We start from the raw sequence: 56,022 nt of genomic DNA, 5'->3' as shown, positions 1-56,022 counted from the left end.
CCAGCACCTCGCCGCCGACCGCGAGGTCTGCGACACGCGCAGCCGTGGCCACGTCGAGGCCGAACAGGTCGTCGCCACGGCGCACGGAGGTGCCGACGTGGGCGCCCATCCGCACGCGGACATCGTCCGCCCGATGCTCGGTCAGAAGGGCCTGCTGCACCGCGATACAACATTGAACGGCGCTGGTCGAATCCGGGAACGCGATCATGAACCCGTCGCCCTGGTTCTTGACCACCACGCCGCCGTGGGCGGTGACATGTCGCCGGACGACCTTCTCGTGTCGCTCGAGCAGCTTCACCCATTCGCGGTCGCCCAGGTCGGCGTTGCGCTGGGTGGAGCCCTCGATGTCGGAGAAGACCAGGACGACCCGGCCGTCGGCGGTGATGCGGGCGAGATCCGGCCGCTCGATCCGCGCCCAGCCGGCGAGGTCCTCGATCGAGCTGCGCACCGACCCACCCAGCTGCCTGCGGATGATGGCGTCGGCGGTCTGCACCGTGTTGGTCACCGTCTTGATGGCCAGCGGTGCGACGCCGACCGGTTTGCGGCGACGGCGACGAGGTTCGTCGATGTTCATGCGGCGCTGCGGGTCTCGACGTGCGTTCCGCAGAGCACGCCGGGACACCACGAGCAGGACACCGAGCGCGACGAGGCCGGCGAACTCCAGAACAACAATCACCCACAGCGCGACGGTCACCGGTCGATCATCCAGTACCCGGGTGCGGGCCCTGCCGTCAGCCGGTGGTGTCGACGATCATCACCTCGGTGTCGGCGCGGCGGGACAACGTCTTGGGGACCGACCCGAACAGCCGGCCGGTGAGGGTGTCGACGCCGAGGTTGCCCACCACCAGCAGGTCGGCGCGCACTTCGTCGACGAGTTCCACCAACGCCTCGACCGCGGCGCCGGCGACGGCGCGTTCCTCGACTTCGGATGCGCCGGCCGACCGGGCCAGGTCGGCGGCTTCCCGCAGCATGTCGTAGGTCGCCGCATTGCCCTGCGTCCGGAAACCTTCACCGGACAGCTGGTCGGGGTCAGGACCGCCGGTGGACTCCTCCTCGGGCAGAAAGGCGCTCGCCACAATGAGTTTCGCGTTCGAGTCGGCCGCGATCTGCGCCGCCTTCTGCACCGCCCGCAGCGATGACTCCGATCCGTCGGTGCCCACGATGATCGTGCGGTAGTCGCCCATGCACCGAAGTTACTCCGGCCAGCCGTTCGACCGGATCACCTCCACGAAATCGCCGCGCACGAAGGACGGGTCGACATGGGCGAGCACGTCGGCGTTCACCGTGCCGAAGGTGCTCTCGGGCCGTTGACGGACTCCGTCGGCGAACGCCTGCAGGATACGGCGTTTGAAGTCCAGCCGCGGATGGGCCGCCAGCACCGCGTCCCGAGCATCGGCGGGCAGGTCGTCCCGGCCGATGCCGAGCACGTCGGTCTCGACACCGGCGGTCACCAGCGCGATCTCCGGGTCGAGGAACACTGGGACGCCCGGGGTGGTGTGCAGGGCGATGCCGAGCCACACTTTCCGGGCCGTCGCCTCGTCGGCACCGTGTTCGAGCGCGAAATCCCGTGCGGCGTTGGCTCCGTCGACCTCGAAGCGCAGCTTGGACGATGACCGGTACGGCTCGGTCAACCCGAGATCGTGGAACATCGCGCCGACATAGAGCACTTCGAGATCCGGCGTCATGCCCAGGCGCCGACCCTGCAGCGCTCCGAACAGGAACACCCGGCGGGAATGGTCGAACAGCAGATCGTCCTCGGCGTCGCGGATGAACGCCGTGGTGGCGCGCACCAGTGGCGTGTCGGGAATCTCGATACCGGCGATGGTGCGCGGCAGGGATGCGGTCATGGCGTGCTCCTTCGATGTGTGATTGGTCCTGCCGACAGCATCGACCGGAAGCGGGTCGAGCTGACCATGGCAGATCTGCCATCGATCCCTCAGAAACGGACACAATGTGGGGGTGAGTGAGCACAGTGCAGGTGACGTCGTGATCGTCGTGTTCGACGGAGTCAAACTTCTCGACGCGGTGGGCCCTGCCGAGGTGTTCGCCGAGGCGAACCGCTTCGGAGCGCGGTACCGGATCCGATTCGTCTCACCCGACGGTGAGGACGTGATGACCTCGGTCGGTACCCGGTTCGCGGTGAGCGACGCACTACCGTCGATCGGGGCCATCGACACGCTCTTGGTCGCCGGCGGCGACGGGTTGGTCGGCCGGCCCATCGACCCACTCCTCGTGGCGGCCGTCCGAGACGCCGCGCCGCGTGCCAGCCGGTTGGCATCCATCTGCACGGGCGCCTTCATCCTGGCCCAGGCCGGGTTGCTCGCGGGGCGTCGGGCGACCACTCATTGGCGTCACACCCGCTTGCTGGCCAAGGCCTTTCCCGACGTGGAGGTGACTCCGGATGCCATCTTCGTGCAGGACGCAAACGTCTACACCTCGGCCGGCGTCTCGGCCGGTATCGATCTCGCGCTGGCCCTTGCCGAAGTCGACCACGGCAGCGACCTCGTGCGCGAGGTCGCCCGGTCGTTGGTCGTGTACCTCAAGCGGGCCGGCGGGCAGTCACAGTTCTCGGTGCTGGTCGAGAAGAATCCGCCGCCGGACAGTGCCCTGCGGGCGGTGACGGACGCGATCGCCGCGGACCCCGGCGCCGACCACAGCGTCAGATCTCTTGCGGCGCAGGCTTCGTTGAGCAGCCGCCAACTCACCCGGCTGTTCCGCGCCGAACTCGGCACCACACCCGCACGCTATGTGGAGGCCGTCCGCGTCGACATCGGTCGCGCTGCACTCGACGCCGGGCACACGGTCGGGGAGAGCGCGCGCCGCGCCGGATTCGCCAGCGCCGAGACGTTTCGCCGGGTTTTCGTCAGCCACCTCGGCGTATCGCCGAAGGCCTACCGCGACCGGTTCAGATCCGCCGCGCCGGCCTGACCGGGCTCGGCGCTCAGTTCGTCGAGGAAGCCACGGAGCAACGGAGTGTCCGGTGACCGCCATACCGCGGCCAACTCCACGGTGACGGAGTTGTGCACCCGCACCGTCGTGATCCGGTTGCGCGCCGCGGCCGCATGCGCCGAAGTCGCCGGCACCAGTGCCACGCCCAGGCCGGCGGCGACCATGGCGAGCTGGCTCTCCATCGACTGGGCGAAATGCTGTGCTCGCGGCGTGAACCCCGCTGCGCGACAGAAGGCCGCGACCTGGTCGTGATAGTCCGGGGTCCGGCCGCGCGGAATCCAGATCCATGGGAGATCGGCGGCCACCACGAGATCGGTGTCGATGCCCGGTGGCAGCGACCAGTCGGCGGGCGCGGCCAGGACGAACAACTCGGTTCGCAGGGTGAGTCGTTCACACTCGCGCGGTGTCGACATCTGGCGCAGCAGGGCGATGTCCAGTTCGCGTCGCTGCACCAGCTCCACGCCGACATGGGTGTCCACCTCGCGGACGCTGACATCGACGTGGGGATGTGATCGCGCGTAGGCGCGCAGCGCCCGGGGGAGCGGATCAGTGAAGGCGCTGGTGACCGCTCCGATGCGAAGTGCACCCGCCTGCCCCTCGGCGGCCTGCCGGGCCGCGGCGTCCGCGTCGCCGGCGGCGGCGACCACCAGCCGGCACCGGTCGAGGAACACCGCACCCGCCGAGGTCAGCCGCACCTCGCGGGTGGTCCGGTGCAGCAGTTGGACGCCGAGCCGGCTCTCGAGCGCCTTGATCGCGGCCGACAGGGGCGGCTGGGAGATGTGCAACAACTCCGCCGCCCGCCCGAAATTCAGCTGTTCGGCGACGGCGATGAAGTACCGCGCTTCGCGCACCTCCACCATTTATAGCCACTGCCTCTCACTGAAACCCGGATTGGGTATTTCACTATATAAGTGCGGCACTGTTGACTCGGTCGAGTGCACGTCAACGACCGACGCCTCGCGATCACGTTGTGGTGTGCCGGGCTCGCCGCCTTCTCGGCGATGTACGCGCCTCAGGGCCTGTTGACGGAGATCTCGCGCGATTCCGGCGTCGACGCCTCGCGCGCCTCGCTACTGGTGTCGGCCGCCACCCTGGGACTCTCGGTGTCGGTCTTGCCGTGGGCCACACTCGCGGATCGATTCGGGCCCAGCGGGCCGCTTCGGGTGGCAGCGCTCGGCGCGGGATTGAGCGCGCTCATCGTGCCGTGGTTCTCCTCGTTCGAGGCCCTGGTGGCGGGCCGCCTGGTGCAGGGCCTCGCGCTCGGCGGCATCCCGGCGCTGGCGATGGCGCTGCCGCACCAGTTCGTCTCCCCGAAGCGGGCCGTCGTGCTGGGCGGCAGCTATGTGGCCGCCACCTCCCTGGGTGGTCTGAGCGGACGGCTGCTCGTCGTGCCGGTGGCCGACCATCTCGGTTGGCGGACATCGCTTTTCCTGCTCGGCTGCCTGGTCGCACTGTTGATGGTGCTGCTCGCCGCGGTGACGCCCGCGGCCCCGGTGGTCACCGGCACCCCCGAGCCGGGCCGCGGACATCTGCGCGACCCCGCGATGCTGTGCCTGTTCGGCATCGGTGGCCTGCTCATCGGCGGGATGGTCGTCGTGTTCAACTACCTGCCGTACCGGCTGGAGGACGAGCCGTACTTCCTCACGCCGACCGTGATCTCACTGATCTTTCTGGCCTACCTCGCCGGCACATTCGGATCCCGGGTTGCGGGGCGCCTCACCCAGCGCTGGGGCGAGCGGACGGTTTTGATCAGCGCGTGCCTGCTGATGTGCTGCGGCGCCCTGATCACGCTGGCCCGGGCCTTACCGATCATTCTGGCCGGTGTGGTGGTGCTCACCGCAGGCATGTTCGTCGGTCACGCGGCGGCGTCGAGCATGGTCGCCGCGCGGGCCAACCGCGCCCGCAACCAGGCGACCGCGTTCTACAACATCAGCTATTACGCCGGTTCCAGCTTCTTCGGATTCTTCGGCGGTATCGCGTGGGTGCACGGGCGCTGGCCGATGGTGGTGATGCTGGTCGTGGGGCTGGCGGTGGCAGCGGTGACCCTGGCCATCCCGGTTCGTCACTTGACGATTTCAACCGCGATTTGAACGGGCGTTCTCGCAGGTCAGGGATGCATGCGCGAGGTGAGCGCACGGTGCGGCGGTTTTGCTTGGCGGCACGTCGGGTAGAGATCCCGGCAGAGAGCAAACTCCTGTGAGGTTGAGAGGTATGAGCGCAAAGCATCGTTCTCCCGCGCCGGTGCAGCGGGCCCGGCCGACGTCCTGGCCGGTCTTCATCGGTGGGTCACTGTCGTTCGCGGTGGCGTCGGCCGGTGTACTGACCGGTGCGTTCGTTCACTTCTCGACTCCGGACGCCGCCGATGCACCCGCACCGTTGCCGCAGGCCTCGACGAGTGGGCCGGTCACCCAGAACGGCACCGTCGTCGCGGTGACGGCCGATTCGGTGACCACCCGCAGTGATGACGGAGTGCTTCAGACCTACCGCATCACTCCCGACACGACCGCGGTCACCCTCGACCGGCAGCAGGCCGCCAGTCCGGCCGCCTCCTTCACCGTCGACGACCGGGTGTCGGTGTTCGCCACCGTCCATTCAGGTCAGCAGATCGCGACGGCCGTGGCCGACCAGGACGCCGTCGGCCCGAACGGACCGCCGATGGATTATCTCGCCGCATCCTGAGGGACGGTCATCGCACCGCGAGGACGACCTTGCCGCGGGCTGACCGGTTCTCCAGCGCGCTGATGGCATCGGCCGCCTGCTCCATGGCGTAGACCTCCGGTCGGGGGGCGCTGATCTCCCCGCTGGCGAGCAGCGGCTCGAGTTCGGCCCATTGGTCGCGTACGTAACCCGGGTGCGCGAATGTCCAAGCGCCCCAACCCACTCCGACGACGTCGACATTGTTGAGCAGTAGCCGGTTGACCTTCACGGTGGGGATGTCGCCGCCGGTGAATCCGATCACCAGGAGGCGTCCGCCCGGGGCCAGGGAGCGCAGCGAGTCGGTGAACCGTTCACCGCCGACCGGATCAACCACGATGTCGACGCCGCGCCCCCCGGTGAGATCCTTCACCGCATCTTTGAACCCGTCGGCCAGCACGACGTCGGACGCACCGGCGGCCCGCGCCACGGAGATCTTGTCCTCGGTGCTGACCACGGCGATGGTGCGCGCCGCGCCGAACGCCGGCGCCAACCGCAGGGTGGATGTTCCGATTCCGCCCGCCGCGCCGTGCACCAGGACGGTTTCCCCCGCAGCGAGCCGGCCGCGGGTCCGCAGCGCGCAGTGCACCGTCAAATCGTTGAACAACAGCCCGGCGCCGGCTTCGAAGGACACCGCGTCAGGGAGTGGGAAAACCCGATCGGGCGGCAGCGCAACGACTTCGGCCATGCCACCCGACAGCATCGTCAGACCGGCCACCCGGTCCCCCGCGGAGATGTCGCAGCCCTCGGGAGCGCTGCGCACCACTCCGGCGATCTCGGCGCCCGGACTGAACGGGAGATCGGGTTTGTACTGGTAGAGCCCACGGGTCAGCAGGGCGTCGGGAAAGGCCACCCCCGCCGCGTGCACGTCGATGACGACCTGACCGCCCGCCTCGGGCTCGTCGACATCGACGAGTTCCACAGCGCTGGGACCGTCGAGCCGGGTTACCTGAATGGCGCGCATGACCACCTTTCTGTCGCCGATGTGCACCATTTAACATCCCGGGGTGATCGATGCCCGTGCCGCGGTGCTGCTGGAATCCGGGGCCGACCCCGTGCTGACCGACGTGTCGGTGCGATCGCCGCGCGCCGACGAGATCCTCGTCCGTATCGATGCGGTGGGGATCTGCCACACCGACGTCAGCGTCGCCGCCCGATGGCCGCAACGGCGGTTGCCGATGGTGTTCGGACACGAGGGGTGCGGCACCGTCATCCAGGCGGGACCAGAAGCCGGGCTGGATCCGGGCTCGCGGGTCGTGCTCAGCTTCGCCAGCTGCGGGACCTGCGCCTACTGCACCGCGGGGCAACCCGCCTACTGCGCACACTCCACCACGCTGAACCTCCGCGGTGACGGCGGCGGTGACGGCGCCGCGCTGCACATCGGCGGACGACCGATCGGTGCGGGTTTCTTCGGGCAGTCCAGCCACGGCACGGTCGCACTGGCCCGTCGCCGCAACGCCGTGGTGATACCCGACGACGTCGACCCGGTGCTGGCCGCCCCGCTGGGATGCAGCGTGCAGACCGGTGTCGGCACACTGCTCAATGCGTTGCAGCCGCGTCCCGAGGACCCCGTCGTGGTTTTCGGGGCCGGGGCGGTCGGACTCTCGGCGGTGATGGGGGCACGCATCGCCGGGTGCCGCACCATCGTGGCCGTGGATCCGGTGTCCGATCGGCGGGCGCTCGCGTCCGCGCTGGGGGCCACGGCGACGATCGACCCGGTCCAGGGCGAGGTGGCCGAGCGGATCGTCGAGCTGACCGCAGGCGGTGCGCAAGCGGCCGTCGACACCACCGCCCTACCCGATGTGTTGTCCACCGCCCTGGGTGCCCTGCGGCCCCGCGGTCAGCTGGCCGTCGTCGGACTGGGTGCGCCGGTCGCACCGCTGCCGGTCGGCCTGATCATGGGCAACGGGCTGACCGTGCGCGGAGTCGTCGAGGGAGACAGCGAACCCCAGCGTTTCATTCCGCATCTGGTCGACCTCCTGCGCCGCGGGGAGCTGCCCGTCGAGCGCATCGTCACCCGCTACGACTTCGCGGATTTCGATCGGGCCTGGGCTGCGGCTCGCGCCGGCGCAGCGGTCAAGCCGGTCCTCACCCTTGCCGAAAGACCAACGGCGACAGGCGCTGTCGATCAACCACCGGGCGGCGGCGGTGACACCGGTGAGTACTGAATGAGCCCCGGCGGCAAATTGGTTCCCGGTGGCGGCGCCGTGCCCGGCAGCGGTAGTCCGAGTTGACTCTGCGGCGTTTGACCCAGCAGTGAACCCTTGAGTTGTCCGTCGCGGTAGAGGTCGATGTAGCGGCCCAGCCACTCGCGACCGGTGACGTCGTCGGCCTCGTGACCGGGTGCCACGTCGAAGACCGTGCCCGCGCCCGGTGCTGCGGGCGCTTCGTTGAGCGGTACGCCATAGGCGTTGTTGAACACCCTCAGGTTCGGCGGCGTGCCCGGGCCGGCGCCCGGCGCAGCCGGCGCGACGTTCTGGCCCAGCACGGTGTCGCGGTCGATGCCGGGTAGCGCCGGAACGCCCAGCGGACCGGCCGGCGCGAGGCCGGACTGCGCGAGGACGCCCAGCCCTCCGGTTCCCAGCGGGGCACCGATGACCGGCACCTGCGGCCCCGGCGGCGGGGGCGGCAACGGCGGTCCCGGCGGCGCGGGTGGCGGCTGTGCGCCCGCCAGTGCCGCGAGACTCACCGTCGCTGCGATGCCGACGAGACCCGATGTGGCCCGCGCGATGTGGCGGGCGGCATGCAGCGGCTCGCGACCAGGAATCGACATCGGAGGCCTCAGACCGTCTTCGTGACGCCGTAATAGGCGACGATGTCGTCGGTGTCGGTCGTCGAACTGGTGAGCGTCGCGTAGGACCGCAGGAACGATTGCCCGACGCACCCGTCGATCTTGACGTGAGTGTCCTTGATGGTCACGCGCGCAGGTGCGGCCTTGAACGACTTCTTGTTCACCGAAATTTGCTGGACAGTACCGGGTTTCAGATGAATCTCGATGACTCCGGAGATCGGTGCGCTGATGCCGGTGGGGACGATGCCACCGGTGATCGACGACCCGGAAGTGCTCAGACCCACCTGGCCGATGAGCCGCACCTGCCCGAGCTCGATGCCGCAGCCGATCTGGTAGCCCGCTTCGAGCACCCCGCCGTTCAGTGTGGTCGAACCGTCCCCGGTGACCGTCCCGGTGAAGGTTCCGCCGACGAGGTATTCGCGTGACGACACCGCGGTGGTCAACGGTGCGACGGGCAGCTGCGTCTCGTTCGCGGCGGCGACGGTGAGCACCCATCCGTCCGGCGTCGTCACGACACCGGGGGGCGCCGAGGCCACCACACCGGTGTCCGGCGGCGGGGGCGGCGGCGGCACGGGCTGCGCGGAGGCCGACGGCGCACCGATCCCGGAAACAAGCACGCCGACAGCAGCTAGGGCAGCAAGACGAAGGAACATGAAGATGGCCGCACCTCTCGTGGTCCGAAACCTTGGGGGTCGAACTGGTTGTCGCGATGGAGCATCCACGGGACGGGTGGCTCCGCGGTGAACGCCCGGGGAACGAGAGCGGCCGGATGTGGGACGGTTCGACGTCGGCGGGCGAAGGTCACCGACGTTTGCTTGGCGCCGCTCAGGACTCCGTCACGAGTCTTGCAGCAAACTCACAGCGGGCCGCGGTTGCGGCGGGAAGGTGAACTGTGCGGCCGACCCCGACAGCCAGATATGCCAGCAGGCGCGGTCGACAGCCCGTGGCTGCCGACCGCGCCTGCGGTGTTCCGGTGTCAGACGGCCTTGGTGAACCCGATGTAGGTGATCACGTCGTCGGTGTTGTCGGTGGAGCTCGTCAGCGTCGCGTAGGAGCGGATGAAGGACTGGCCCGCGCACTGGTCGGTCTTGATGCGGACCCCGGTGAGGCTGATCCGGGTCGACGTGCCCTTGAACGACTTCTTGTTCAACGCGACCGAGGTCACGGTCCCGGGCTTCAGATAGACCTTGCCCTGCAGGCTGATACCGGTGCCCAGCGTCGCATTGTTGGTGAACGGCAGGCTGATGCCCGGGGTCAGGCTCGCACCGGGGTTGATCTCGGTTTCGTCGGAGATGATGCCGCATCCGATCTGCTCGCCGACCTCGAACGTCCCGCCGTTGAGTTTGGTGCTGCCCGAGCCGCTGATGGTCCCGGTGAACGTTCCGCCCACCAGGTACTCGCGGGAGGAGACGGCGGTGGTCAGCGGCGCCACCGGAAGCTGGCTCTCATCGCTCCCCGCCACCTCCAGATGCCAGCCGTCGGGCGTGTCCAGTATGCCGGCCGGGCCCGAGGGAACGGCGCCGGCGGGCGGCGGGGGCGCGCTGTTGGCGACCGGCTGCGCTGCGGGGTCGGCCGGAGCCGGCTGGGCCGGCGCCGCGGGTGCGGCCCAGACCGGAGCCACCAGGCAGGCGGCGGCCAGGATGGCATAGCGATTGAACATGGGTGTGGTTGCGCCTCTCGGGTCCGAGTCGAGCGAATCGAACGGTGTTGACGCGTCGGAGCTTCCACCGGCCGGATGAGCGGACCGTGAACTGATCGCAAACACTGAAGGCCGGCTACGCGTCATCTGAAGAGCTTTGCTGTTAGCGCGCTCTCGGTGGCGGCGGGGGAGCAACCGAAATGATCCGTCGGCCGACACCACCGGTTGGGTTGGGCGTCACCGGGGGGACATCTGCAACCTCGACTGTGTTGGGTCGTGAAGAGAACGGCATCGCTGACCCTGCTGGCCGTCGCGGCCGTCGCCGCGATCGCGACGACTCCGGCGGCGTCGGCCCAGCCCATTCAGATCTCTTCGCCGACGTCCCCGGATGCCAATCCGGCCGCGGTCACCGCCTGCGCCCAATTCGCCGAGGTGCTCGACGCCGCCGCGACGTATTACGGCGACTTCGCCGACGCGCTCGACGAGAACGCCGGAGCAACCACCGGCAACGCGGCCGTCGCGGACAGCAACGTCGTCGGCCGAACGGCCCTGCGGCAGGGTGCCGCCGCCGCGCTGACTGCCGCGAACACCCCGGGGCTACCGCCCGACATCGCACATCCCATGCGGATGTGGTCGGTCGACGCCACCAAACTGCTCCTCAAGATGGGTCTGCGGGGCACCGGTGACACGCTGGACGTCACCGCGACCGAGCTGAACGCCGATGCCGTCGCCGCGCAGCAGGGATGTGCCGCGGCCGGAACGCACGCCTGACCGTGTTGCGTTGTGCCGCAGCGGTTGTCGCCATCGCCATGCTCCTCGGCGGCTGTACGGTCCGATCGGGCGCCGTCGAGCGCACCACCGACCCGGTGCCCGACCGCGACCTCGAGATGCTGATTCCCACCGCCGATGCGATCGACGCCGTCATGGGAGTCGCCATGTCGCCGCAACCCGTGGTCGACCACATGTCCGACAACCGCAATCTGGTTACGAATGTGAGCTGCCTCGGGATCTGGCATGTGGGTGAGGCGGCCGTGTACGGGGAGCAGGATGGGCGTGGCTGGAGTGCCATGCGCCGCCAGACCCTGCGAGCGCCGGACGCCGAGGACTGGACCAGCCAGGTCGTCCAGGCGGTGATCGGTTACCCGTCGGCCCAGGCGGCTCAGGCGTTCTTCACCCAGTCCGCTGACCGCTGGGCGCACTGCACCGACCACACGGTCAACATCACGCTCAACGGCCAGGCCCTGCCGAAGTGGCGCAGCGGGCGGCTGGACCGCAGCGCCGACCGCCTGGCCATCGGCGTGTCGCGGGGGGTGGGGGAGCAGCTGCGGTCGTGCCAGCGGGTGCTGACCGTTGCAGCGAACGTGGTCGTCGACGTGGAGGCCTGCCGCGCGGGCGCCGCTGCGGTCGACCAGGCGGACCGTATCGCCTCTCTCATCGAGTCCGGGGTTCGCTGAGGCCGACGACGGTTAAGCTGACCTCCCCGTCGGTGTAGCCGGAACGATCGGAGCAGCTTTGAGGCGAATCGCCACGTTCGACGCCGAGCAGGCGCTGCCCCCGCGACGGGTGGTGCCGGTTCGGTCCGAAGACGGGGTGCGGTTGCACACCGAGGTCTTCGGACCGGAGGGCGGCGCACCGATCGTGCTGGCACACGGCATCACCTGCGCGTTGCGGGTATGGGCGAATCAGATCGCCGACCTGGCCCGCGATCACCGGGTCATCGCCTTCGACCACCGTGGCCACGGACGCAGCGGGGTGCCGCCCCGCCGCACCGGCTACAGCCTCGATCTGCTCGCCGCCGACCTCGACGCGGTGTTGGCCGCGACCATCGGCGAGGACGAACGGGCCGTGATCGCGGGTCATTCGATGGGCGGCATCGCCATCACGTCGTGGGCCCGGAGATACCCCGCGCAAGTGGCCCAGCGGGCGGCGGCGGTGGCGCTGATCAACACCACCACCGGAGACCTGCTGCGCGACGTACGGTTCCTGCCGGTGCCGCAGCGGTTGGCGGCCACCCGGGTGCTGGCTGCCGGAACCATGCTCAAACGCTTCGGCGCGACCCCGCTGCCCGCCGCGGCGCACCGCGCGAACCGGCGTTTCATCTCCGCTCTGGCGGTCGGCCGCACCGCCGACCCCGCCGTTGCGCGATTCGTCTACGAACTGTTCGCGGGCACGCCCCCTGCGGGCCGCGGCGGCTGGGCCGCGGTGCTCGTCGACAACCTCGGCCCCAACCACATCGGGTTGGAACACCTCACGGTGCCCACCCTGGTCATCGGCAGCACGCAGGACCGGCTGCTGCCCATCACCTCGTCGCGCCGGATCGCCGAACTGGTGCCCCGACTCGAATCGTTCCTCGAGCTGCCGGGCGGTCACTGCGCCATCCTCGAGCGGCCGCGCGAGGTGAATCAGGCCCTGCGTGCGCTCGCCGACTCGGCGTTCGGGTCGCAGCGCGCCACCTCCTAGGCCCGCGACGCCAGCAGGCGGTCCGCCTCCGCCGCCGCCCGCCGCCCCGAGCGCACCGCGCCGTCGAGGAAGCCGGTCCACTGGTCGGCGGTTTCGGTGCCGGCCCAGAAGATGCCGTCCGCCGGTGCGCGCAGCGTTGCGCCGTAGGTCGTCCACGCGCCGGGCGGGACCGCTGCCGTCGGGCCACCTGGGGCGAATTCGTCTGTGCCCCAGCAATGGTCGAGATAATCGATGGGTTCGGCAGCCGCCGCACCGAACAGCGCGGAGAAACCGGTCAGCGCCTGTTCGCGTCGCTGTTCGGGCGTCAGCACGTCGAAGGTCGCCGCATCGGTGAAGCCCAGCAGGATGCCCGGACCCGCGTCGGACGGGCTGACGTCGAAGGTGATGAACACCGGGCCCACGTCGGACAGCGCCTCACCCGAACAGCCGCCGTCGCGCCAGAACGGGGTGCGGTAGGCGGCGTAGGCCTTGCTCAGCCGGCCCTGCGGCCAATGCCGGGCGAGCTCGGTGTGGCCGCTGGGCAGCGGCGGGGTGAAGGTGATGCCGAGCCGGTGGGCAGGCGCGACCGCGACGACGACCGCGCGCACGGTGGTGCAGCCGGCGGAGCCGTCGACGCACAGCCGGCCGTCGTCGAGGCGCTCAATGCGGTGCACCGGGGCATCGATCAGCACGCGCCCGTCGAGTTGCTCGGCCATCCGCTGCGCGATCTGCTGGGTGCCGGCGGGGAAACGGTCCTGCTGGGCACCGCCCTGGACGTCGAGCATGCGTCCGATTCCCCCGGCGGCCTTGACGTAGCGCACCGCATGCAGCATCGACACCACATCGGGTTCACACCCCCAGGTCACCCGCGACATGATCGCCATCAGATCGCGCGTCGAGGCGCCGGCGTGCACCGACCGCAGCCACGCGTCCAGCGTGAGCTCGTCGAGCCGGTGGGCCGTCGGCGCAGTCCACGGGTCGGCCACCGGCACCTGTCTGCACAGCCGTTCGAATCGCCACTGGATGCGGGAGACGTCGAGGAGCTCCAGGATGGACAGGCGCGGGATGGTGCTGCGGTAGGACCGGACGCGGCCACGCCAGCGGATGAGGTTCTTGCCGCTGCTGTGGGTCCGCACGGTTCGGCAGCCCAGCTCGGTGGCCAGCGCGTTGACCGCGTCCTGCGTCGGGCCCACGAAGGTGGCCCCGAGATCCACCGGCACGCCGGCGACCTCCCCGGTGTACGAGCGGCCACCGACCCGTGCGCGGCCTTCGAAGACCACCACGTCACGGCCGAGCCGGTGCAGTTCGCGGGCCGCCGTCAAACCGGCGAAACCGGCGCCGACCACCGCGACCTCGGCTTCGGCTGGTGCACTCACCCCACCAGAGTCTCACGTCCTCCGTTCGCGGGGAATCGCTCGGTGAGATCGCGACCGCGGCCCCCCGTGGCGTCCTAAGGTGGGTGGTACCGGACGGGACCAACGGAGGAATCGATCGATGAGCAGCGAGGCGAGCCAGCATCCCGGTGAATACGTTGACGTGCTGATCATCGGGGCGGGGATATCCGGACTCGGCGCGGCGTACCGCATTCGCGAGAAGAACCCGCAGCTGAGCTACACCGTGCTGGAGCGCAGATCCCGCATCGGCGGCACCTGGGATCTGTTCCGGTATCCGGGGATCCGCTCCGACAGCGACATCTTCACGCTGAGCTTTCCGTACGAGCCGTGGACGCGTCCGGAGAACGTCGCCGACGGCGCCGACATCCGCGCGTATCTGACCGACATGGCCGGCAAGTACGGCATCGACGCGCACATCCGCTTCGACACGCGCGTCATCTCGGCGGATTGGGACTCGACCACCGACACGTGGACGGTACGGGCGGTGGTCTCGGGTCCCGACGGCGAGCAGGAGAAGCTCTACCGCGGTCGGTTCCTGTTCTGCGGGACGGGCTACTACGACTACGACGAGCCGTACACGCCGGAGTTCCCCGGAATCGAGCAGTTCGGTGGGGAGGTGGTGCATCCGCAGTTCTGGCCGGAGTCGCTGGACTATACAGGCAAGCGGGTGGTGGTCATCGGCAGCGGCGCCACCGCCATCAGCCTGATCCCCGCGCTCGCCAAGCAGGCGGCGCACGTGACGATGCTGCAGCGCTCGCCGACCTACATGATGTCGATGGCGCGCTTCGATCCGATGGTCACGTTCCTTCGCAAAGTGTTGCCGCGCAGGCTCTCCCACACCGTGGTGCGATTCCGTAACGCCATGGTCCACGTCCTGACCTACGCCATGTTCCGCAAGGCGCCGCGATTCGGGCGGTGGCTGATCCGCAATCGCACGGTGGCTGCGCTGCCGCCGGGCTACGACGTGGACGTCCACTTCAAACCGCGCTACAACCCATGGGACCAGCGGATGTGCCTGGTGCTCGACGGCGACCTGTTCGAGCACATCTCCGACGGCCGGGCCGAGGTGGTCACCGACCACATCGACCACGTCGACCCGTCGGGCATCGTGCTGCAGTCGGGGCGGCATCTGGACGCGGACGTGATCGTCACCGCGACCGGGCTGCAGCTGCAGGCGTTGGGCGGCATCCGCATCGCCATCGACGGCGACGAGATCAAACCGACCGATCGTTTTGTCTACAAGGAGTATCTGCTCGAGGACGTGCCGAACATGGCCTGGTGCATCGGGTACACCAATGCCTCGTGGACGCTGCGCGCCGATATGACCGCCCGGGCGGTGGCCAATCTGCTGGCGTTCATGAACGAGCACGGCTACACCCACGCTTATCCGCATGTCGGTCAGGCGTCAATGCAGGAGAAGCCGGCGTGGGACCTGGCGGCGGGCTACGTCCAGCGTGCACCCCACGCGCTGCCGCGTTCGGGCACTCGGCGGCCCTGGCATGTGCGGCACAATTACGTGTTGGACGCGATCGACCACCGCTTCGACCGGATCGAGGAGTCGATGGTGTTCGGTCGAGTGCCCGCGCAGCAGACGCAGCCCGCCTGACCGCATCGAGACGGAGGGAAACCCAAGACCGCGATCTGGCGGCGTGTCCGAGAGTCCCGGCATAGGTTCTCTCCGCGCGGTGTCAGCTTGTGTTGACGCGCCGGCGAGAGGTGGTTGTCCGGGAGTCCGAGTTGTCGGTGGGCCCGGCAATACTTCCGATGAACGGCGTCAAGCCGTGTTGACGCGCGGGGGAGCAGACATGGTGGAGGAAGTCCAGCAGCCGTGGTGGGCGACCGATCCCAATTTGGCGGAGATCCTGAAGCGGTCCCGTGAGGAGTTCGAGGCCGAACTCGAAGCGCGGGCGCCCCGCTCGCAACCCGAAGACGCTGCGGAGCGCGACGTCCCGGATCCCGTGCTCAACGACATCTGGTCGGGAACCAGTAAGCGCGAACTCGCCGCCGCCCGCGACGATCTCGCCAGCATCCTCGGTGTGTCACGCCAAACGCTGCACCGCCGGTTCGCTAAGGGGCGAGCGTGAGCCAGTCGGTGAAGCCGGACGGGTAGTGGCGGCCCAGCGCGCCGTGTTCGAACAGTCCCCAGCCTTCGACCGTGCGACCATCGACGTCGCAGGTGGCTCGACCGACGTGGTCGATGACGCCGAACATCGCCCGTCCCGACACCGACGGATCGGTCAGGTCGTAATCCAGGCGCTCGGTGAACTTCTCGCCCTTCCACAGCCCGTGGGTCCAGTCGCTGTCTCCGCCGTAGCCGCCACCGATGTGGATCGGCACCGGGAGCTTGGACTCGACATCGAAGCGCAGCGGGGTCCCGTCCGCCGCGGTGGCCTCGATCGTGGCGCCGTACGGGATTCGGGTGCCGGAGGTGTAGTGGATCTTCACCCGTGGCCAGCCCAGCTGTTCGACGCGTCCATCCCGCCACACCCGGGTGCAGTCGTTGAGCGAGCGGAACCCGCTGGGGTCCTCCTGCATGATGAGGACGATCGCGAAGTCTTCGAAGGCCATCGGCACGTAGAGCCACCACATCCCCTCGAACGGCGGGTCCGCGGGCCGGCCGGCCGGCTCCGCCTCACCGATCGGACGGATGCCCCACGAGCGGTCGCGGGACCCGATCCACGTCTGCGGATCGACCGCGATCTCCTGCCCATCGATCGCGATACGGCCGCTCCAGGAACCCAGTTGGGCGAATCGCTGCGCGTCGAGTGTCACCCGGTTGCCGGTGCGCATGATGTGCGGCTGTTCCTGCACGACGTCGAACAGACCCTCCCAGGTGAGGTCGACGGCGACCCCCTCGGTCTCGTCCATCACGATGCGGAGCCGGTGCAGTGGTTCCTGCACTTCGACGCGATAGTCACCGACACGCTGCTTGAGCCGGTCCTGATCGATGCCGTCGCACAGATGCACCGCGGTATGGGTGTCGCCCAGCAGACCCTTCTCGCCGTCGCCGCGTCGCGACACCAGCACGAAGGCGTCCTTGACCCCCAGGTTGGGGTAGTAGCCGATACCGGTGATCAGGAAGATGTCCCCGCTGCGGTCGTGGGCGTTGAAATACGAACGGTCGTAGAAGTTGCGGTCCGAGGAGCCCGGCCAGGCGATGGGTTGCGGGACCTGGTGTACCGGGAATTCGTCCATGGGGCCGAGCATCAGGTGCTTCCTCCGATCAGACGGCGCAGGAGAGCACCGTGGTAGAACAGCGATTCCACATCGGTCGGTGGTTCGATCTCGCCGAACCGGACGCGTCGCGCACTGGTGCGCATGAACACGCAGGCCCAGATGACCCCCGAGTACACGTAAAACCAGTGCAGATCGCCCAGCTGGATACCGGTGCGCTCCGCATAGGCCGCGCGGACGTCCTGCTCGCGCATGAACTCCGGCATGCCCGCCATGCCCGCCAGTGCGGTCAGCTCCTGGAAGACCATGTGCGCGAAGATCGTCCACGCGGCATCCATCTCCCGCGGGCCGAGCGTGGCCATCTCCCAGTCCAGCACGGCCACCGGCCGGAAGTCGCGGTAGAGCACGTTACCCACGCGGGCATCGCCCCACACCAGGACGGGATCGGCGGCGGCGGCCTCCGCCGGCCAGTGTGCGTCCAGCCACGCCAGCGCCTCCTCGATCAGCGTCGAGCGGCCGATGTCGGGGACGGCGAATTCGTACCAGTTCCTGAGCCAGTTCAAGTTTCGCCGTAGCGCGTTGTCGTCGGACCCGTCGTCGAGGAAGGTGAACCTGTCCGTGGGTCGGGCAATGGAGTGCAGCTGCGCCAGGACGTCGACGGTGTGGTCCTGCAGTGCCCGCTGCTGCTCGGGCGAGGCGTCGAAGAGCCAGTTGCCGCCGAAGGTGTAGGGCATGACGTCGGGTGGTACGACACCGTCGACGTGATCCATCAGAAAGAACGGCGTGCCCAGCACGTCGCCGCTGTCCTCGAGCCAGCGCACCGTCGGCACCGGTACCTCGGTCAGCTCGCCGACCAGTCGGATCACGTCGAACTGATGGTCCATGCGGTACTCGGAGAAGACGGGGACATCCTCGGACCGCGGCGCCACCCGGACCACGAACTTCTCGTCGATCTCGTCGTGTCGCACGGTGAGGACGATGGTCTCCGAACTCATCCCGTTCGCGTCGATTCCGCTTTCGACCAGAACTTCGGGGTCGGCGCCGCCGGGGAGACGAGTGCCCAGCCAGCGGGACATGATCCCGGGCAGGGTGGTGACGTCTCGGCTGGCGCGTTGCAAGCGGCCGACGTCTTCGACAGCCGGTTCCTGTGCCATGCGATCATCCTTCGGCCGCAATTACGATACGGTGAGTAGCGATATGAAATCAGACCCGTCACCCGTTGACAAGGCCCCGGCCGCGGGACGGCCCCGCGATCCGCGTATCGACGCTGCCATACTGCGGGCCGCGGCGGATCTGCTTGTGGAAATCGGCTATTCGAATCTGACCATGGCCGCTGTCGCGCAACGGGCGGGCACCACGAAGACCGCCCTCTACCGCCGCTGGTCGAGCAAGGCCGAACTCGTCCACGAGGCCGCGTTCCCGGCCGCCCCGACGGCCCTGTCCGCACCGGCGGGCGACATCTCCGCCGATGTGCGGGCGATGATCGCTGCGACGCGTGACGTGTTCACCAGCCCGGTGGTCCGGGCGGCGTTGCCCGGTCTGCTCGCCGATATGGCCGATGACGCGGACCTGAACATTCGGGTGATGGAGCGCTTCACCGGCGTGTTCGCCGCGGTGCGGACCCGGCTCGCCGACGCGGTGACCCGCGGTGAGGTGCACTCCGACGTCGATCCGGATCGGCTGATCGAGGTCATCGGTGGCGCCACGATGTTGCGGATGCTGCTGTGGCCCGGGCTCCCGCTCGACGACGGGTGGGTGGACCAGACCAGTGCCATCGTCGCCCGCGGGGTGGGGGCCTGACCCGCCGCGTCGGACGAATGCGGCACGCCCAAAGCAACTGGGACGCTTGTCCTGACAGAACTCTGGCGAGGCGGTAAATTGCGTTCGGAGTGCGGCAGTGGTGGCCGGACGTCGGACCCTCATCGGTTCCTGTCGGGTGCCGTCTCTTTGATGCCGATCGAAGGGATGCAGAGTTGATGCTGCCGTGCAATACCGGAATCTCCCCTCTTCTCTTCTGAGGCAACAAATCTGATCGGACACGGCGGGACCGTTCGTACCCGCGGTGCAATTGGCGATGGCTGAACACGAGAAGAAAGTGGTTGGAAGACATGAAGATGCGATTGTGGGCCGGTTCCGTGCTCGCCGGATCGGCGATCGCCACCGGTGCCTGCCTCTACTGCGCGGCGTCGGCGCATGCCGCGCCGGGCGAGGATGGCGGCGGTGTGACCTCGGCGAGCACCTCGGCGAGCAGTGTGCAGCGCGACAGCGCGCCGGCGCGCTCCTCCTCGGCCGGCGACCGGCCAGCCGGGGTCACCGCACGCCACGCCGCGCAGGCCTCGCCGGTCGAACGCCCCGGCCGCCGGTCCGCAGCGGTTTCCGTCTCCGCCGACCCCGATCGCGATGAGGTGGCGCGCCCGTCACGACCGTCGGACGCCAGAACCGCACTGCGTGGGGGTGTCTCGATGCGCCAGGACGCTCCGTCGTCCGGAGACGACGACGCGCACCCACCGTCACACGCTGCCGCGACGGTGGCCGCCCGGAGCACTGATTCGCCGGACGATCGGGCCGAGACCGCAGCCGAGACGGAAGCCGAGATGATGCCCGCCGACCCGGTGGGCCTGGCGTTGCAGCAATTGTCCGAGGCGCAGAATCTGCTGTTCAGACAGACCTGGGGCCGGGGTGATGTCTTCGCCGGGGTGGCTTCGGTGGCGCCGCAGGTGCTGATCGCCCAGGCTCAGTGGTCGCTGAACCATTGGCGCACCACCAACAGCCAACACCAATCGCTATACGCCGACACCGAGGGCGTCCCTATTGCGCATGACCTGGCGGGTTTGGCGCTGGGACTGAACAATTCGCTGCCCTCGGTGGCGCAGGACGCCATCGAACAGGCGGCCGCGCTGGTCCCCGGTCTGCGGCAATTCGGCGCCGGCGAAGAGCTGTCCGAGGTGGTGGACCTGCTCGGGGATGCTCGTCGCAACGGGCTGGTCTATTCGGCCATCCCGGTTCAGCTCAACACCAACGGCAATTCGGTGGCGACCGAGCCCACCATCTACATTTCCGTCAACGGCGGCGGGCGGGTGCCGGTGCTCGTCGACACCGGTTCCTTCGGCCTCATCATCGATCCGCGGTACGTCGGCCCCGAGGGTCTCGGCGAGCCGATCGATTCCGGTACGAGCGGATACGGTGGCGGAGGCTTCACCTACGACTACGACGTTTACGTGACCACCGTCGACTTCGGTGACGGCATCGTGTCCGCACCGACGCCGGTCGGAATCGTCAGCACACGGTCCGTCGACGGTTTCGCCGACTACAACAAGAACGGCGGATATGTCGGGATTCTGGGGATCGGACCGGATGCGGGTGGCCCGCTGAAGACGTCGCCGGTCAACGCGCTGCCCGGACTGCTCGGCCGTGGTCTGTTCCTGGACGAGGAGAACGAACTCCTCGTCCTCGGCGCCAACCCGTTGCCGGAGCGCGCCTCGGTCCAGGGAACGCGTCCCGACCTCCTGCTCAGGGTCGGCGGTCTGCCCGCGGAGGTTACTCCCTCGGTCATCGATTCGGGCGGCATCCTGGGCAACTTCCCGGAGAGCCTGGACGCGGTGGACGGCCTGGAAAACCTCCCCGCGGGTACCGAGATCTCGGTCTACACCGAAGACGGTGAGACCCTGCTCTACACCTACCGGACCACGGAGGTCAACACCCCCAATCTCGATCCGCCGAGCGACGACGGTGCGTTCAACACGGGCTTCACGCCGTTCGCCCTCGGCCCGGTCTACATCGATTTCACCTCTCTCTACAGTCGAACCGTCTTCGACTATCCCCGCGTGGGGTCCGGTTCACGCGATCTCGACGAGGACGTACCGGTCCCCGCCATCACCCGGTGGTAACCGGCACGCCGCGAACGCGCTGAGCAAGAATCCGTCAAGGATCTCTGCAGAGCAGCGGCGCATCGTTGTCCTCAGCGGGCCCGTGGCGCTCCGGTCCACCACCCGGAGTCGTCACGGGCCCGCCCCGCGTAGGGTCGCCGGGTGTGTGAAACCACGGCGGCGCGACCGGTATTGCTGCGGGCCGACGATGTCGGCTTCGTTCGTGGCGGCCGGCATCTGCTGGCCCACATCTCGGTCGTCATCGACGCCGGAGAAGGCTGGGTGTTCCTCGGGCCCAACGGAGCCGGTAAGAGCACACTGCTCAGCCTCTTCGGCGCGGTCGCCCATCCGAGCTCGGGGACCGTCGACGTCCTGGGGCGCCGATTGGGACGCGTCGACATGCGGGAATTGCGCACGCACATCGGTCATGTGAACCCGCGCCATCGGGTCGACACCCCGTTGACTGCCCGTGAGGTCACCCTCACGGGGCTGACCAACACCCCCGATTTCGTACCGCGATGGGCCCCGACTGCCGCACAGGTCGAGCGCGCCGACGACCTGCTGGCGTCGCTGGGCCTCGCCGACCGGGGCGGCTCACTGTGGCAGGTGCTTTCGCAGGGGGAGCGGGGACGCACCCTGATCGCCCGTGCCCTGATCGGCGAGCCGAAGTTGCTGATCCTCGACGAACCGGCCACCGGACTGGATCTCGCCGCGCGCGAGCAACTCCTCGCCGCCATCGACGGGCTGCGTGCAGCCGACCCGGATCTGGCCTCAGTCCTGGTCACCCACCACATCGAGGAGATCCCGGCGAGCACCACCCATGCACTGTTGCTCCGCGACGGCCGGGTGCTCGCCCAGGGTGCCGCGCCGGACGTGCTGACCTCCGAGGCCATCAGCGCGTGCTTCGACCACCCCATCACGATCGCCATGAACAACGGCCGCTGGTTCGCCCAGGCCGACGGGCGAGCGGGCTGAGCCGTTACGCGAATGGCCTGCATCCGCGGCGGTATTCCATGGCGAGATGAGGTCAGCGCAGGAACTGGTCGGCGCTGTCGGCCAGGTCGAGCAGGGGCTGCGGCAGCGCGCCGAGAGCCAACGTCACCGCGGCGGTGACGGTGATCGCCGCGGTGGTCAATCCGCTGGGCACCACCACGGCCGGCGCATCCGGCGGCTCTTCGGTGAAGAACATCAGGACGATCACGCGCACGTAGAAATAGGCGGCGATCGCGCTGGCGAGTACGCCGACGACCACCAGCGGGATCGCCCCGCCCTCACCGGCCGCTTTGAACACCGCGAACTTGCTGACGAATCCACTGGTCAGCGGAATTCCCGCGAATGCCAGCAGGAACAGCGCGAACACCGCGCCGACGAGCGGATACCGCCGGCCCAGCCCGGCCCATTGCGCCAGCCCCTTCGCCTCGTCACCGTTCGCGTCGCGGACCAGACCGACGACGGCGAACGCACCGACGGTGCTGAAACCGTAGGCAAACAGATAGAACAGCGTCGAGGACAGTCCGGGCCGGTTCTCGGCGATGACGCCGGTGAGAATGAAACCCGAATGTGCGACAGCCGAATACGCCAGCATCCGTTTCACGTCGCTCTGGGTGACGGCGGTGACGGTGCCGACCACCATGGTCGCGATCGCCACCACCCACAGCACCGGACGCCAGTCGGCCCGCAGCTCGGGCAGCGCGACGTAGCAGATCCGCAGTATCGCTCCGAATGCGGCGATCTTGGTGGCCGCGGCCATGAACGCCGTCACCGGCGTGGGCGCGCCCTGGTAGACGTCGGGGATCCACGCGTGGAACGGCACCGCCCCGACCTTGAACAGCACACCGACGAGCACCAGGGCGGCCCCGATCAATGCCAGCGACGTCTTGCCGGAGCCGTCGGCGACCGCGGCGGCGATCCCGCGCAGATCCAACGTGCCCGCATAGCCGTAAAGCATCGCGGCGCCGTAGAGGAAGAACGCCGAGGAGAACGCGCCGAGCAGGAAGTACTTCAGCGCCGCCTCCTGCGAGAGCAGTCGCCGCCTGCGGGCGAGCCCACACAACAGATACAGCGGCAGCGACAGCACCTCGAGGGCGATGAACATCGTCAGCAGATCGTCGGACGCGGGGAACAGCAACATCCCGCCGACGGCGAACATCGTCAACGGGAAGATCTCCGTCTGCATGACGGCCGCCCTGGTGGCCTGCAATTCGGCGACACTGCCCGCGACCGCCGAGCCTTGCGGGGTGAAGGCGTCCAATCCCTTTGCTCCGGCGATCGTCTCGCCGCCGGAAGCGAGCTGCCGCTCGGCCATCAGCAGGATGCCCAGCACTGCCACCACCAGGACGGTGCCCTGGAGAAACAGCGCGGGCAGGTCGATGGCGACCGATCCGCCGACCGCCGACCGCCCCGGCCCACCGGCCAGGTCGCGGGCCACCAGGACCACCGCGACCAGCGCGGTGAGCGACGCGGCGAGCGCGAGGGTGACCTGGGCGGCGTAGCGGCTGCGGCGCGGGGCGAACGCCTCGATCAGCACGCCCAGCACGGCTGCACCCAGGACGATCAGCATCGGGGAGAGCAGACCGTATTCGACCGACGGAGTGGGGGTCATCGGACTGCTCCCTCCGCGGTGGGTGTCGGATCCTGCTGATCGATCGTGGTCAGCGTGTGACCGACGGCCGGATCGATCACATCGAGCACCGGTTTGGGATAGACGCCGAGGAAGAGCAGCAGTGCGATCAACGGCGTGACGACCACGAGCTCGCGCGGCACCAGATCACGCATCCGGCCGGGGCCGTCGGCCAGGTCGTCGGGCACCGGTCCGGTCATCACCCGCTGGTACAGCCACAGCACGTAGATCGCCGACAGCACCAGGGCGGTGGTCGCGATCACGGCGAGCAGCGGATACCGGGTGAAGGTGCCGATGAGCACGAGGAACTCGCTGACGAACGGCGCCAGGCCGGGCAGCGACAGGGTCGCCAGCCCGGCGACGAGGAAGGTGCCCGCCAGCACCGGGGCGACCTTCTGCACCCCGCCGTACGCGGCGATGAGCCGAGAACCCCGGCGCGACACCAGAAAACCGGCGATGAGGAACAGCGCCGCGGTCGAGATGCCGTGGTTCACCATGTACAGCGTGGACCCGGTCTGGCCCTGGCTGGTCATCACGAAGATGCCCAGGATGATGAATCCGAAGTGCGAGATCGAGGTGTAGGCGATGAGCCGCATGACGTCGGTCTGACCGATCGCCACCACCGCGCCGTACACGATCCCGACGACCGCGAGCACGATGACGACGGGACGGAACAGCGTTGCGGCGTCGGGGAACAGCTGTAGGCAGTAGCGCAGCATCCCGAACGTGCCGACCTTGTCCATCACCGCCATCATCAGCACTGCGCTGGCCGGGGTCGCCTCGACCGCGGCGTCGGGCAACCATCGGTGCAGCGGCCACAGCGGCGCCTTGACTGCGAAGGCGAACATGAATCCCAGGAACATCAGGTTCAGCACCGCGGGGTCGACCACGAAGCCACCGGTCGAGACCGCGGCCACGATCGCGCGGAAGTCGAAGGTCCCGGCGGCGAATGCATCGCTGCCCGCCGTCGTCACGTACAGGCCGATGACGGCGGCGAGCATGACCAGGCCACCGATGAGGTTGTAGAGCAGGAATTTCACCGCCGCCTTCGAGCGCTCCGGCGCCGAACCTGATCCGAAGCCGCCGATCAGGAAGTACATCGGGATCAGCATGGCCTCGAAGAAGACGTAGAACAGCAGCACGTCGAGGGCCACCAGAGACATGAAGACCATGCCCTCGACGACGAGGGTCAGCGCGAGATACGTGTGCACCGACCGGCCGGTCGCGCGGTCGGCGTCATTCCAGCCGGCGATGATCAGCAGCGGAACGAGCACCGCGGTCAGCACCACCAGAGCCAGCGCGATACCGTCGACGCCGAGGATGTAGCCGGTGCCGAAAGACGGTATCCAGCGGCGTGATTCGACGAACTGATACTGCTCGCCGGCAGGATCGAAACCGACGGCGACCACGGCGGTGACGGCCAGCGCCAGCAGCGCCACCACCAGCGCCGTCCACTTCGCCAGCACGCGGCGCGTGGCAGGAAGCAGCATCACCAGCCCCGCACCCACCAGCGGAGCAGCCCACAGCACACTGAGCCACGGCACCGACGTCACCACAGATTCACCGCCAGGATCACCGCGACGACCAGCGTCGCGCCGCCGAGCATGGACAACGCGTAGTTACGCGCAAAGCCGGTCTGCCACCCGCGCAATCGGTTCGACATTCCGGCGACGGCGGCGGCGAGCCCGGTCGCGGCACCGTCGACGGCGGTGTCGTCGACGCGCACCGTCCACGCCGTCAACGCCTGCCCGGGCCGCATGAACACCCGCTCGTTGAGGGCGTCGCCGTAGAGGTCGCGGCGGGCGGCCACCGTGACGGCTGAACCCGCGGGTACCTCGGTGGGCACCTCGCGCCGCGCGTACATCCGGTAGGCGACACCGACGCCGACCGCGACGACCGCGAGGATCACCGCGGTGGCGACGACCACCGGGACTGCATGGGCGGCTTCCTCATGGACCCCGACGACGGGCTCCAGCCAGTGCGACAGCGTGCCGTTGATCGCCAGCAGCCCACCGGAGAACACCGAGCCGACGGCCAGCAGGATCATCGGCACGGTCATCACCGCCGGTGCCTCGTGGGGATGGGCGGTCGGCTCCCAGCGCTTGTCCCCGAAGAACGTCATCAGCATGACGCGGGTCATGTAGAAGGCGGTGAGCCCGGCCCCGAGAATCGCTGCCCCGCCGAGGATCCAGCCGGTGAAACCACCGGCGTTCAGCGCGGCCTCGATGATGCCGTCCTTGGAGAAGAAGCCGGCCAGCGGCGGCACCCCGATGATCGCCAGATAGCCGAGACCGAAGGTGGCGAACGTGACGGGCAGGGCCTTGCGCAGCCCGCCGTAGCGACGCATGTCGACCTCGTCGTTCATGGCGTGCATCACCGACCCCGCGCCGAGGAACAGCCCGGCCTTGAAGAATCCATGGGTCAGCAGATGCATGATGGCGAAGGCGTAACCGGCGGGGCCCAATCCGGCGGCGAGCACCATGTAACCGATCTGACTCATGGTCGAGGCGGCGAGTGCCTTCTTGATGTCGTCCTTCGCGCAGCCGATGATCGCCCCGAACAGCAGGGTGACGGTGCCGACAACCACGACACCGAGCCTGGCGTTCGGCGCCAGATCGAACAGCGGGCCGGACCGCACGATCAGGTACACCCCGGCGGTGACCATCGTGGCGGCATGGATGAGCGCCGACACCGGTGTGGGACCCTCCATGGCGTCCCCGAGCCACGACTGCAGAGGCACCTGAGCGGATTTGCCGCAGGCGCCGAGGAGCAGCAGCAGACCGATCGCGGTCAGTGTGCCCTCGCCCAATTGTGGCGCGGCGCCGAACACCCCGGCGAACGACACCGATCCGACGGTGGCGAACATGACCATCAGCGCGATCGCCAGCCCCATGTCGCCGACCCGGTTTACCACGAAGGCCTTCTTGGCGGCGGTCGCGGCCGACGGCTTGTGGGACCAGAAGCCGATCAGCAGATACGACGCCAGGCCGACACCCTCCCACCCGACATACAGCCCGAGATAGTTGTCGGCCAGGACCAGCAGCAGCATCGCCGCCAGGAAGAGGTTGAGGTAGGCGAAGAAGCGTCGCCGACCGGCGTCCTCTTTCATGTATCCGATCGAGTAGATGTGGATCAGGGATCCGACCCCGGTGATGAGCAGCGCGAAGCACACCGACAGCTGGTCGAGCTGCAGCCCGAAGTCGACCTGCAACTCGGCCACCGGGACCCAGGAGAACAGCGTCTCGTGCACGGCGCGCTCTTCGGCGGACCGACCGAGCATCCCGGCGAACAGCACTGCGGCCACCGCGAAAGATCCGAGCGCACAGGCGGTTCCGAGCAGATGGCCCCAGCGGTCCGATCGCCGGCCTGCCAGCAGCAGGATCACCGCGCCCAACAGGGGGAGCGCGATCAGCGGCCATACAGCGCTCATCAGTGCTGTCTCTTCTTCGCGCAAGCGCTCATCAGTGCTGTCTCTTCTTCGCGCAAGCGCTCATCAGTGCCTCAGGAGGCTGGCGTCGTCGACCGAGGCCGAGCGGCGGGTCCGGTAGATGGTCATGATGATGGCCAGGCCGACCACCACCTCGCAGGCGGCCACCACCATGGTGAAGAACGCGACGACCTGACCGTCGAGGTGGCCGTGCATGCGGGAGAACGCGACGAACGCGAGGTTGGCCGCGTTGAGCATCAGTTCGACGCACATGAACATCACGATGGCGTTGCGCCGTAACAGGACTCCGGAAGCGCCGATGGTGAACAGCAGCGCCGACAGGTACAGGTAGTTGTCGGGGTTCACCGGTCTGCGTTCCTGCCGTCTGTCGAGCCGGGGATGTCCCGCGCCTGCAGGATGCCGCTCACCGACAGCGGTGAGGCGCTGCCGTCGGGCAGACGGGCAGGAACGTCGACGGCGTTGTGCCGTGCGTAGACACCGGGATTGGGCATCGGGGTGGGGTGGCCGCCTTCGGCGAAGCGCTCGATCGCCAGCTCGCGCTGTGTTTTCCGGCGGTCGAACCGTTCGCGGTGGGCCAGCACCATCGCGCCCAGCGCCGCGGTGATCAGCAGGGCACCGGTCAGCTCGAACGCCCAGAGGTAGCGGGTGAACAACAGTGCGGCCAGGGCCTCGACATTGCCGGAGCCGTTGGACTCGGCCAAGGAGCTTGCGGATTGGCCCGACGGCTCCGGTAGCCCGCGGAACCCGGCCACGGAGACGTTGCCGATGCCGGCGATCAACAGGACCCCCAGCCCGATGCCGGCGGCGATAGCGGCGGGCCGTTGACCGTGCAGTGTCTCGGTGAGTGCTTCGGAGAGGTCGACCCCGATGAGCATGAGCACGAACAGGAACAGCATCATCACCGCGCCGGTGTAGACGACGACCTGCACCACGCCGAGGAACAGCGCCTCCTGGGCGATGTAGAGCACTGCCAGCGCAATCATCGTCGAGGCCAGGAACACCGCGGAGTACACCGCTTTCGGGGCGGCGACGACACCGACGGCGCCGAGCAGGGCGATCGCGCCGAGGATCCAGAACACCACCGCCTCCGACGTGGAGGTGCGTGCACCCTCGGCGGCGAGGATCGCCATGTCCGGATTCACGGTGCGTCCTGGGCGATCGGGGTGATGCGGCCGAGGTAGTAGTCGTCGTCGGTGCTGCCGGGGGCCATCGGATGCGGGGGCGCCGCCATCCCCTCGCGCAGGGGGGCGAGCAGTTTGTCCTTGCCCCAGATGAGATCGGCGCGATTGTCGTCGGCCATCTCGTAGTCGTTGGTCATGGTCAGCGCCCGGGTGGGACAGGCCTCGATGCACAGTCCGCAGCCGATACAGCGCAGATAGTTGATCTGGTAGACGCGGCCGTAGCGCTCACCGGGGGAGTAGCGCTCACCCTCGGCGTTGTCGGCCCCCTCGACGTAGATCGCATCGGCCGGACAGGCCCACGCACACAGCTCACAGCCGATGCACTTCTCGAGTCCGTCGGCGTACCGGTTGAGTTGGTGGCGACCGTGATAGCGCGGCGCCACCGGGCCCGGCTTCTCCGGATACTCCTCGGTGATGGGCTTCTTGAACATCGTGCCGAAGGTGACGGCGAATCCGGCCAGCGCGTCCCACAGCTTAGGCATCGGTGGTCTCCCTGGGCTTTGTCGTGGTGGTGCGCTCCGGCAGCGGGGGCACCGGGAAGGACGCTGCCGCCGCCGGGGCACCGGGGAGGAAGCGGTCGGCGCGGAAGCGCAGGCTGCGCCACAGGACGGCGGCGAGTGCCAGCGCGATCAGCGTTCCGGCGATCACCATGGCGGTGGCCCACCCGTCGGCGCCGTGGGCGCGCAGGCTGTGCGCGGTCGCGACGATCATGATCCAGGCCAGCGATACCGGGATGAGGACCTTCCAGCCGATGGCCATGAACTGGTCGTAGCGCAGGCGTGGCAGCGTGCCTCGCAGCCAGATGTAGAGGAACAGGAACGCCCACACCTTGCCGGTGAACCACAGCAGCGGCCACCAGCCGGTGTTGGCGCCGTCCCACAGGCTGATCGGCCACGGCGCATGCCACCCGCCGAGGAACATGGTGGTGGCCAGGGCCGAGACCGTGGTCATGTTGACGTATTCGGCGAGCATGAACATCGCGAATTTCAGCGATGAGTACTCGGTGTGGAATCCGCCGACGAGTTCACCCTCGGCCTCGGGCAGGTCGAAGGGCGCCCGGTTGGTCTCGCCCACCATCGAGGTGACATAGATCAGGAACGACGGCAGCAGGAGGAACACGAACCAGGTCTGGTTCTGTGCGGCAACGATTCCCGACGTCGACATCGTGCCGGCGTACAGGAACACCGTGGCGAACGACAGCGCCATCGCGATCTCGTAGGACACCACCTGGGCGCTCGATCGCAGACCACCCAGCAGTGGATAGGTCGAGCCCGAGGCCCAGCCGGCGAGCACGATGCCGTAGACGCCGATCGAGGTGACCGCGAGGATGTAGAGCACCGCAACGGCCAGGTCGGTCAATTGCAGCGCGGTCCGGTGACCGAACACCGACACCGCACCACCCATCGGGATCACGGCGAAGGCCAGGAACGCCGGAATCACCGCGATGACCGGTGCCAGCAGATAGATCGGGCGGTCCACCCCGGCCGGCTGGATGCCCTCCTTGAGGGCGAGCTTGATGCCGTCGGCGAGGGACTGCAGCAGCCCCTTGGGCCCGACGCGGTTCGGACCAAACCGCATCTGCATGCGGCCCAGCACTTTTCGTTCGATGAGGATCGCGGCGAGGACCGTCAGCAGCAGGAAGACGAACACCGCGACGGCCTTGGCCAACATCAACCACCACGGGTCGTGGCCGAACAGGGTGGGGTCCGGATGAGTCACGGGGCGCCTCGCCGGATGGACACGGTGGCGCCCGCGGTCACGTTGAGCTGCCGGTGTACCTGCGAACCGGGCGTATTGAGGGGCAGCCAGACGACCCGGTCGGGCATCTCGGTGATCAGCAGCGGTGCGGTGATCTCCCCGCGGTCGGTCGACACGGTCACCGGATCGCCTTCCTCGACGCCGATCTCGAGTGCGGTGGCCGCTGACAACCGGGCCACCGCCGGCTTCGCGGTCCCCGCGAGGTGCGGTTCGCCGTCCTGGAGCCGGCCCGCGTCGAGCAGCAGGCGCCACCCGGTCAGCACTGCCTGACCCGGTTGCGGTGCCTGCGACGGTGCCGCCTCGACGGCCGGCTCGGTACGCGGACCGTTCCACATCCCCAGGCGGGCGAGTTCGTCGCCGGCGGCCTGCGCGGTGGGCAGTGCGAGGTCGACCCCCATCTCGTCGGCCAGGAAGTTCAGCACCCGCAGGTCGGGAATCGCGTTGCTCTGCAATGCCGGTGCGAACCGCCGCAGCCGGCCCTCCCAATCCAGGAATGCGCCGGCCTTCTCGGCGACCGGGGCGACGGGGAACACCACGTCCGCCGCGGCTGTCACCGCACTCTGGCGGATCTCGAGGCTGACGACGAACGGGACGGCGTCCAGGGCGGCGAGCGTGGCGTCGGGATCGGGCAGATCGAAGATCTCCACGCCGCCGAGCACCAGTGCTTTCAGCTCGCCGCTGCGGGCCGCCTCGACGATGGCGGCGGTATCCCGGCCCGCGGTGGTGGGCAGCTCGCCGGTGTGCCACGCCGCGGCGGTGTGCATCCGGGCGGCGGCGTCGGCGACGGGACGGCCGCCGGGAAGCAGGGTGGGCAGGGCGCCGGCCTCGACCGCGCCGCGTTCGCCCGCCCGGCGTGGGATCCAGGCCAACCGGGCGCCCGTGGCGGCGGACAGCCGGGCCGCGGCGGTCAAGGCGCCGGGTGCGGCCGCCAAGCGTTCGCCGACGAGGATCACCGCACCGGGAGCGTTCAGCAGCTCGTCGTCGGCGAGCCCGGTGAGGGCGGCGGCCTCCTCGCCGGGGGCGGCGGCCACCAGTCGCCCGCCGAGTTTGGTCAGTCCGCGATCGGCGAACGGCGCGATCGAGAGGAGCTGTACCCCGTTCCTGCGGACCGCTTTACGCAGCCGCAGGAACACGATGGGCGATTCCTCTTCCGGTTCCAAGCCGGCCAGCAGGACCGCCGGCGCGGCTTCCAGATCGGCGTAGGTCACCATCATGGGGCGCCCGGCCACGTACGTGCCGAGGAAGTCGGTCTCCTCGGCGCTGTGGGCGCGTACCCGGAAGTCGACGTCGTTGGTGTCGAGCACCAGCCGGGCGAATTTCGCGTAGGCGTAAGCGTCTTCGACGGTCGCGCGGCCGCCGACGACGACCCCGGCGCGGCGGTCCGCGGCGGCCAGACCGGCGGCGGCCACGGCCAGCGCCTCCGACCACGAGGCCGGCCGCAGCGTGCCGTCCTCGTCGCGGACGTGCGGAGTGGTGATCCGGTCGCCGACGGAGGTGTAGGTGAATGCCCACCGGCCCTTGTCGCAGTTCCACTCCTCGTTGACCTGAGGGTCGTCGCCGGCCAGGCGGCGCAACACCTTTCCCCGCCGATGATCGGTGCGCTGGGCGCAGCCCGACGCGCAGTGTTCACACACGCTGGGGCTGGACACCAGGTCGAAGGGCCGGGCGCGGAACCGGTATGCCGTGCCGGTCAGCGCGCCGACCGGGCAGATCTGCACGGTGTTGCCCGAGAAATAGGACTGGAAGGGTTCGCCGGGGGCGATCCCGACCTGTTGCAGGGCGCCGCGTTCGAGCAGTTCGATGAACGGATCGCCGGCGATCTGCTGGGAGAAGCGGGTGCAGCGGGCACACAGCACACAGCGTTCCCGGTCGAGCAGCACCTGGGCGCTGATGTTGATCGGTTTGGGAAACGTGCGCTTGACGTCGGTGAAGCGGGTCTCGGCGCGGCCGTTGGACATCGCCTGGTTCTGCAACGGACATTCACCGCCCTTGTCGCAGACCGGGCAGTCCAGCGGATGATTGATCAGCAGCAGCTCCATCACGCCGCGCTGGGCCTTGTCCGCCGCCTCGGAGGTGAACTGCGTCCGCACCACCATGTCCGGACTCACCGTCGTCGTGCAGGACGCCATCGGTTTGCGCTGACCCTCCACCTCCACCAGACACTGACGGCAGGCTCCGACCGGATCGAGCAGCGGGTGATCGCAGAACCGGGGGATCTGGATGCCCATCAGCTCGGCCGCCCGGATCACCAGCGTGCCCTTCGGGACGCTGACGGGGGAACCGTCGATGGTCAGATCGACCATCTCCACCGGCGTCGTGTCGTGCGCGGGATCGATCAGCGTCATCAGACCCCCACTTCCAGTCCGGCCATCACCGTCGAGGCATGCGGGTCGAAGGGGCACCCGCCGCGCAGATGTTCGAGGTACTCGTCGCGGAAGTACCTGATCGAGGAGATGATCGGGCTGGCCGCACCATCGCCCAACGCGCAGAACGACTTCCCCAGGATGGTGTCGGAGATGTCGAGCAGTTTGTCGACGTCGGCCTCGGTCGCCTCGCCGCCTTCCAGCCGGGCGTAGATCTGCGCCAGCCAGTAGGTGCCCTCCCGACAGGGGGTGCACTTGCCGCACGACTCGTGGGCGTAGAACTGGGTCCAGCGACGCACCGCGCGCACCACGCAGGTGGTGTCGTCGAAGATCTGCAGCGCCTTGGTGCCCAGCATCGACCCGGCCGACGCCATCCCCTCGTAATCGAGGGGGACGTCGAGGTGTTCGGCGGTCAGCAGCGGCGTCGAGGACCCGCCCGGTGTCCAGAATTTCAGGCTGTGGCCCGCGCGGACACCGCCGGCGTAGTCGAGGAGTTCGCGCAGGGTGATGCCCAGCGGCGCCTCGTACTGGCCGGGCCGGGTGACGTGTCCGGACAGCGAGTACAGCGTGAAGCCCGGCGACTTCTCCGAACCCATCGAACGGAACCAGTCCACGCCGTTGAGCAGCACCGGGGGAACGCTGGCGATGGACTCCACGTTGTTGACCACCGTCGGGCACGCATACAGACCGGCCACCGCGGGGAACGGCGGGCGCAGTCGAGGCTGGCCGCGCCTACCCTCCAGTGAATCCAGCAGCGCGGTCTCCTCGCCGCAGATGTAGGCGCCCGCTCCGGCGTGCACGATCAGATCCAGATCGAAGCCCGAGCCCAGGATGTCGGTGCCGAGATAGCCGGCGTCGTAGGCTTCCGCGACGGCGGCCTGCAACCGGCGCAGCACCGGCACCACCTCACCGCGCACGTAGATGAACGCGTGCTGGGCCCGGATCGCGTAGGCGGCGATGATCACCCCTTCGACGAGAAAGTGCGGTGTCGTCAGAAGCAGCGGAATGTCCTTGCACGTACCGGGTTCCGACTCGTCGGCGTTCACGACGAGGTAATGCGGTTTGGCGCCGGGCCCGTCGTCGCCTTGCGGGATGAACGACCACTTCGTTCCGGTCGGGAAGCCGGCGCCCCCGCGTCCCCGTAGACCGGACTCCTTGACGGTCGCGATGACGTCGTCGGGGCCCATCGCCAGCGCCCGCTCGAGCGCGCGGTATCCGTCGTGGCGCAGGTAGGTCTGCAACGACCACGGCTCGGGGTCGTCCCAGAACCGGCTCAGCACGGGTGTCAGTGCGGTCACGGGGCCGGCTCCTTCCCGTCGGTCGGTTCGGCCGGCACCGACGCCTCCGGCGCCGGTGCCGGCTCGTCGCGGGTGGAGTCGGCCGATTCCGCTGCAGCCGAGGCATTGTCGGGGATGTTGCCGTGCTGTGCCTCGGGCGCCGGGGCGGACATCGCGTGCTCCTGGGCGAAGCGCAACCCGGTCAGGGTGGCGTCGCCGACGCGGTCCGTGCCGGAGGTCGCCCGCGGATCCGCCAGCCCTGCCAGGGTTCTCGCGGTGTCCCGGAATCCCGTCAGCGGCGCACCACGCGTGGGTTCCGGCGGGGTACCGGCGCGCAGTGCGTCGACCAGGTCGCGGGCCGAACCGGGTGTCTGGTTGTCGAAGAACTCCCAGTTCACCATGATCACCGGCGCGTAGTCGCAGGCCGCGTTGCACTCGATGTGCTCGAGGGTCACCTTCCCGTCCTCGGTGGTGCCGCCTGCCCGCATCCCCAGATGGCCCTCCAGGGTCTCGAGGATGGCATCGCCGCCCAGCACCGCGCACAGGGTGTTCGTGCAGACGCCGACCAGGTAGTCGCCGGTCGGGGTGCGGCGGTACATCGAGTAGAACGTCGCCACCGCGCTGACCTCGGCGGCGGTGAGCCCCAGCCGATCTGCGCAGAACGCGATGCCGGCCGCGGTGAGGCAGCCGTCCTCGGACTGCACGAGGTGCAGCAGCGGCAGCAGCGCCGACCGCGGATGCGGATAACGGGCGATGATGCGTTCGGCGTCGCCGGCCAGCCGCGAGGACACCTCAGCCGGGTAGGCCGCCGGCCCACCGATGGGCGGACCGGCCTCGTCCGGACGTTGCCCGAGGCTCACGAAGACCGGTGTGCCCGGCGGGTTGCGGGTGTCGGTCACTAGCGGTCCACCCCGCCCATGACGGGATCGATGGAGGCGACCGCGGAGATGGCGTCGGCCACCATCCCGCCTTCGCACATGGCCGCCACCGCCTGCAGATTGGTGAACGACGGATCCCGGTAGTGCACGCGATACGGCCGGGTCCCACCATCGGAGACCATGTGCACACCGAGTTCACCGCGGGGGGACTCGACCGCCACGTAGACCTGGCCGGCCGGCACCCGGATTCCCTCGGTGACCAGCTTGAAGTGGTGGATCAGGCCTTCCATGGACTGACCCATGATGCGCGCGATGTGCCGGGGGGAGTTGCCCAGCCCGTCGGGTCCGAGCTCGAGATCGGCCGGCCAGGCCAACTTCCGGTCCTCGATCATGACCGGGCCCGGACGGAGGCGATCGAGGCACTGTTCGACGATCTTGAGCGACTCGCGCATCTCCTTGACCCGGATCAGATACCGGCCGTAGGCGTCGCAGCCGTCGTCGGTGATGACGTCGAACTCGTAATCCTCGTAGCCGCAATAGGGTTGCGCGCGCCTCAAATCGTGGGGCAGCCCGGTGGAGCGCAACACCGGGCCGGTGATGCCCAGCGCCATACACCCGGCCAGGTCGAGATATCCGACCCCTTGCGTACGCGCCTTCCAGATGTAGTTCTCGTTGAGCAGGTCCTCGAGATCGCGCAGACGTGTGGGCAGCAGGTCGAGCAGTTCGCGGATGCGCGGCACAGCGTCGTCGGGCAGGTCGGCGGCGAGCCCGCCGGGGCGGATATAGGCATGGTTCATCCGCAGTCCGGTGATCAATTCGAACACCGACAGGATCTGTTCCCGTTCGCGGAAGCCGTAGAACATGGCGCTCATGGCGCCGAGTTCCATGCCGCCGGTCGCCAGCGCCACCAGATGCGACGAGATCCGGTTGAGCTCCATCAGCATGACGCGGATGACGTTGGCGCGCGCGGGAACAGCGTCGGTCACGTCGAGCAGCTGCTCGACACCGAGGCAGTACACGGTCTCGTTGAAGAAGGGGGACAGATAGTCCATCCGGGTGACGAACGTGACGCCCTGAGTCCAGTTGCGGTATTCGAGGTTCTTCTCGATACCGGTGTGCAGATAACCGATGCCGCAACGTGCTTCGGTGATCGTCTCACCTTCGATCTCGAGGATCAGTCGCAGCACCCCGTGGGTGGAGGGGTGCTGGGGTCCCATGTTGACGACGATGCGTTCACCCGCCTGGGCCTGTTCGGCGGCGGCCACCACCTGATCCCAGTCCTCACCGCCGACCACCACCACGGTTTCGCGGGCGTCGCTCATCAGCTGTACGACCTCCGCTCGCTGGGTGGGGGAATCTGCGCCCCGTGGTACTCGACGGGAATGCCGCCGAGCGGATAGTCCTTGCGTTGCGGATGTCCGACCCAGTCGTCGGGCATCTCGATACGGGTGAGGGCGGGGTGACCGTCGAACACGATGCCGAAGAAGTCGTAGGTCTCGCGTTCGTGCCAGTCGGTGGTCGGATACACGGTGAACAGTGACGGGATATGCGAATCGGAATCGGGCGCGGCCACTTCCAGCTGGATCCGGCGGTTGTGGGTGATCGACATCAGTGGATAGACCGCGTGTAGTTCACGGCCGGTGTCCTCGGGATAGTGGACTCCGCTGACACCCAGGCAGAGTTCGAATCGCAGTGCGGGCTCGTCGCGCAGGGTGCGTGCCACCTCCGGCAGACGGTCGCGGTGCACCTCGAGGGTCAGTTGGCCGCGATGGACCACGACGCGTTCGACGGAGGCATCGTAGGCCTGCTCGCCGAGCGCCGCGGCGAGCGCGTCGACCACCTCGTCGAAATAGCCGCCGTACGGGCGGGCGGAGCTGCCCGGCAAGGCGACCGGCTTGACCAGTCGCCCGTATCCCGACGTGTCACCCGACCCGCGGGCGCCGAACATCCCGCGGCGCACGCCGATCACCTCGCCGCCGTCGTCGACCGGCGGGTTCGCCATGTCGGTCACCTCAGCAGACCTTTCAGTTCGATCGTCGGAGGGATCGACAGGGCCGCTTGCTCGGCGGCCCGAACTGCTGCCTCGCGGTGCACACCGAGGGGCATCTCCTGGATTTTCTCGTGCAGTTTGATGATCGCGTGCAGAAGCATCTCGGGCCGCGGCGGGCAGCCCGGCAGATAGATGTCCACGGGGACGACATGGTCGACGCCCTGCACGATGGCGTAGTTGTTGAACATGCCCCCCGACGATGCGCAAACCCCCATCGCGAGAACCCATTTGGGTTCTGCCATCTGGTCGTAGATCTGCCGCAGCACCGGGGCCATCTTCTGGCTGACGCGACCGGCCACGATCATCAGGTCGGCCTGCCGCGGTGTGGCGGAGAACCGCTCCATACCGAACCGGGAGATGTCGAATCGCGGTCCGGCCGTGGCCATCATCTCGATCGCACAGCACGCCAGGCCGAACGTTGCAGGCCACAGTGACCCGGCGCGGACGTAGCCCGCCACCTTCTCCACGGTGGACAGCAGGATCCCGCCGGGCAGCTTCTCCTCTAGTCCCAATTGAGGCCTCCCCGGCGCCATACGTAGGCGTATGCCACGAAGACCGTCAGCATGAACAGCAGCATCTCGACGAGGGCGAACAGGCCGAGGCTGTCGAAGGCCACCGCCCACGGGTAGAGGAAGACGATCTCGATGTCGAAGACGATGAACAACATCGCGGTCAGGTAGTACTTGATCGGGAACCGCTGCCCGGTGGCGGCGGCGTTGGCGCCGGTAGGCGACAACGGTTCGATACCGCACTCGTAGGCCTCGACCTTGGCGCGGTTGTACCGCGTCGGCCCGACCACCACCGCGATGACCACCGAGACGACCGCGAAGACCGCCGCGATGGCACCGAGAAGCAGAATCGGGGTGTACAGGTCCATAGCGGCCAGATCGCTCCCTCGGTGGCTGACGATGTGAGCTAACCCACACCCTAGCCGTGTTTGCGATCTGTGCCACACATTTGCGTAGGATCCGAGGTGTCCCCGAGTTCGCCGTGGACGCGCGTTCGGCGCACACCAACGACGCTCAGCGCCAGCCTGTTTGGTGCGCGGGTGCTATTGGACGGGAGTGCGCAGCAACCTTACGACCGCCTCGCCCAGCCGGATCGGGTCGATCGGGTGCGGGACAGCCGCCTCGGCCCGTGACCAGGTGGCCAACCAGGCATCGTCGGGCCGGCCGGTCAACACCAGGATGGGTGGGCAGTCGTCGATCTCGTCCTTGAGTTGTTTGGCGACGCCCATGCCGCCGGCCGGTGCCGCCTCCCCGTCGAGGATGGCCAGATCGAACCCGCCGGCGTCCATCTGGGCGATCACCATGGGGGCGGTGGCGACATCGAGGTAATCGAGATCGGGCAGCTCGGGATGCACGCGGCGGCCCAGCGCCAACCGGACCGCCTCGCGGGTCCTCGGGTTGTCGCTGTAGACCAGGACCCGCAGCGGGCGCGCCGAGGTGGCCATGCGCCGATGCTACTGGCTACCGATCTCCCGATGGGCGTATTCAGGTGGGGGAGTCGGCGCGCCGGAAGACGAGCCGGCCGACCAGCGTGGTGGTGGCGCCGACCATGCCGATGAGATTGCCGGTCACGCCGAATGTTTCGCGTTCTACGCTGATCCGGGTACGCACCTGCACGGTGCGCCCGTCGACGACGCTGACGTCGGCAGGCAGGACGATGGGCTGCGTGCGGTCCTTCACCGTGAGCGTCGCCTGCAGTTCCAGGGAAGAGTCGGCGGCCGGCCGCGCCCCCGTCACCACCGCCTTGATCTCGGGGTACTCGGTGACAGCGAAGAAGTCGGCCGAGCGCAGGTGCTCGTCACGTTTGCGGCTCCCGGTGGTCAGCGAGGAGGTACGGATGACAACCTGCCCGGTGACCGCACCGTCGGCGCCCCTGCTCCCCCCGCCGTCGAAGTCGGTGAAGCTGCCGTTGACCGTCAGCGCCCCCCAGAACGTCTTGTTGGAGAAGCTGATGCTCGAAGCCTCCCTCGCCAACCGGTAGTCGCCGGCCAAGGCCGGGTCGTGAACCACATCGCCGTCCCTGCTCATAAGACCTCCCGGTCCCTGTTCATGTGACCTCCCGGTCCAGCATGGCAGCAGACGGGGTTGACCTCAATGGCGCTTGAGGTAACAGGATGCGGTCATGAGCCAGACACCCCCCTTCTCCACACCGTCACAGACCCGTTTCGACCAGGCGTACGCCGACGGCAGCCCGCCGTGGGTGATCGGGCAACCGCAGCCCGCGATCGTCGAACTGCAACGACACGCAGCGATCCGCGGCGCCGTCCTCGATGTCGGCTGCGGTGCCGGTGAGCACACCATCCTGCTCGCCGGGCTCGGCTATGACGTGCTCGGTGTCGACTTCGCGCCGCATGCGGTGGAACTGGCCCGGCGCAACGCCGCGGCCAGGGGATCGGACGCCCGCTTCGAGGCGGCCGACGCGCTTGCGCTTCCGGCCGGTCCCCGCTTCGACACCGTCATCGATTCCGCCCTCTTCCACGTCTTCGATGCGGGGGACAGGAAGCGGTACGTCGCGAGTTTGGGCGGGGTCTGCCGGCCGGGCGCGACGGTGCACCTGCTGGCGCTGTCGGACGCCGGGCGGGGCTTCGGTCCGCAGGTCAGCGAGGCCGACATCCGCGACGCGTTCACCGAGGGCTGGGACATCGAATCCCTCTCGGTGACGACGTACCTCGGAGTCGTCGGACCCGCACACGCCGAGGCGCTGGATCTGCCGGTGGGCTCGCGGGTGGAAGAGCCGGCCTGGCTGGCGCGCATCCGCCGGCTCTGACCGCTTATTCGGGTCGGTCGTATCCAGGGTGGGAGACCGACAGCCGGTGGCCCACCAGCGTGCGGAGACAGGCCAGTACGTCATCACCCCGGTCATCGAGGTCGCCCGCGCGGATGGCCGCCGCCAGATGCGGCTCGTCGGGATGGCCGAGCGCGGCCACCGCCTCGATCGCCGCGGCCGCCGACGCGTCGCGCAGTTCGCGTTCGACGGTGCGCAGCACGTTCGCGGCCACCCGGGCGTGGAAATTGACCTGACCTTCGGTCGCGTCGCGCACATCGCCGTCGAGAAAGTCCGCCACGGCTGCGACGAGTTCGGCTGCCGTGGGTCGGCCGTAGAGCCATTCGGGTCCGGTCATCGTGGCCCACCTCCCTGCAACAGATCGAGCAGATCCCACTCCGTCTCGCAGACCCGGCGACCGATCGCGGCCAATTCGACCGACGGGTTCTGGCCGCTCAGATGTCGCTCCGCCTGATACCGGCAGATCACCCCCCAACGCAGCGTCGCCACGACCAGCCACCACCGGAAGGCCGCGCGGTCGACGGTCCGGCCGCTGGCACTCTCGTAGGCGGACAGAAACCGGTCGACGCTGCCCAGTCCGCCCGCCCCGAGGTGCTCGGCGGCGCCGAACCGCCAAGCCCGGATGCAGAACCAGGCCAGATCCTCGTAGAACTCTCCGATGTGGACGAGCTCCCAGTCCAGCACCGCGGCCAGCCCCGTGTCGTCGACGATGAGGTTGCCCATCCGGAAGTCGCCGTGCACGAGTACCTGCTCAGCGGGTTCCGGCCGGTGGGCGGCCAGCCAGCGGAACGCCCATTCGAACGTCGCGGTGGTGTCGTTCATCTCGTCGAGCTGATCGTGCCATTCGGTCAGCTGGTCGGATTCGCTGAGCCCGATGCCCACCGGATCGGCGCGGTGGATCGCGGCCAGCGCCTCGGCGCACTGGATCAGCAGTCGTTCGCGCCCGCCGTCGTCGAGCGTGCGGTAGATGCGGCGGACGATGGTCTCACCCGGGATCGTCTCGCAGATCAGGTACGGGCTGCCCAGCGTCACCGCCGCGTCGTCCGCCGCCAGGATGCGCGGCACCGGAGCGCCGGCGGCCGCGGCCCGCTGCTGGGCGCTGGCCTCCAACTTCATGCCGGCGTGCACCTCCTCGGGCGGTCCGGTGCGCAGGATCAGCGCCTGCCGCGACTCGCCGACGGCATCGAACGCCCAGGTGGTCCTGCTGGCCCCGCCGGTCAGCGGACGCAGGTTCGCGACCGTGACCGCGCCGAGGACCGGTCTCAGCACCGCTTCGAGTCGGTCCTTCACCGGCGGCCGAACCCGAACAGGCGTTGGGCGACGCGGCGGATCTGGATTTCCTCGGCACCCTCGGTGATCCGGTAGCGGCGATGGTGTCGGTAGATGTGTTCGAAGGGCTCATGGCGGCTGTAACCGATGCCGCCGTGGACCTGCATGGCGCGGTCGGCCGCCTCGCACACCAGCCGGTTGGCGCGGTAGTTGGCCATCGACACCTTGTCCGAAACCTCCATGTGGTGGCTGTGGTCCAGCTCGGTCGCCGCGTAGTACACCAGCAGTCGCACCATCTGCGCCTCGGTCTGCAGCTCGACCAGCGGCCACTGCACCGCCTGGTTGACCGCCAGCGGTTTGCCGAAGACGGTGCGCTCACCGGCATAGGCGACGGCGCGGTCGATGCAGTACTGCGCGGCGCCCAGACTGCTGGCCGCCTGCCGGATCCGGTTCTCGTGCAGAAAGGTCTGACCCACCTCGAGACCGCGATCGACCTCGCCGAGCACCGCGTCGTCGGGCACCCGTACGTCGGTCAGCACCACTTCGCCGTGATCGGTCGGCATGTTGAACGTCCACCAGTAGTACGGCACCTCGAACCCCGGTGCATCCGTCGGGACGAGGAGTGCGGTGATGCCGCGGGCCTGGCCGGGTTCGCCGGACGTGCGCGCGAAGATCAGATCGTGGGTGGCCCGGTGCACGCCGGTGTTCCAGCGTTTGGTGCCGTTGATGACCCAGCCCCCATCTCCTGAGCCGTCGCGCACGGCCCGGGTCTCCAGCCAGGTGGCATCGGAGCCGTGGTCGGGTTCGGTCAGACCGAAGGCCATCGAGCGCGTGCCGGTCAGCATCGCCTCGATCCAATCGCGTTTCTGCGTCTCGGTGCCGAACCGGTCCATCATGATGACTTGCGGGAAGTTGCCGACGATCGAGGATTCGTCCTGCAGGTCGTTGTGCAGGCCGAGCCCCCGGTGGGCCAGGTGCTCCCGGATGACGGCCATGTCGATGTTGGTGCCGTCGCGGCCGCCGAAGCGTGCCGGTAGTCCATAGCGCAGCCAGCCGGCCGCGTCGGCCCGCCGGCGCATCTCGTCGAGCAGTTCCTCCCACGCCCGTTGCGGGATGCCGCCGTTCTCCCAGTCGGTCCGCGCGTACTCGCGGCGCCGGTCGAAGTACTGCATGTGTTCGCGTTCCAACGGCATGATCTCTGCCTCGATGAACGCATCCATCTCCTGGAGTACACCCGGAAGATGTTCGGGCAGGCGGAAATCCACGATGATCCCTTTCCTCGTGCGTCGTGCGGCTAGTACCCGTACAGCGTCTTCTTCCAGATCGTCGACAGCGTGGCGATCGCGTCGGCGTCGTCGACCTGCAGACCGAGCCCCGAGTTACCGGCCACCACGACGGTGAAGTTCTCGAACAGCAGGGCGATCGCCGCCGCGGTATGCCGCGCATCCAGGTCGGTTGCGTACCCCTGTTCCTGGGCCCGCCGCACCGAGGCGGCCACGATGTCCATGCCGAATCGCCGGAATTCGTTCTGTACGCCGGCGAATCGCTGCTGGGACACCGCGAGCTGGGCCACTGCGATCATGATGCCGATGTTCTGGGTGAACATGTTCCAGTAGCCGGTCACCACCGAGGTGAAGAACTCACTGTCCTCCGCCGACGCCGGCATGGGGACCTCGGCGCCCGACGGGGCCACGACATCGCGCAGAAAGGATTCGGCGAGCGCGGCGAGCAGGTCCTCCTTGTCGTCGAAATACCGGTAGAACGCTGCGGAGGACTTACCGGCAGCCGAGGTGATGTCGGCCAGCGTGGTTCCGTGGAAGCCTCGTTCTGCGAACAGCTTCCGGGCCGCCTGCTCGATGGCCAGCCGGGTCTGTCGGCCCTTGCTGCTCAGCGTCGACGACTCCGGCGCCATGGTCAGCCGGTGATCCGGTCACCGGCGCGCAGCAGAGCGCTGGGCAGGTCGTGGCCGACGACGGTGCGGGCCACCTCAGCGGCGGCGATCGCCGCCCGAAGGTCCACGTCGGTGGCGATTCCGCTGTCGCGCAACAGGTACACCAGATCCTCGGTGGCGATGTTGCCGCTCGCCCCGGGGGCGAACGGGCAGCCGCCCAGCCCGCCCACCGACGCGTCGAGGCGGGTGACGCCGCTGCTGACGGCGGCGTACGCACTCGCCAGCCCGGCACCCCGGGTGTTGTGGAAGTGGGCTCCGAGGGGCAGGTCGCCGATGCGGGGACCGACCAGCTCCACCAGATCGGTCACCCGCCTGGGCGTCGCGGTGCCGATCGTATCGGCGATCGCGATGCGGTCGGCCCCGAAACCCACTGCGGTGTCGATGATCTCGAGCACCCGCTGCGGTGGGGTAGGGCCGTCGAACGGGCAGTCCCAGGCAGTCGCGACGATCACCTCGACGGTGGCGCCGCTGTCGTGGGCGATGGCGGCGATGTCGCGGGTCTGGGCGGCCGCGGCGGCGCTGTCACGGCCGACGTTGGCGCGGCTGTGCCCGTCGGCGGCCGACACGACGTACTCGATCGAACGCATACCCGCGGCGACGGCGCGCCTGGCGCCGTTGGGGCTGGCGACCAGGGCCGAGAATTCGATGTGATCGAAGCGGCTCAGTTCAGCGGCCAGCTCCGCCGCGTCGGCGAGTGCGGGCACCTTCGACGGCGACACGAACGCGGTGGCCTCGACTTCGCGAACACCGGTGGCGGCCACCGCTTCGAGCAGAGCCAGCTTCTTCGACAACGGCACCGGCCGTTCGATCTGCAATCCGTCGCGCAGGCAGACCTCGCGGATGACGACCTTCGCGGGCAGGGCGTTCATATCACTCCCTCGGCACGCAGCTTCTCGACATCTGCGGCGGACATGCCGAGCAACTCCGTGTACACCTCGTCGTTGTGCTGACCGGGCCGCGCCGGGCCGGCGCTGCGGATACCGCCGGGTGATTCCGACAGCACCGGCACCACGCCCGGGCCGAGGACCGATCGTTCGACTCTGTCATCCCAGTGCTCGGCGATCATGCCGCGGGCCCGCAGCTGAGGGTCGGCGACGACTTCGGCGACGGTGTTGATCGGTCCGGAGATCACCCCGGCCGCCGACAGCGTCTCGATGATGTCCCCGGGGGCCCGTTCGGCAGCCCAGGCGCCGATGATCGCGTCGAGCTCGTCCTGGTGGCGTCCCCGGGCGATGTGGGTGGCGAAACGTTCGTCGGTGGCCAGTTCCGGGCGGTCCATCGCCGTGCACAGCCGGCGGAACACGGTGTCCTGGTTGGCGGCGATCACGACCCAACTGCCGTCGGCGGACTGGTAGATGTTCGACGGCGCGATGCCCTCCAGCCGGGTGCCCGACGGACCGCGCACCACCCCGCCGACGTCGTAGTCGGGAATCGTCGACTCCTGTACCGCGAGACAGGATTCCGTGAGTGCGGTGTCGACCACCTGGCCTTCGCCGGTGACCGTGCGCCGGTAGAGGGCCGCGAGCGCCCCCTGGGCGGCGAACATCCCGGCCAGGCTGTCGCCGAGGGAGAGCGCCAACCGGGGCGGGGGACCGCCCGGGAAACCGTTGAGGTGGCGCAGTCCGCTGGCGGCCTCAGCGACCGAGGCGTACCCGGCACGGTGGGCGTCGGGACCGGTCTGGCCGTAGCCGGACACCCGCACCAGGATGATGCCTCGATTGCGCTCGCGCAGCACGTCGTAGCCCAGGTTCCAGCGTTCCAGCGTGCCGGGCCGGAAGTTCTCGACGATGACATCGCTGCGCTCGACGAGATCGAGGAAGATGTCGCGGCCGTGCGGGGCGCGCAGATCGAGGGTGATCGCCTTCTTGTTGCGGGCATGAACGGTCCAGAAGAAGTGATGTCCGTCGAGTTCGGCCTGGCCCCAGGTCCGCAGCGGGTCCGGCGCACCGGGGAGCTCAATCTTGAGCACCTCCGCGCCCATGTCGCCGAGGAGCCGTCCGGCGAACGGCCCCGAGATCAGCGTGCCGATCTCGATCACCCGGACACCGTCCAACGCGCCTGCGGTCATTCAGCCCTCCGCTTCTGAATCCCGGGTCGCTTCGCTCCTGCCCTCCGAAGAAAACCCGTGCCGCCTCAGCCAGTCGGTGCAGATACCGACGGCCTCACGCAGGGTCTCACGTTGATCGGGTCCGGAGTAGTAATGGTTCGCGCCGGAAATCTCGTACATCTCCTTGTCGGGATGTCCGATCGCCTCGAACAGCCTGCGGGTGTGGCTGGGCGTGCAGGCGTCGTCGGCGAGATTGCCGATCACCAGCGCCGGTACCGCGAGATCCGCGCCGGCCGCGAGTGCGTCACCGTTGGCGTCGTCATAACTCCACTGGGACAGCCAGCTGCGCAGCGTGCAGAACCGGGCCAGCCCGACGGGGCTGTTGTTCACCACGGCCGGATCACCCAGATAGCAGGTCCCCGGCGTGCGTTCGTTCGGGTCGACGGTCGGGTCGAGCCAGCGGGGATCGGCCATGGTGCCGTGCACAACGAATGCGGACTCGGCCACGTCCGCCCCGGGGCGTCCACTGGCTCTCAGCTCGGCCAGCTTGTCCTTGACCCATGCGGTGATCCGCCGGTTCCGGTCGATCTGCGCCTGCCGGTAGCGCGCGAGGAATTCGGCCGAGTAGGGCGGTTGATTGGGGTTGTCCGGGTCGTAGAGATCCAGGTCGGGATCCCGCTTCGAGGGGTCGGCCTCGTCGAGGATCGAGGCGTCCAACCATTCGGTGAGCGTGCCGTGCCGACTGATGTGCGCGGCCAGCAGCATGATGCCGTCGGCCGGGATCAGGCCGAGCGTGGTCAGGTCGGGCCCGTCGCCGGACGGGCTCGCGGTGACGGTCGGGTGTTGGGCCTGCTGCTGGTAGAACACCGACAGCGACCCACCGCCGCTCCACCCGGCGAGCACCACCTTGTCGTAGCCGAGTCGGTTCTTCGCATCCTTGATCGCCTCGCCGAGATCCTCGACGACCTTCTCCATCAGCAGCGCCGAGTCGGTGCCCCGAAACCGGCTGTTGCAGTAGATGACGTGATGGCCGGCCTTGGCCAAGGCGTTCATCATCGGCAGGTACGCGCCGCCGCCGATCGGGTGCATGAACATCAGCACCGTGTCCGACGGCTTGTCGCGCGGTCTGAGCAGGTGGCTCTCGAGCACCACGAGCTCGGCGACGCCGCCATAGACGTCGCGCACCGCCGAGGTGTTCTGATAAGCGACCAGATAGGGAATGCGGTCGTATTCGTAGCGCACGGCGATGGTCACCGGTGCCGGCTTCGGTCCGAGGTCGCGGCCGCCGCCGCTCCGAGATCGCCGGCCAGCACCTCGGGTGACGGGATCAGCCGTCGGCGGGTGTCGACGGCGATGACCTGCCAGTCCACCCTTGAGTGCTCCTCGAACATGCGGCGCGCGCGTTCGCGCGCCTTCTCCGGTGCGCCGTGGTGCACCCCCTGCGGGGCGTGGGAGAGCAGTCCCGGCGGCATCGCGATGCCGTAGAGCGAGCCACCGTGGAAGAACGCCACCTCGTCGTAGTCGACGTTGCGGTGATACCACGGAGTGCGTTCGGTGCCGGGCACACCCTCGGCGGGTTTGGGCAGGAAGTTCATCACGTAGACGCCGGTGGCCTGCATGAACAGGTGCACCGTCGGCGGCAGGTGCACACTGTCGGAGGTCACCACGTTGTAGTCGGCGATGTTGAACGTGAAGGCGAAGTTGTCGCCGCGCCAGCCCTCGACGTCGAGCGGATGGTGCCGGTAGAACAGCGACGTCGGACCGCCCGCATGGATCAGGCGCACCTCGTACTCGTCGCCCCCGGACGGGGAGGGGTCGTCATACGGCGCGGGTTCGGGCAGGACGGCCTGGCTCGGGTCGAACGGGAAGTGGCGCCCCAGCGCGCCGGGCGGGGGGACCCGGAACTCGTCGGAGGCCTCCACCATCAACAGCGTCGTCTCCTCGGCCGGGACGTGGCGCCAGGTGCACGCCTTGGGGAGATACACCCAGTCGCCCCGGCGGTAGTCAAGCGGTCCGAACTCCGTCTCCAACCGGCCCGAGCCCTGGTGCACGAAGCACAGCAGGTCACCGTCGACGTGGCGTACGAAGAACGGCATCGGCCGGCTGCGGCGCGACAGTGATACGCGGCAGTCGTCGTTGTGGAACAGCAGCAACGGTCCGCCCGCGGCGTCGGCGGCATCCGACGGCTCGAGCTCCGAGGACAGCACGTCCAGCGGGCGCAGCGGCCCGACCGCCCGGTAGGCGGTGGGATCGTGGCGGCGATACATGTTGGCCGTGCGACCGGTGAAGCCGCCGCGACCCAGCTCGTCGTCCTTGAGGCCGTCGAGGTCGGCGTGCAGGCGCCGCGGCGTCACGCCCTTGCGCAGGTGTACGAACGATTCCACCGACGACTCCCGTCTGCATTGCGCGCTGAAGTGAAACTGACGTTACTTTTATGCGTGGTGCCCGCACAAGATGCTGTGCAGCGATACTCCGGGTTCGCATTCGCCGACTGTGCGCCGCAGGGACGTCCAGGGCGGCGAATCGATCCACCAGGCCCACACTCGGCGGTGCGGGTGGGTGCGGATGCCGCGCTGCGGTATCGGCACCTCCCATCTGCGCAAATGGGGTTCACTCCGTCCAACGGCCATGTTTTACTCGAATCGCCACAACAGAACTCTCTCGGTCCGCTCACCTGCCGACGGTCGGTTGGGCGGCGCCACACCGCAGGGGAGACCGCTGCGGGCCGGCGGTCGTCCGCGGGGGTAGCAACGCGTCGAGCGAAAACCGGAAGATGGATGGATTTGCACCTATGACTTTCGTTGACAAGATTCGGGGCCGCTGGGCCCGCCGGCTGACGGTCGCCGCTGTCGTCGCAGCAGTGCTGCCCGGGGTGATCGGTCTGACGGGACAGTCGGCCACGGCCGGCGCATTCTCCCGCCCGGGTTTGCCGGTCGAGTACCTGATGGTGCCGTCGGCGGGGATGGGCCGCGACATCAAGGTCCAGTTCCAAAGCGGTGGGCCCGGCTCACCCGCGGTCTATCTGCTCGACGGTCTGCGTGCGCGCGACGACTTCAACGGCTGGGACATCGAGACCCAGGCCTTCGAGTGGTATCTCGATTCGGGTCTGTCGATTGTCATGCCCGTCGGTGGCCAGTCCAGCTTCTACACCGACTGGTATGCCCCGGCGTGCGGTAACACCGGATGCCAGACCTATAAGTGGGAGACGTTCCTGACCTCCGAGCTGCCGAACTGGCTGGCGGCCAACCGTGACGTCAAACCGACCGGCAGTGCCGCCGTCGGTCTGTCGATGGCCGGCTCGGCGTCGCTGGTGCTGTCGATCTATCACCCGCAGCAGTTCATCTACGCCGGATCGCTGTCCGGCTTCCTGAACCTGTCCGAGGGCTGGTGGCCCACCCTGGTCGGCTTCGCCATGGGGGACGCGGGCGGCTACAAGCCCGAGGCCATGTGGGGTCCGTCCAGCGATCCGGCGTGGCGGCGCAACGACCCGATGGTCAACATCGACAAGATCGTCGCCAACGGCACTCGAATCTGGGTGTACTGCGGAAGCGGCAAGCCCGGTGAACTGGGCGGTGCGGGGTTGCCGCAGGAGTTCCTGGAGAGTCTGACGCTGCGCACCAACATCACGTTCCAGGAGCGCTACATTGCGGCCGGCGGCCAGAACGGCGTGTTCAACTTCCCGCCCGGCGGCACCCACACCTGGATCTACTGGGGCCAGCAGCTGCAGCAGATGAAGCCCGACCTGCAGCGGGTGCTGATCGGCTGAGTTCGCACCGCGAACCCCCGCTCGCCGGACCGGCGTGGCGGGGGTTTCGCGTCTCTACGATGGCGTCATGACTTCCGTCAACGCACTCGTGGCACACCAGGACTCCGAAGGCTCGATCACCCTGAACCCCGAGGTGGTCGACGAGAGTTTCCTGCCCGACGGCGATGTCACCATCACCGTCGAGTACTCCGGCATCAACTACAAGGACGCACTCGCCGTCACGCCGAAAGGCGGCGTCGCGCGGTCCTACCCGTTGATCCCCGGCATCGATGCCGCCGGCGTCGTCGTCGCCAGCTCATCCGCCGAATTCGCCGAAGGGGACCGGGTCGTCGCCCACGGCTACGACATCGGCACCGGCCGCCACGGCGGGTATGCGGACCGGGCGCGCTTCCCGGCCGAGTACGTGGTCAAACTCGACGAGCTGACGACCGCCGAGGCCGCCGCGATCGGTACCGCCGGATTCACCGCAGCCATGAGCGTCGACGCGATCCGCACCAACGGCATCCGGCCACAGGACGGCCCCGTGCTGGTCACCGGGGCGACCGGCGGCGTCGGCAGCATCAGCGTCGACCTGCTCGCCGGGCTGGGCTACGAGGTCATCGCCTCGACAGGTAAGGCCGAGGCGCACGACTATCTGATGGGACTTGGTGCCTACCAGGTCATCGGCCGGCTGCCCGCCGAGGGCGAGAAGATCCGGCCGCTGGGCAGCTCGCGGTGGGCCGCAGTGGTCGACAGCGTCGGCGGCGACACCCTGGCCTTCGCGCTGAGCACCATGAACTACGGCGGCGTCGCGGCGATCTCCGGGCTGGCCCAATCGCCGCAGTTGGCCACCACGGTGCTGCCGTTCATCCTGCGCGGGGTCACCATGGTCGGCATCGACTCGGTGCAGTTGCCGATCGAGCGGCGCCGCGAACTGTGGGCCGCCATCGCCGCCGACCTCAAACCGGCCCACCTGTCGGACATCACCCGCGACGTCGGAGTGCTCGACGCACCGAAGACCCTGAGCACGATCATCGGCGGCGGGGTGACCGGTCGGACCCGGGTGGCGGTGTCGGGCGGGTTCTGACCCGCCCTACTTCAGTTCGGCCGACGTCAGACCCAGCAGACGTCGCGCGACCACCAGCTGCTGAATCTGCTGGGTGCCCTCGAAGATGTCGAGGATCTTGCTGTCCCGGGCCCACTTCTCCAGCAGGGTCTCCTCGGAATACCCTGCCGTCCCGGCCAATTCGACGGCCTTGAGGGTGATGTCGCTACCCACCCGGGCCGCCTTGGCCTTGGCCATGGACGCTTCCTTGGAGTTCGGGATCGCATTGTCGGCCTGCCACGCCGAACGGACGGTCAGCAGATACCCGGCCTCCCAGTCGGCCTCCATCCGGAGGAACTCGGCGGCCGCCGCGCTCTGCGCGTGGGCGGGCTTGTCATACGAGATCTCCACACCGGCGTCGGTGAGGATCTTGCGCAGATCCTCCAGCGCGGCGCGGGCGACACCGACGGCCATCGCGGCCACGATCGGCCGGGTGTTGTCGAAGGTCTCCATCACCCCCGCGAAACCCTTCTCGACGTGAATCTCCGGGTCGCCGAGCAGGTTCTGTTTGGGAATGCGGACGTTGTCGAAGCGAATGGCGGCGGTGTCGGAGGCTTTGATGCCGAGCTTGTGTTCGAGGCGTTCGACGGTGACGCCCGGATGCTCGCGCGGCACGATGAACGACTTGATGGCTGCGCGGCCGAGCGCCTTGTCCAGCGTCGCCCAGACGACGATGTGGCTGGCCCGAGCGCCTGCGGTGACATAGATCTTCTCGCCGTTGATCACGTACTCGTCGCCGTCGAGCTTGGCCGTGGTGGACACCGCGGCCGAATCGGACCCGAATCCGGGTTCGGTGATCGCCATCGCCGCCCAGACCTTGCCGAGCCGCTCGAGCTGCTCGTCGGTGGCCACACCGGAGATCGCGGCGTTGCCGAGCCCCTGATACGGCACCGACAGCAGCAGCGCGACGTCACCCCAACTGATCTCCAGGGCGTTGAGCAACGCGGACATGTTGGCGCCGTTGATGTTGCCCTTGGGGCCGTCTTCGTCATCGCGGAACGCCTCCGCGCCGGCGAAGGAGATTGTCTTCGCCGCGGAGATGCCCTCGAAGAGGCTGGCCAACGTGTCCAATTCGACGGGATAGGCGTGTTCGGCCTTGTCGTATTTACGGGATATCGGCCGCAGCATCTCCGCGGCGCCCTGATGTCCCTTCTCGATGACGGCCTGTAACTTGCGTGGCATTTCGAGGTTGATTGCCATGGCGGTTGTTTCCGTTCCGGTTCTGGTTCAGGGGCTGCTGGGAGGTCGGATCAGATGATGACGACGCCCTCGGCGACGCCGATGGCGCGCAGATCGCGATACCACCGTTCGACGGGGTGTTCCTTGGTGAAACCGTGGCCGCCCAGCAGCTGCACGCCGTCGAGGCCGATCTGCATGCCCTTGTCGCTGCCCAGCCGTTTGGCCAGGGCCGCTTCCCGGGCGAACGGCAGACCCTGTTCTGCGCGGGCGGCGCCGCGCCAGGTGATCAGACGCAGTCCGTCGAGTTCGATGGCGATGTTGGCGCACATGAACGCCACCGACTGGCGATGGGCGATCGGTTCGCCGAAGGCCTCGCGTTCCTTGACGTAGGGCACGACGTAGTCGAGCACCGCATGCGATGTCCCCACGGCCAGCGCGGCCCAGCCCAGGCGGGCCAGGGCGATCGCCTCGGAATAGTCGCTATCGGTCGCCTCGTCCTCTCCGAGTCGATTGTGCAGCGGCACAGCGGCATTGGACAGCTCGACGCGGCCGATCGCGGCGCCGCGCACCCCCATGCTCGGATCGGCTTTGACGGTGACGCCCTCAGTGGCCGCTTCGACGATGAACAGCGCCGGCTTGCCGTTCAGGGCGGCGGCCACGATGAACAGTTCGGCCTCCGCGGCCGCGGGCACCAATGACTTCACGCCGGTCAGACGGTAGCCACCGGGGGTCCGTACCGCGGTGGTCTGCAATGCGGTCGGATCGAAGAGCGGATGCGGCTCGGCGATCGCCACACAGCCCTGCGGCACGTTCTCCCCGGCGAATTCGCGAAGGTAGGTCGCTTGTTGATCGGCGCTGCCCCAGTGGGTCAGCGCGGAGGCGACGCCGCCGGGCGCGAGGATCGGCAGGGCCAGGCCCATGTCGCCGTAGGCGAGCGCCTCGGCGACCAGCGCATTGGTCACCGTCGAGCGGTGCTCGGCGATGCCGTCGAAATCCTCGGGGATGTTGATGGCGGTGATGCCGAGTTCGGCGGCCTTGGCGATCAGCTCGGGCGGGAAGGTCGCGGCATCGTCGGCGTCGCGTGCCGCGGGCCGCAGCACCTCTTCGGCGAACTCGTCGACCGTCTGGACGATCATCTTCTGGTCGTCGTCGGGCGTCAGGTCGAAGTAGTCCGCCCCGCTGGGCTGCAGCCGGGTCGGCGGCTTGCCCACGCCCTGGATCCGTTTGAACTGCCGGGTCGACGCGCCGGCGGCCGAGAAGACCTGCTTGACGCCGTACTTCAGACCGCGGTTGAGCGGATCGCGCAGGTTGTAGCGATCCAGGAATTCCTGGCCGACCAGCGGAGTGAGCAAAGCCAGTCCGATGTCGGTCGCGGAGCGCCGGTGCCGCTGCAGGCCCACAGCGCTCTCCCGGCCGGTGCGCGGGGCCCGGGCATTCTTCGCCGTCTTGGGCGACGGCTTGGACGGCAGAGTTTCGGTCATGTCAGCAGCCTCACGTGGTAGGGGCGATGGCTCCGACCGTATCTTACTCCAGAGTAAGGTCCGAGTGTCGTGTTGCGATCCTCACACTGCGCGGGCGGCAGCGAGAGACAATCCGGCCGTGCGTAGGACAACGGATCCACTCGATCGGTTTCGCGGCGGCTGGGCGCTGGTCAGCGGTTCGGCGCGCGCGGAGGGACTCGGCTACGCCTTCGCGCGGGCGCTGGCGGCGGCGGGAATCAACCTCGTGCTCACCGATGTCCTCGACGCGGCGCTGCACGATCGCGCCGCCGAACTGCGCTCGGAGTTCGGTGTGGAGGTCCGCGCGGCCGTCTGCGACCTCGGCGAACCCGCGCCGTATCCGACTGTCGAGGCGGCAGTGGGTGACATCGCGGTGGACATCCTGGTGTGCAACCACATGCTCACCCCGGCCGATACGCCGCCCATTCTGGAGATGCCGCTGGAAGTCCACAGCCGGCTGATCGACGTCAACGCCCGCGGCTACACCAACCTGGTCCATCGGTTCGCCACGGACATGCGCCGGCGCGGCCGGGGTGCCATCGTCATCGTCTCCTCGGGCGCGGGCCTGACCTCGGCGCCCTACACGTCGGCCTACGCCGCGAACAAAGCGTTCCAGATCGCTCTCGGCGAAGGGCTCTGGTACGAGTTGCGCGGTTCGGGCGTCGACGTCCTGGTGATGATCGGCGGGCTGATGGACACCCAGGGGGACGCCTTGAAGGGCTATCCGCAATTCTTGATGGCCCAGCCCGAAGATGTTGTCCGCGAGGTGCTTTCCGCCATCGGGCGCAAGCACATCATCATCCCCGGCCGGATCAACCGGGCATTCCTGCTGCTGCAGACCCGACTGATGCCGCGGCGGGCCACCCTGATCGCGATGGGTCGCTTCATGGCCCGGGGGCTGGGGAAGGGCAACTAGCCCGACAGTCGGCTCAGTACCGCGTCGTGCAGCAGTCCGTTGGACGCCACCACGCTGCCGCCGTGCGGGCCCGGTCGGCCCTCGACGTTGGTGAACACCCCGCCGGCCTCCCGGACGAGGATGTCGAGGGCGGCCAGATCCCACAGCGACACCTCGGGTTCGGCGGCGATGTCCACCGCCCCCTCGGCCAGCAGGCAGTAGGAGAAGAAGTCGCCGAACCCGCGGACTCGCCACACGGCGTCGGTCAGATCGATGAAGCGTTCGCGCACACCGCGTTTCGCCCATCCAGACAGACTCGAGAAAGACAGACTCGCCGATTCCAGATCGGGTACCGACGACACCGCCAGGCGACGCGGCGATTCACCGGAGACGACACCGAAGGCGCCCTGCCCGGCCCCCGCCCACCAACGCCGTCGCAGCGCCGGCGCGCTGATGACACCCACCACCGGCACGCCGTCCTGCAGCAGCGCGATCAGCGTCGCCCACACCGGCACGCCCCTGACGAAATTCTTGGTGCCGTCGATCGGGTCGATCACCCACTGGCGGCCGGTGAAAGCCGCTGTGCCGCCGAACTCTTCGCCCAGCACCAGATCGTCGGGGCGTTCGCGGGCCAGCAGGTTGCGCAGCGACGTCTCCGCCGACCGGTCCGCATCCGACACCGGTGTCAGGTCGGGTTTGGTGTCGACGCGCAGATCCAACGCGCCGAACCGGTCGGCGGTCAGCGCGTCGGCATGGTCGGCGAGCCACAGCGCCAACGCGAGATCGGCGGGGACGTCGAACGAAGTGCTGCCCATGTCAGCAGTCCTACCATGGGCGGTGTGATCGAATTCCTCGTGCTCCTGTTGATCATCGGTGCGATCGCGATCCTGGCGGCACCGTGGATCAGACGCCGCCGCGGCATGGGCAGCGATGCGCTGCAGGGAACATTGCTGATCACCGGCGTCAGCCCCCGCCCCGACGGGGTGACCGGCGAACAGTTCGTCACGGTCACCGGCGTGATCAACGGGCCCAATGTCAACGAGCACGTGGTCTACCAGCGGATGGCCGTCGACGTGAACGACTGGCCGTCGATGGGTGCGCTGTTCCCGGTCGTCTACTCGGCCAAGAATCCGGACAACTGGAATTTCGCGCCGGCCCAACCTCCGCCGCCGGTGGCGCCGCCGGAACCGACCAACTGAACCGTCAGCCGTGGCCGATGCGCAGCAGCTCGGCCACGCTGGTGAGCTTCACCCGGGGCCGTCCCGATCCAGTGCCCGTAGTCCGTTCGTGTTCGTCGATGACGCGCCAATGATCGTCGGTGACCAACTTGGGCTGCCGGGAGAGCAGCCACTCGACGAGCTCGTCGGCGTGACCGGAACCGAAATCGGCCGGTTCGGCCTGCGCCAGATCGGCGAGCAGGGTGTCGACGGTGGCCTGCGAGTCCTTCTTGTTGCTGCCGATCACCCCCGACGGCCCCCGTTTGATCCAACCCACCACGTACTCGTTCGGGCTGTCCTCAACCCGTCCGTCGGTGTGCGGGATGGTTCCGGAGCGTTCGTCGAACGGCAGACCGGGCGTCTGCACGCCGCGGTAGCCCACCGCGCGCACCACCAGCTGGGCCGGCAGCTCTTCGCGTGCGCCGGTGTCCTTGGCGACGATGCGCCCGGTGGGGTCGGTGACGAGTTCGTTGGTGCCCAGCACGATGGACTCGACGCGGCCCTCGCCCCGGATCTCGATCGGTGAGGTGCGGAAGCGGAACACGATCCGCCGCGTGGCGCCACGCGGTCCGCGTTCGGCGTACCCGCGCAGCGCCTTGACGTTGTTCTTCACCGTCTTGCCCGCGGCCTCGAGGTCCTCGTCGCTGATATCGGCGAGGTCCGCCGGATCGACGATCACGTCCACGTCCCCGAGGCCCTCGAGATCTCCGAGCTCGCGCAACTCCAGCGTGGTGAAGGTGGCCTGCAGTGGACCGCGCCGGCCCACGATCACCACCTCTTCGACCCCGCAGGGCCGCAGTGACTGCAGCGCGTGGTCGGCGATGTCGGTACGCGACAGCGCATCGGGATCGGTGATCAGGATGCGAGCCACGTCCAGGGCGACGTTGCCATTGCCGATCACGACCGCGCGGGCGCCCGACAGGTCGGGTGCCATGAGCTCGAAGTGGGGATGGGCGTTGTACCAGCCGACGAAATCGACCGCGGCGACGCTGCCCTCGAGCTCCTCCCCGGGGATGCCCAGCGCCCGATCGGACTGGGCGCCCACCGCATAGATCACCGCGTCGTAGCGTTCGGCGAGCTCGGTGGCCTGAACGTGGTCGCCGACCGCGATGTTGCCGAAGAACCGGAAGCGCGGATCGCTCGAGGTCTTGTCGAACTGGGAGCTGATCGACTTGATCTTGGGATGGTCCGGCGCAACCCCGGAGCGCACCAGGCCCCAGGGGGTGGGCAGCATCTCGAGCATGTCCACGCGCACGTCCAGCGGCGGCCCGGCGCCATCCTGGTCTGCGCGCTCGTCGGCGGCCTTGAGCAACGACGCGGCGGCGAAGTATCCGGACGGGCCGGATCCGACGATCGCCACATAGAAGGGGCGCTGCTGGGGCATGTGAGGGTGCCTCCTGTCACTGCCCGGACACGCGCTGAGGGCTGTCGCGACGCGCCGGGCTGGTTACCAACCCGACTTTAAACGCGGCGATGCGTTCCACGCCGGAAGTCGCGCAGAACTCGCACCGAACCGCTGGACGGCCCGGCAGCCGCGGATGTTCCGGCCGGTAACCTTGATCCCCGTGGATCCCGACCGCCAATCCGATATCGCCGCACTGGACACCACCCTGACGACGGTGGAGCGCGTCCTCGACGTCGACGGTCTGCGCGCCAAGATCCAGAAACTCGAGGAGGACGCCTCCGACCCGAACCTCTGGGACGACCAGTCGCGCGCCCAGAAGGTGACCAGCGAGCTCTCGCACGCCCAGAACGAATTACGTCGGGTCGAGGAATTGCGCCAACGCGTCGAAGACCTCCC

The 56,022-nt window shown here is 68.5% G+C and carries 57 protein-coding genes (2 of these 57 only partly in view); 18 read left to right on the top strand and 39 right to left on the bottom strand.

Features of this window, described 5'->3' with window-relative positions; genetic code table 11:
* The 3 genes in view from ACN27E_RS10565 to ACN27E_RS10555 are tightly spaced (at most 37 nt apart) and all read right to left on the bottom strand, a layout consistent with a single transcriptional unit that may run on beyond the window.
* A protein-coding gene (locus ACN27E_RS10565; RefSeq protein ID WP_422748856.1) for an adenylate/guanylate cyclase domain-containing protein crosses the window boundary here: on the bottom strand, positions 1-694 show its 5' portion. It extends 134 nt beyond the left edge of the window; 694 of the gene's 828 nt are visible here — the first part of the coding sequence; it begins with the start codon at positions 692-694; its stop codon lies off the left edge, out of view.
* 37 nt (positions 695-731) lie between these two features.
* Positions 732-1,184 carry a universal stress protein gene (locus tag ACN27E_RS10560; protein ID WP_422748854.1) on the bottom strand — a complete coding sequence of 151 codons (453 nt, stop codon included), beginning with the start codon at positions 1,182-1,184 and terminating at the stop codon, positions 732-734.
* Positions 1,185-1,193: 9 nt separating this feature from the next.
* On the bottom strand, positions 1,194-1,847 hold the full coding sequence (locus ACN27E_RS10555; RefSeq protein ID WP_422748852.1) for an HD domain-containing protein: 654 nt from the start codon (positions 1,845-1,847) through the stop codon (positions 1,194-1,196).
* A 112-nt stretch (positions 1,848-1,959) separates the two neighbouring features.
* Here ACN27E_RS10555 and ACN27E_RS10550 point away from each other — a divergent pair, with 112 nt between their 5' ends.
* On the top strand, positions 1,960-2,928 hold the full coding sequence (locus ACN27E_RS10550) for a GlxA family transcriptional regulator (protein ID WP_422748850.1): 969 nt from the start codon (positions 1,960-1,962) through the stop codon (positions 2,926-2,928).
* Here ACN27E_RS10550 and ACN27E_RS10545 read toward each other — a convergent pair.
* Positions 2,892-3,800: a LysR family transcriptional regulator gene (locus tag ACN27E_RS10545; RefSeq protein WP_422748848.1), complete on the bottom strand. Its 909-nt coding sequence runs from the start codon at positions 3,798-3,800 to the stop codon at positions 2,892-2,894. The genes ACN27E_RS10550 and ACN27E_RS10545 overlap by 37 nt on opposite strands.
* Before the next feature lie 84 nt (positions 3,801-3,884).
* On the opposite strand from ACN27E_RS10545, the gene ACN27E_RS10540 reads away from it, so the two are divergent.
* Together ACN27E_RS10540 and ACN27E_RS10535 are read left to right on the top strand one after the other, a co-directional pair.
* Positions 3,885-5,039, top strand: a complete 1,155-nt coding sequence (locus ACN27E_RS10540; protein WP_422748846.1) for an MFS transporter — start codon at positions 3,885-3,887, stop codon at positions 5,037-5,039.
* Between the two features lie 121 nt (positions 5,040-5,160).
* A complete protein-coding gene (locus ACN27E_RS10535) occupies positions 5,161-5,628 on the top strand; it encodes a hypothetical protein (RefSeq protein ID WP_422748845.1) in 468 nt (155 codons plus the stop codon).
* Positions 5,629-5,635: 7 nt separating this feature from the next.
* On the opposite strand, the gene ACN27E_RS10530 is transcribed toward ACN27E_RS10535, so the two are convergent.
* Positions 5,636-6,607, bottom strand: coding sequence for an NADPH:quinone oxidoreductase family protein (locus tag ACN27E_RS10530; RefSeq protein ID WP_422748844.1), 972 nt, complete (start codon positions 6,605-6,607; stop codon positions 5,636-5,638).
* 43 nt (positions 6,608-6,650) lie between these two features.
* Between ACN27E_RS10530 and ACN27E_RS10525 the strand changes: the two genes are divergently transcribed.
* Positions 6,651-7,811 (top strand): NAD(P)-dependent alcohol dehydrogenase, encoded by a 1,161-nt coding sequence (locus ACN27E_RS10525; protein WP_422748842.1) that lies wholly within the window; start codon positions 6,651-6,653, stop codon positions 7,809-7,811.
* On the opposite strand, the gene ACN27E_RS10520 is transcribed toward ACN27E_RS10525, so the two are convergent.
* From ACN27E_RS10520 to ACN27E_RS10510, 3 genes are all read right to left on the bottom strand, one after another.
* Entirely contained in the window at positions 7,772-8,416 is a 645-nt protein-coding gene (locus ACN27E_RS10520; protein WP_422748840.1) for a hypothetical protein, read from the bottom strand. The genes ACN27E_RS10525 and ACN27E_RS10520 overlap by 40 nt on opposite strands.
* A gap of 8 nt (positions 8,417-8,424) precedes the next feature.
* Complete coding sequence (locus ACN27E_RS10515; RefSeq protein WP_422748839.1) at positions 8,425-9,087, bottom strand: MspA family porin; 663 nt, start codon at positions 9,085-9,087, stop codon at positions 8,425-8,427.
* Between the two features lie 323 nt (positions 9,088-9,410).
* Positions 9,411-10,094, bottom strand: a complete 684-nt coding sequence (locus ACN27E_RS10510; RefSeq protein ID WP_422748837.1) for an MspA family porin — start codon at positions 10,092-10,094, stop codon at positions 9,411-9,413.
* 255 nt (positions 10,095-10,349) lie between these two features.
* Here ACN27E_RS10510 and ACN27E_RS10505 point away from each other — a divergent pair, with 255 nt between their 5' ends.
* Genes ACN27E_RS10505 through ACN27E_RS10495 form a run of 3 tightly spaced genes read left to right on the top strand, consistent with a single transcriptional unit; the run spans position 10,350 to position 12,533 of the window.
* A complete protein-coding gene (locus ACN27E_RS10505) occupies positions 10,350-10,844 on the top strand; it encodes a hypothetical protein (protein WP_422748836.1) in 495 nt (164 codons plus the stop codon).
* Positions 10,817-11,527, top strand: a complete 711-nt coding sequence (locus ACN27E_RS10500; RefSeq protein WP_422748834.1) for a sensor domain-containing protein — start codon at positions 10,817-10,819, stop codon at positions 11,525-11,527. The genes ACN27E_RS10505 and ACN27E_RS10500 overlap by 28 nt, the downstream gene beginning before the upstream one ends.
* A gap of 58 nt (positions 11,528-11,585) precedes the next feature.
* The gene (locus ACN27E_RS10495; RefSeq protein WP_422748832.1) at positions 11,586-12,533 is read left to right on the top strand and encodes an alpha/beta fold hydrolase; all 948 of its coding nucleotides are present in this window, start codon (positions 11,586-11,588) and stop codon (positions 12,531-12,533) included.
* Here the strand turns inward: ACN27E_RS10495 and ACN27E_RS10490 are convergent.
* Positions 12,530-13,888 (bottom strand): flavin monoamine oxidase family protein, encoded by a 1,359-nt coding sequence (locus ACN27E_RS10490; RefSeq protein WP_422748830.1) that lies wholly within the window; start codon positions 13,886-13,888, stop codon positions 12,530-12,532. The two genes, ACN27E_RS10495 and ACN27E_RS10490, sit on opposite strands and share 4 nt — an antisense overlap.
* A gap of 118 nt (positions 13,889-14,006) precedes the next feature.
* Here ACN27E_RS10490 and ACN27E_RS10485 point away from each other — a divergent pair, with 118 nt between their 5' ends.
* Positions 14,007-15,512, top strand: coding sequence for a flavin-containing monooxygenase (locus tag ACN27E_RS10485; protein WP_422748828.1), 1,506 nt, complete (start codon positions 14,007-14,009; stop codon positions 15,510-15,512).
* Positions 15,513-15,711: 199 nt separating this feature from the next.
* On the top strand, positions 15,712-15,990 hold the full coding sequence (locus tag ACN27E_RS10480; protein ID WP_422748826.1) for a hypothetical protein: 279 nt from the start codon (positions 15,712-15,714) through the stop codon (positions 15,988-15,990).
* On the opposite strand, the gene ACN27E_RS10475 is transcribed toward ACN27E_RS10480, so the two are convergent.
* Together ACN27E_RS10475 and ACN27E_RS10470 are read right to left on the bottom strand one after the other, a co-directional pair.
* Positions 15,974-17,113, bottom strand: a complete 1,140-nt coding sequence (locus tag ACN27E_RS10475) for a hypothetical protein (protein WP_422748824.1) — start codon at positions 17,111-17,113, stop codon at positions 15,974-15,976. The genes ACN27E_RS10480 and ACN27E_RS10475 overlap by 17 nt on opposite strands.
* A complete protein-coding gene (locus tag ACN27E_RS10470) occupies positions 17,113-18,234 on the bottom strand; it encodes a phosphotransferase family protein (RefSeq protein ID WP_422748822.1) in 1,122 nt (373 codons plus the stop codon). Before ACN27E_RS10470 ends, ACN27E_RS10475 begins: the two co-directional genes overlap by 1 nt.
* 43 nt (positions 18,235-18,277) lie before the next feature.
* Here ACN27E_RS10470 and ACN27E_RS10465 point away from each other — a divergent pair, with 43 nt between their 5' ends.
* The 3 genes from ACN27E_RS10465 to ACN27E_RS10455 all read left to right on the top strand — a co-directional run bounded on the left by ACN27E_RS10465 (position 18,278) and on the right by ACN27E_RS10455 (position 21,921).
* Positions 18,278-18,880, top strand: a complete 603-nt coding sequence (locus ACN27E_RS10465) for a TetR/AcrR family transcriptional regulator (protein WP_422748821.1) — start codon at positions 18,278-18,280, stop codon at positions 18,878-18,880.
* A gap of 308 nt (positions 18,881-19,188) precedes the next feature.
* Positions 19,189-20,967 (top strand): PecA family PE domain-processing aspartic protease, encoded by a 1,779-nt coding sequence (locus ACN27E_RS10460; RefSeq protein WP_422748819.1) that lies wholly within the window; start codon positions 19,189-19,191, stop codon positions 20,965-20,967.
* A 141-nt stretch (positions 20,968-21,108) separates the two neighbouring features.
* On the top strand, positions 21,109-21,921 hold the full coding sequence (locus tag ACN27E_RS10455; protein ID WP_422748817.1) for an ABC transporter ATP-binding protein: 813 nt from the start codon (positions 21,109-21,111) through the stop codon (positions 21,919-21,921).
* A gap of 52 nt (positions 21,922-21,973) precedes the next feature.
* Here ACN27E_RS10455 and nuoN read toward each other — a convergent pair whose 3' ends face one another.
* The 16 genes from nuoN to ACN27E_RS10375 form a co-directional block, all read right to left on the bottom strand.
* The gene (gene nuoN / locus ACN27E_RS10450; protein ID WP_422748815.1) at positions 21,974-23,548 is read right to left on the bottom strand and encodes an NADH-quinone oxidoreductase subunit NuoN; all 1,575 of its coding nucleotides are present in this window, start codon (positions 23,546-23,548) and stop codon (positions 21,974-21,976) included.
* A complete protein-coding gene (locus tag ACN27E_RS10445; protein WP_422748813.1) occupies positions 23,545-25,122 on the bottom strand; it encodes an NADH-quinone oxidoreductase subunit M in 1,578 nt (525 codons plus the stop codon). Before ACN27E_RS10445 ends, nuoN begins: the two co-directional genes overlap by 4 nt.
* The gene (nuoL, locus tag ACN27E_RS10440; RefSeq protein WP_422748811.1) at positions 25,116-26,996 is read right to left on the bottom strand and encodes an NADH-quinone oxidoreductase subunit L; all 1,881 of its coding nucleotides are present in this window, start codon (positions 26,994-26,996) and stop codon (positions 25,116-25,118) included. The genes ACN27E_RS10445 and nuoL overlap by 7 nt, the downstream gene beginning before the upstream one ends.
* 63 nt (positions 26,997-27,059) lie before the next feature.
* Positions 27,060-27,359, bottom strand: a complete 300-nt coding sequence (nuoK, locus tag ACN27E_RS10435; RefSeq protein WP_422748809.1) for an NADH-quinone oxidoreductase subunit NuoK — start codon at positions 27,357-27,359, stop codon at positions 27,060-27,062.
* On the bottom strand, positions 27,356-28,144 hold the full coding sequence (locus ACN27E_RS10430; protein WP_422749793.1) for an NADH-quinone oxidoreductase subunit J: 789 nt from the start codon (positions 28,142-28,144) through the stop codon (positions 27,356-27,358). The genes nuoK and ACN27E_RS10430 overlap by 4 nt, the downstream gene beginning before the upstream one ends.
* Before the next feature lie 8 nt (positions 28,145-28,152).
* On the bottom strand, positions 28,153-28,677 hold the full coding sequence (gene nuoI / locus ACN27E_RS10425; RefSeq protein WP_422748807.1) for an NADH-quinone oxidoreductase subunit NuoI: 525 nt from the start codon (positions 28,675-28,677) through the stop codon (positions 28,153-28,155).
* The gene (gene nuoH / locus ACN27E_RS10420; RefSeq protein WP_422748805.1) at positions 28,670-29,914 is read right to left on the bottom strand and encodes an NADH-quinone oxidoreductase subunit NuoH; all 1,245 of its coding nucleotides are present in this window, start codon (positions 29,912-29,914) and stop codon (positions 28,670-28,672) included. The genes nuoI and nuoH overlap by 8 nt, the downstream gene beginning before the upstream one ends.
* Positions 29,911-32,298, bottom strand: coding sequence for an NADH-quinone oxidoreductase subunit G (locus ACN27E_RS10415; protein ID WP_422748803.1), 2,388 nt, complete (start codon positions 32,296-32,298; stop codon positions 29,911-29,913). The genes nuoH and ACN27E_RS10415 overlap by 4 nt, the downstream gene beginning before the upstream one ends.
* Entirely contained in the window at positions 32,298-33,614 is a 1,317-nt protein-coding gene (gene nuoF / locus ACN27E_RS10410) for an NADH-quinone oxidoreductase subunit NuoF (RefSeq protein ID WP_422748801.1), read from the bottom strand. Before nuoF ends, ACN27E_RS10415 begins: the two co-directional genes overlap by 1 nt.
* Entirely contained in the window at positions 33,611-34,492 is an 882-nt protein-coding gene (gene nuoE / locus ACN27E_RS10405; protein ID WP_422748800.1) for an NADH-quinone oxidoreductase subunit NuoE, read from the bottom strand. Before nuoE ends, nuoF begins: the two co-directional genes overlap by 4 nt.
* Positions 34,492-35,793, bottom strand: coding sequence for an NADH dehydrogenase (quinone) subunit D (nuoD, locus tag ACN27E_RS10400; protein WP_422748799.1), 1,302 nt, complete (start codon positions 35,791-35,793; stop codon positions 34,492-34,494). Before nuoD ends, nuoE begins: the two co-directional genes overlap by 1 nt.
* Positions 35,793-36,473 carry an NADH-quinone oxidoreductase subunit C gene (locus ACN27E_RS10395; protein WP_422749792.1) on the bottom strand — a complete coding sequence of 227 codons (681 nt, stop codon included), beginning with the start codon at positions 36,471-36,473 and terminating at the stop codon, positions 35,793-35,795. Before ACN27E_RS10395 ends, nuoD begins: the two co-directional genes overlap by 1 nt.
* Positions 36,474-36,478: 5 nt before the next feature.
* Positions 36,479-37,033, bottom strand: a complete 555-nt coding sequence (locus ACN27E_RS10390; RefSeq protein ID WP_422748797.1) for a NuoB/complex I 20 kDa subunit family protein — start codon at positions 37,031-37,033, stop codon at positions 36,479-36,481.
* Positions 37,024-37,398, bottom strand: coding sequence for an NADH-quinone oxidoreductase subunit A (locus ACN27E_RS10385; protein WP_422748795.1), 375 nt, complete (start codon positions 37,396-37,398; stop codon positions 37,024-37,026). The genes ACN27E_RS10390 and ACN27E_RS10385 overlap by 10 nt, the downstream gene beginning before the upstream one ends.
* 174 nt (positions 37,399-37,572) lie before the next feature.
* A complete protein-coding gene (locus ACN27E_RS10380) occupies positions 37,573-37,974 on the bottom strand; it encodes a hypothetical protein (RefSeq protein WP_422748793.1) in 402 nt (133 codons plus the stop codon).
* Between the two features lie 40 nt (positions 37,975-38,014).
* The gene (locus ACN27E_RS10375; protein ID WP_422748791.1) at positions 38,015-38,557 is read right to left on the bottom strand and encodes a YceI family protein; all 543 of its coding nucleotides are present in this window, start codon (positions 38,555-38,557) and stop codon (positions 38,015-38,017) included.
* Positions 38,558-38,651: 94 nt separating this feature from the next.
* Between ACN27E_RS10375 and ACN27E_RS10370 the strand changes: the two genes are divergently transcribed.
* Positions 38,652-39,296: a class I SAM-dependent methyltransferase gene (locus ACN27E_RS10370; protein WP_422748789.1), complete on the top strand. Its 645-nt coding sequence runs from the start codon at positions 38,652-38,654 to the stop codon at positions 39,294-39,296.
* A 4-nt stretch (positions 39,297-39,300) separates the two neighbouring features.
* Here ACN27E_RS10370 and ACN27E_RS10365 read toward each other — a convergent pair whose 3' ends face one another.
* From ACN27E_RS10365 to ACN27E_RS10330, 8 genes are read right to left on the bottom strand one after another with little or no spacing between them, the layout of a single operon-like run.
* Positions 39,301-39,651 (bottom strand): DUF6285 domain-containing protein, encoded by a 351-nt coding sequence (locus tag ACN27E_RS10365; protein WP_422748787.1) that lies wholly within the window; start codon positions 39,649-39,651, stop codon positions 39,301-39,303.
* Positions 39,648-40,604 carry a phosphotransferase family protein gene (locus ACN27E_RS10360; protein WP_422748785.1) on the bottom strand — a complete coding sequence of 319 codons (957 nt, stop codon included), beginning with the start codon at positions 40,602-40,604 and terminating at the stop codon, positions 39,648-39,650. The genes ACN27E_RS10365 and ACN27E_RS10360 overlap by 4 nt, the downstream gene beginning before the upstream one ends.
* Entirely contained in the window at positions 40,601-41,848 is a 1,248-nt protein-coding gene (locus ACN27E_RS10355; RefSeq protein WP_422748784.1) for an acyl-CoA dehydrogenase family protein, read from the bottom strand. The genes ACN27E_RS10360 and ACN27E_RS10355 overlap by 4 nt, the downstream gene beginning before the upstream one ends.
* Positions 41,849-41,877: 29 nt before the next feature.
* Positions 41,878-42,495 carry a TetR/AcrR family transcriptional regulator gene (locus ACN27E_RS10350; RefSeq protein ID WP_422748782.1) on the bottom strand — a complete coding sequence of 206 codons (618 nt, stop codon included), beginning with the start codon at positions 42,493-42,495 and terminating at the stop codon, positions 41,878-41,880.
* A 2-nt stretch (positions 42,496-42,497) separates the two neighbouring features.
* On the bottom strand, positions 42,498-43,403 hold the full coding sequence (locus ACN27E_RS10345; protein WP_422748781.1) for a hydroxymethylglutaryl-CoA lyase: 906 nt from the start codon (positions 43,401-43,403) through the stop codon (positions 42,498-42,500).
* Positions 43,400-44,602 (bottom strand): CaiB/BaiF CoA transferase family protein, encoded by a 1,203-nt coding sequence (locus ACN27E_RS10340; protein WP_422748779.1) that lies wholly within the window; start codon positions 44,600-44,602, stop codon positions 43,400-43,402. Before ACN27E_RS10340 ends, ACN27E_RS10345 begins: the two co-directional genes overlap by 4 nt.
* Entirely contained in the window at positions 44,603-45,835 is a 1,233-nt protein-coding gene (locus ACN27E_RS10335) for an alpha/beta hydrolase (RefSeq protein WP_422748777.1), read from the bottom strand. It abuts the gene before it with no gap.
* A complete protein-coding gene (locus ACN27E_RS10330; RefSeq protein ID WP_422748775.1) occupies positions 45,832-46,965 on the bottom strand; it encodes a homogentisate 1,2-dioxygenase in 1,134 nt (377 codons plus the stop codon). Before ACN27E_RS10330 ends, ACN27E_RS10335 begins: the two co-directional genes overlap by 4 nt.
* 407 nt (positions 46,966-47,372) lie before the next feature.
* Here ACN27E_RS10330 and ACN27E_RS10325 point away from each other — a divergent pair, with 407 nt between their 5' ends.
* Both ACN27E_RS10325 and ACN27E_RS10320 read left to right on the top strand, forming a co-directional pair.
* Positions 47,373-48,347 (top strand): esterase family protein, encoded by a 975-nt coding sequence (locus tag ACN27E_RS10325; RefSeq protein ID WP_422748773.1) that lies wholly within the window; start codon positions 47,373-47,375, stop codon positions 48,345-48,347.
* A gap of 67 nt (positions 48,348-48,414) precedes the next feature.
* Positions 48,415-49,413 carry an acryloyl-CoA reductase gene (locus ACN27E_RS10320; RefSeq protein WP_422748771.1) on the top strand — a complete coding sequence of 333 codons (999 nt, stop codon included), beginning with the start codon at positions 48,415-48,417 and terminating at the stop codon, positions 49,411-49,413.
* Between the two features lie 6 nt (positions 49,414-49,419).
* On the opposite strand, the gene ACN27E_RS10315 is transcribed toward ACN27E_RS10320, so the two are convergent.
* On the bottom strand, positions 49,420-50,631 hold the full coding sequence (locus tag ACN27E_RS10315; RefSeq protein WP_422748769.1) for an acyl-CoA dehydrogenase family protein: 1,212 nt from the start codon (positions 50,629-50,631) through the stop codon (positions 49,420-49,422).
* Between the two features lie 50 nt (positions 50,632-50,681).
* The gene (locus ACN27E_RS10310; RefSeq protein WP_422748767.1) at positions 50,682-52,091 is read right to left on the bottom strand and encodes an acyl-CoA dehydrogenase family protein; all 1,410 of its coding nucleotides are present in this window, start codon (positions 52,089-52,091) and stop codon (positions 50,682-50,684) included.
* A 118-nt stretch (positions 52,092-52,209) separates the two neighbouring features.
* Between ACN27E_RS10310 and ACN27E_RS10305 the strand changes: the two genes are divergently transcribed.
* Positions 52,210-53,025, top strand: coding sequence for an SDR family NAD(P)-dependent oxidoreductase (locus tag ACN27E_RS10305; RefSeq protein ID WP_422748765.1), 816 nt, complete (start codon positions 52,210-52,212; stop codon positions 53,023-53,025).
* Here ACN27E_RS10305 and hisN read toward each other — a convergent pair.
* Positions 53,022-53,819: a histidinol-phosphatase gene (gene hisN, locus ACN27E_RS10300; protein ID WP_422748763.1), complete on the bottom strand. Its 798-nt coding sequence runs from the start codon at positions 53,817-53,819 to the stop codon at positions 53,022-53,024. The two genes, ACN27E_RS10305 and hisN, sit on opposite strands and share 4 nt — an antisense overlap.
* Positions 53,820-53,843: 24 nt before the next feature.
* On the opposite strand from hisN, the gene ACN27E_RS10295 reads away from it, so the two are divergent.
* Positions 53,844-54,203 (top strand): hypothetical protein, encoded by a 360-nt coding sequence (locus ACN27E_RS10295; RefSeq protein ID WP_422748761.1) that lies wholly within the window; start codon positions 53,844-53,846, stop codon positions 54,201-54,203.
* 4 nt (positions 54,204-54,207) lie between these two features.
* Here ACN27E_RS10295 and ACN27E_RS10290 read toward each other — a convergent pair whose 3' ends face one another.
* Positions 54,208-55,605, bottom strand: a complete 1,398-nt coding sequence (locus ACN27E_RS10290) for an FAD-dependent oxidoreductase (protein ID WP_422748760.1) — start codon at positions 55,603-55,605, stop codon at positions 54,208-54,210.
* A 181-nt stretch (positions 55,606-55,786) separates the two neighbouring features.
* Here ACN27E_RS10290 and prfB point away from each other — a divergent pair, with 181 nt between their 5' ends.
* Positions 55,787-56,022, top strand: the 5' end (the start) of a protein-coding gene (prfB, locus tag ACN27E_RS10285; RefSeq protein WP_422748758.1) for a peptide chain release factor 2. The gene runs 880 nt beyond the window's last position; only the first 236 of its 1,116 coding nucleotides appear in the window; its start codon is at positions 55,787-55,789; its stop codon lies beyond the right edge, outside the window.

Source organism: Mycobacterium sp. WMMD1722, assembly GCF_049315205.1.
GTDB lineage: Bacteria > Actinomycetota > Actinomycetes > Mycobacteriales > Mycobacteriaceae > Mycobacterium.
Note: the sequence above shows the minus strand (reverse complement) of the source record. Positions and strands in the feature narration are given on the sequence as shown.

Coding starts and splice junctions, on each gene's coding strand:
- ACN27E_RS10465 (WP_422748821.1), top strand. CDS start 18,278: ATGAAATCAGACCCGTCACCCGTTGACAAGGCCCCGGCCGCGGGACGG.
- ACN27E_RS10395 (WP_422749792.1), bottom strand. CDS start 36,473: ATGGCGAACCCGCCGGTCGACGACGGCGGCGAGGTGATCGGCGTGCGC.
- nuoN (WP_422748815.1), bottom strand. CDS start 23,548: ATGACCCCCACTCCGTCGGTCGAATACGGTCTGCTCTCCCCGATGCTG.
- ACN27E_RS10310 (WP_422748767.1), bottom strand. CDS start 52,091: ATGACCGAAACTCTGCCGTCCAAGCCGTCGCCCAAGACGGCGAAGAAT.
- ACN27E_RS10380 (WP_422748793.1), bottom strand. CDS start 37,974: ATGGCCACCTCGGCGCGCCCGCTGCGGGTCCTGGTCTACAGCGACAAC.
- ACN27E_RS10375 (WP_422748791.1), bottom strand. CDS start 38,557: ATGAGCAGGGACGGCGATGTGGTTCACGACCCGGCCTTGGCCGGCGAC.
- ACN27E_RS10415 (WP_422748803.1), bottom strand. CDS start 32,298: ATGACGCTGATCGATCCCGCGCACGACACGACGCCGGTGGAGATGGTC.
- ACN27E_RS10535 (WP_422748845.1), top strand. CDS start 5,161: ATGAGCGCAAAGCATCGTTCTCCCGCGCCGGTGCAGCGGGCCCGGCCG.
- ACN27E_RS10555 (WP_422748852.1), bottom strand. CDS start 1,847: ATGACCGCATCCCTGCCGCGCACCATCGCCGGTATCGAGATTCCCGAC.
- ACN27E_RS10520 (WP_422748840.1), bottom strand. CDS start 8,416: ATGTCGATTCCTGGTCGCGAGCCGCTGCATGCCGCCCGCCACATCGCG.
- nuoD (WP_422748799.1), bottom strand. CDS start 35,793: ATGAGCGACGCCCGCGAAACCGTGGTGGTGGTCGGCGGTGAGGACTGG.
- ACN27E_RS10460 (WP_422748819.1), top strand. CDS start 19,189: ATGAAGATGCGATTGTGGGCCGGTTCCGTGCTCGCCGGATCGGCGATC.
- ACN27E_RS10345 (WP_422748781.1), bottom strand. CDS start 43,403: ATGAACGCCCTGCCCGCGAAGGTCGTCATCCGCGAGGTCTGCCTGCGC.
- ACN27E_RS10365 (WP_422748787.1), bottom strand. CDS start 39,651: ATGACCGGACCCGAATGGCTCTACGGCCGACCCACGGCAGCCGAACTC.
- ACN27E_RS10530 (WP_422748844.1), bottom strand. CDS start 6,607: ATGCGCGCCATTCAGGTAACCCGGCTCGACGGTCCCAGCGCTGTGGAA.
- hisN (WP_422748763.1), bottom strand. CDS start 53,819: ATGGGCAGCACTTCGTTCGACGTCCCCGCCGATCTCGCGTTGGCGCTG.
- ACN27E_RS10325 (WP_422748773.1), top strand. CDS start 47,373: ATGACTTTCGTTGACAAGATTCGGGGCCGCTGGGCCCGCCGGCTGACG.
- nuoI (WP_422748807.1), bottom strand. CDS start 28,677: ATGCCTAAGCTGTGGGACGCGCTGGCCGGATTCGCCGTCACCTTCGGC.
- ACN27E_RS10470 (WP_422748822.1), bottom strand. CDS start 18,234: ATGGCACAGGAACCGGCTGTCGAAGACGTCGGCCGCTTGCAACGCGCC.
- ACN27E_RS10485 (WP_422748828.1), top strand. CDS start 14,007: ATGAGCAGCGAGGCGAGCCAGCATCCCGGTGAATACGTTGACGTGCTG.
- ACN27E_RS10560 (WP_422748854.1), bottom strand. CDS start 1,184: ATGGGCGACTACCGCACGATCATCGTGGGCACCGACGGATCGGAGTCA.
- ACN27E_RS10315 (WP_422748769.1), bottom strand. CDS start 50,631: ATGGCAATCAACCTCGAAATGCCACGCAAGTTACAGGCCGTCATCGAG.
- ACN27E_RS10290 (WP_422748760.1), bottom strand. CDS start 55,605: ATGCCCCAGCAGCGCCCCTTCTATGTGGCGATCGTCGGATCCGGCCCG.
- ACN27E_RS10430 (WP_422749793.1), bottom strand. CDS start 28,144: ATGGCGATCCTCGCCGCCGAGGGTGCACGCACCTCCACGTCGGAGGCG.
- ACN27E_RS10320 (WP_422748771.1), top strand. CDS start 48,415: ATGACTTCCGTCAACGCACTCGTGGCACACCAGGACTCCGAAGGCTCG.
- nuoL (WP_422748811.1), bottom strand. CDS start 26,996: ATGAGCGCTGTATGGCCGCTGATCGCGCTCCCCCTGTTGGGCGCGGTG.
- ACN27E_RS10350 (WP_422748782.1), bottom strand. CDS start 42,495: ATGGCGCCGGAGTCGTCGACGCTGAGCAGCAAGGGCCGACAGACCCGG.
- ACN27E_RS10515 (WP_422748839.1), bottom strand. CDS start 9,087: ATGTTCCTTCGTCTTGCTGCCCTAGCTGCTGTCGGCGTGCTTGTTTCC.
- ACN27E_RS10475 (WP_422748824.1), bottom strand. CDS start 17,113: ATGCTCGGCCCCATGGACGAATTCCCGGTACACCAGGTCCCGCAACCC.
- ACN27E_RS10510 (WP_422748837.1), bottom strand. CDS start 10,094: ATGTTCAATCGCTATGCCATCCTGGCCGCCGCCTGCCTGGTGGCTCCG.
- ACN27E_RS10370 (WP_422748789.1), top strand. CDS start 38,652: ATGAGCCAGACACCCCCCTTCTCCACACCGTCACAGACCCGTTTCGAC.
- ACN27E_RS10480 (WP_422748826.1), top strand. CDS start 15,712: ATGGTGGAGGAAGTCCAGCAGCCGTGGTGGGCGACCGATCCCAATTTG.
- ACN27E_RS10500 (WP_422748834.1), top strand. CDS start 10,817: ATGTGCCGCGGCCGGAACGCACGCCTGACCGTGTTGCGTTGTGCCGCA.
- ACN27E_RS10340 (WP_422748779.1), bottom strand. CDS start 44,602: ATGACCGCAGGCGCGTTGGACGGTGTCCGGGTGATCGAGATCGGCACG.
- ACN27E_RS10385 (WP_422748795.1), bottom strand. CDS start 37,398: ATGGACCTGTACACCCCGATTCTGCTTCTCGGTGCCATCGCGGCGGTC.